At 48.5% G+C, this 57,671-nt stretch carries 52 protein-coding genes (2 of these 52 running past the window's edge); 37 read left to right on the top strand and 15 right to left on the bottom strand.

Annotated features, from left to right (window positions below; all coding sequences use genetic code 11):
• Both KO518_RS01035 and KO518_RS01030 read left to right on the top strand, forming a co-directional pair.
• Positions 1-651, top strand: partial view of a flavin reductase family protein gene (locus KO518_RS01035; RefSeq protein WP_252735716.1) — the 3' portion only. The gene continues 12 nt to the left of window position 1, outside the view; 651 of the gene's 663 nt are visible here — the last part of the coding sequence; its start codon lies off the left edge, out of view; its stop codon occupies positions 649-651.
• Between the two features lie 161 nt (positions 652-812).
• Positions 813-1,106 carry a high-potential iron-sulfur protein gene (locus tag KO518_RS01030; RefSeq protein WP_216023948.1) on the top strand — a complete coding sequence of 98 codons (294 nt, stop codon included), beginning with the start codon at positions 813-815 and terminating at the stop codon, positions 1,104-1,106.
• Positions 1,107-1,184: 78 nt separating this feature from the next.
• Here the strand turns inward: KO518_RS01030 and KO518_RS01025 are convergent, their stop codons facing one another.
• Positions 1,185-1,916 carry an ABC transporter substrate-binding protein gene (locus tag KO518_RS01025; protein ID WP_216023947.1) on the bottom strand — a complete coding sequence of 244 codons (732 nt, stop codon included), beginning with the start codon at positions 1,914-1,916 and terminating at the stop codon, positions 1,185-1,187.
• 167 nt (positions 1,917-2,083) lie between these two features.
• On the opposite strand from KO518_RS01025, the gene prmA reads away from it, so the two are divergent.
• The 8 genes from prmA to KO518_RS00985 all read left to right on the top strand — a co-directional run bounded on the left by prmA (position 2,084) and on the right by KO518_RS00985 (position 10,882).
• Positions 2,084-2,965 carry a 50S ribosomal protein L11 methyltransferase gene (gene prmA / locus KO518_RS01020; protein ID WP_216023946.1) on the top strand — a complete coding sequence of 294 codons (882 nt, stop codon included), beginning with the start codon at positions 2,084-2,086 and terminating at the stop codon, positions 2,963-2,965.
• Positions 2,966-3,189: 224 nt separating this feature from the next.
• A complete protein-coding gene (gene dusB, locus KO518_RS01015; protein ID WP_216023945.1) occupies positions 3,190-4,188 on the top strand; it encodes a tRNA dihydrouridine synthase DusB in 999 nt (332 codons plus the stop codon).
• Between the two features lie 31 nt (positions 4,189-4,219).
• Complete coding sequence (fis, locus tag KO518_RS01010; RefSeq protein ID WP_018982332.1) at positions 4,220-4,513, top strand: DNA-binding transcriptional regulator Fis; 294 nt, start codon at positions 4,220-4,222, stop codon at positions 4,511-4,513.
• Positions 4,514-4,600: 87 nt separating this feature from the next.
• The gene (purH, locus tag KO518_RS01005) at positions 4,601-6,202 is read left to right on the top strand and encodes a bifunctional phosphoribosylaminoimidazolecarboxamide formyltransferase/IMP cyclohydrolase (RefSeq protein WP_216023944.1); all 1,602 of its coding nucleotides are present in this window, start codon (positions 4,601-4,603) and stop codon (positions 6,200-6,202) included.
• 152 nt (positions 6,203-6,354) lie between these two features.
• The gene (locus tag KO518_RS01000; protein WP_252735714.1) at positions 6,355-7,179 is read left to right on the top strand and encodes a class I SAM-dependent methyltransferase; all 825 of its coding nucleotides are present in this window, start codon (positions 6,355-6,357) and stop codon (positions 7,177-7,179) included.
• Between the two features lie 20 nt (positions 7,180-7,199).
• On the top strand, positions 7,200-8,489 hold the full coding sequence (gene purD, locus KO518_RS00995) for a phosphoribosylamine--glycine ligase (RefSeq protein WP_216023943.1): 1,290 nt from the start codon (positions 7,200-7,202) through the stop codon (positions 8,487-8,489).
• Positions 8,490-8,591: 102 nt separating this feature from the next.
• Positions 8,592-9,878 carry a uracil-xanthine permease family protein gene (locus KO518_RS00990; RefSeq protein WP_216023942.1) on the top strand — a complete coding sequence of 429 codons (1,287 nt, stop codon included), beginning with the start codon at positions 8,592-8,594 and terminating at the stop codon, positions 9,876-9,878.
• Positions 9,879-9,955: 77 nt separating this feature from the next.
• Positions 9,956-10,882 (top strand): ion transporter, encoded by a 927-nt coding sequence (locus KO518_RS00985; RefSeq protein ID WP_216023941.1) that lies wholly within the window; start codon positions 9,956-9,958, stop codon positions 10,880-10,882.
• 18 nt (positions 10,883-10,900) lie between these two features.
• Here KO518_RS00985 and KO518_RS00980 read toward each other — a convergent pair whose 3' ends face one another.
• The gene (locus KO518_RS00980; RefSeq protein WP_216023940.1) at positions 10,901-12,193 is read right to left on the bottom strand and encodes a diguanylate cyclase; all 1,293 of its coding nucleotides are present in this window, start codon (positions 12,191-12,193) and stop codon (positions 10,901-10,903) included.
• A 218-nt stretch (positions 12,194-12,411) separates the two neighbouring features.
• On the opposite strand from KO518_RS00980, the gene KO518_RS00975 reads away from it, so the two are divergent.
• From KO518_RS00975 to envZ, 4 genes are all read left to right on the top strand, one after another.
• The gene (locus KO518_RS00975) at positions 12,412-13,314 is read left to right on the top strand and encodes a phosphoribulokinase (RefSeq protein WP_216023939.1); all 903 of its coding nucleotides are present in this window, start codon (positions 12,412-12,414) and stop codon (positions 13,312-13,314) included.
• Positions 13,315-13,458: 144 nt separating this feature from the next.
• The gene (locus KO518_RS00970) at positions 13,459-14,706 is read left to right on the top strand and encodes an SLC13 family permease (protein WP_216023938.1); all 1,248 of its coding nucleotides are present in this window, start codon (positions 13,459-13,461) and stop codon (positions 14,704-14,706) included.
• A 136-nt stretch (positions 14,707-14,842) separates the two neighbouring features.
• Positions 14,843-15,568: a two-component system response regulator OmpR gene (gene ompR / locus KO518_RS00965; RefSeq protein ID WP_216023937.1), complete on the top strand. Its 726-nt coding sequence runs from the start codon at positions 14,843-14,845 to the stop codon at positions 15,566-15,568.
• Between the two features lie 11 nt (positions 15,569-15,579).
• On the top strand, positions 15,580-16,896 hold the full coding sequence (gene envZ / locus KO518_RS00960; protein WP_216023936.1) for a two-component system sensor histidine kinase EnvZ: 1,317 nt from the start codon (positions 15,580-15,582) through the stop codon (positions 16,894-16,896).
• Here envZ and KO518_RS00955 read toward each other — a convergent pair.
• Positions 16,851-18,203, bottom strand: a complete 1,353-nt coding sequence (locus KO518_RS00955) for a Na+/H+ antiporter NhaC family protein (RefSeq protein WP_371742209.1) — start codon at positions 18,201-18,203, stop codon at positions 16,851-16,853. The two genes, envZ and KO518_RS00955, sit on opposite strands and share 46 nt — an antisense overlap.
• A 212-nt stretch (positions 18,204-18,415) precedes the next feature.
• Here KO518_RS00955 and KO518_RS00950 point away from each other — a divergent pair, with 212 nt between their 5' ends.
• Positions 18,416-18,847 carry a hypothetical protein gene (locus KO518_RS00950; protein ID WP_216023935.1) on the top strand — a complete coding sequence of 144 codons (432 nt, stop codon included), beginning with the start codon at positions 18,416-18,418 and terminating at the stop codon, positions 18,845-18,847.
• 68 nt (positions 18,848-18,915) lie between these two features.
• Here the strand turns inward: KO518_RS00950 and KO518_RS00945 are convergent, their stop codons facing one another.
• Entirely contained in the window at positions 18,916-20,481 is a 1,566-nt protein-coding gene (locus KO518_RS00945; RefSeq protein WP_216023934.1) for a phosphoenolpyruvate carboxykinase, read from the bottom strand.
• 438 nt (positions 20,482-20,919) lie between these two features.
• Here KO518_RS00945 and KO518_RS00940 point away from each other — a divergent pair, with 438 nt between their 5' ends.
• Positions 20,920-22,407, top strand: a complete 1,488-nt coding sequence (locus tag KO518_RS00940; RefSeq protein WP_216023933.1) for a sulfatase-like hydrolase/transferase — start codon at positions 20,920-20,922, stop codon at positions 22,405-22,407.
• A gap of 51 nt (positions 22,408-22,458) precedes the next feature.
• On the opposite strand, the gene hslO is transcribed toward KO518_RS00940, so the two are convergent.
• Positions 22,459-23,358 carry an Hsp33 family molecular chaperone HslO gene (hslO, locus tag KO518_RS00935; RefSeq protein ID WP_216023932.1) on the bottom strand — a complete coding sequence of 300 codons (900 nt, stop codon included), beginning with the start codon at positions 23,356-23,358 and terminating at the stop codon, positions 22,459-22,461.
• A gap of 23 nt (positions 23,359-23,381) precedes the next feature.
• Positions 23,382-23,786 carry a ribosome-associated heat shock protein Hsp15 gene (gene hslR, locus KO518_RS00930; protein WP_216023931.1) on the bottom strand — a complete coding sequence of 135 codons (405 nt, stop codon included), beginning with the start codon at positions 23,784-23,786 and terminating at the stop codon, positions 23,382-23,384.
• Between the two features lie 123 nt (positions 23,787-23,909).
• Here hslR and gspC point away from each other — a divergent pair, with 123 nt between their 5' ends.
• Genes gspC through KO518_RS00870 form a run of 12 tightly spaced genes read left to right on the top strand, consistent with a single transcriptional unit; the run spans position 23,910 to position 35,280 of the window.
• Positions 23,910-24,845, top strand: coding sequence for a type II secretion system protein GspC (gene gspC, locus KO518_RS00925; RefSeq protein ID WP_216023930.1), 936 nt, complete (start codon positions 23,910-23,912; stop codon positions 24,843-24,845).
• A 21-nt stretch (positions 24,846-24,866) separates the two neighbouring features.
• A complete protein-coding gene (gene gspD / locus KO518_RS00920) occupies positions 24,867-26,906 on the top strand; it encodes a type II secretion system secretin GspD (RefSeq protein WP_216023929.1) in 2,040 nt (679 codons plus the stop codon).
• A 2-nt stretch (positions 26,907-26,908) separates the two neighbouring features.
• A complete protein-coding gene (gspE, locus tag KO518_RS00915; protein ID WP_371742208.1) occupies positions 26,909-28,471 on the top strand; it encodes a type II secretion system ATPase GspE in 1,563 nt (520 codons plus the stop codon).
• Between the two features lie 3 nt (positions 28,472-28,474).
• On the top strand, positions 28,475-29,695 hold the full coding sequence (gspF, locus tag KO518_RS00910) for a type II secretion system inner membrane protein GspF (protein WP_216023928.1): 1,221 nt from the start codon (positions 28,475-28,477) through the stop codon (positions 29,693-29,695).
• A complete protein-coding gene (gene gspG, locus KO518_RS00905) occupies positions 29,695-30,129 on the top strand; it encodes a type II secretion system major pseudopilin GspG (protein WP_216023927.1) in 435 nt (144 codons plus the stop codon). Before gspF ends, gspG begins: the two co-directional genes overlap by 1 nt.
• A 12-nt stretch (positions 30,130-30,141) precedes the next feature.
• Positions 30,142-30,780 (top strand): type II secretion system minor pseudopilin GspH, encoded by a 639-nt coding sequence (gene gspH / locus KO518_RS00900; RefSeq protein WP_216023926.1) that lies wholly within the window; start codon positions 30,142-30,144, stop codon positions 30,778-30,780.
• Complete coding sequence (gspI, locus tag KO518_RS00895) at positions 30,777-31,244, top strand: type II secretion system minor pseudopilin GspI (protein WP_371742207.1); 468 nt, start codon at positions 30,777-30,779, stop codon at positions 31,242-31,244. The genes gspH and gspI overlap by 4 nt, the downstream gene beginning before the upstream one ends.
• Positions 31,241-31,873 (top strand): type II secretion system minor pseudopilin GspJ, encoded by a 633-nt coding sequence (gene gspJ, locus KO518_RS00890; RefSeq protein ID WP_216023925.1) that lies wholly within the window; start codon positions 31,241-31,243, stop codon positions 31,871-31,873. Before gspI ends, gspJ begins: the two co-directional genes overlap by 4 nt.
• Positions 31,870-32,859, top strand: a complete 990-nt coding sequence (gene gspK, locus KO518_RS00885; RefSeq protein ID WP_216023924.1) for a type II secretion system minor pseudopilin GspK — start codon at positions 31,870-31,872, stop codon at positions 32,857-32,859. The genes gspJ and gspK overlap by 4 nt, the downstream gene beginning before the upstream one ends.
• The gene (gene gspL, locus KO518_RS00880; protein ID WP_216023923.1) at positions 32,859-34,052 is read left to right on the top strand and encodes a type II secretion system protein GspL; all 1,194 of its coding nucleotides are present in this window, start codon (positions 32,859-32,861) and stop codon (positions 34,050-34,052) included. Before gspK ends, gspL begins: the two co-directional genes overlap by 1 nt.
• Positions 34,053-34,054: 2 nt before the next feature.
• Positions 34,055-34,525 (top strand): type II secretion system protein GspM, encoded by a 471-nt coding sequence (gspM, locus tag KO518_RS00875; protein ID WP_216023922.1) that lies wholly within the window; start codon positions 34,055-34,057, stop codon positions 34,523-34,525.
• Positions 34,525-35,280 carry a type II secretion system protein N gene (locus KO518_RS00870; protein WP_216023921.1) on the top strand — a complete coding sequence of 252 codons (756 nt, stop codon included), beginning with the start codon at positions 34,525-34,527 and terminating at the stop codon, positions 35,278-35,280. The genes gspM and KO518_RS00870 overlap by 1 nt, the downstream gene beginning before the upstream one ends.
• Positions 35,281-35,328: 48 nt before the next feature.
• Here KO518_RS00870 and KO518_RS00865 read toward each other — a convergent pair whose 3' ends face one another.
• Positions 35,329-36,705, bottom strand: a complete 1,377-nt coding sequence (locus KO518_RS00865; RefSeq protein WP_216023920.1) for an NAD-dependent succinate-semialdehyde dehydrogenase — start codon at positions 36,703-36,705, stop codon at positions 35,329-35,331.
• Between the two features lie 595 nt (positions 36,706-37,300).
• On the opposite strand from KO518_RS00865, the gene KO518_RS00860 reads away from it, so the two are divergent.
• The 5 genes from KO518_RS00860 to KO518_RS00840 all read left to right on the top strand — a co-directional run bounded on the left by KO518_RS00860 (position 37,301) and on the right by KO518_RS00840 (position 45,095).
• Positions 37,301-39,511, top strand: a complete 2,211-nt coding sequence (locus KO518_RS00860) for a TonB-dependent siderophore receptor (RefSeq protein WP_216023919.1) — start codon at positions 37,301-37,303, stop codon at positions 39,509-39,511.
• Positions 39,512-39,761: 250 nt separating this feature from the next.
• On the top strand, positions 39,762-42,170 hold the full coding sequence (locus KO518_RS00855; protein WP_216023918.1) for a TonB-dependent siderophore receptor: 2,409 nt from the start codon (positions 39,762-39,764) through the stop codon (positions 42,168-42,170).
• A gap of 91 nt (positions 42,171-42,261) precedes the next feature.
• Positions 42,262-43,572, top strand: coding sequence for an aminotransferase class V-fold PLP-dependent enzyme (locus KO518_RS00850; RefSeq protein ID WP_216023917.1), 1,311 nt, complete (start codon positions 42,262-42,264; stop codon positions 43,570-43,572).
• Positions 43,556-44,116 carry an RNA polymerase sigma factor gene (locus KO518_RS00845; protein ID WP_216023916.1) on the top strand — a complete coding sequence of 187 codons (561 nt, stop codon included), beginning with the start codon at positions 43,556-43,558 and terminating at the stop codon, positions 44,114-44,116. Before KO518_RS00850 ends, KO518_RS00845 begins: the two co-directional genes overlap by 17 nt.
• The gene (locus KO518_RS00840) at positions 44,103-45,095 is read left to right on the top strand and encodes a FecR domain-containing protein (protein WP_216023915.1); all 993 of its coding nucleotides are present in this window, start codon (positions 44,103-44,105) and stop codon (positions 45,093-45,095) included. Before KO518_RS00845 ends, KO518_RS00840 begins: the two co-directional genes overlap by 14 nt.
• Here the strand turns inward: KO518_RS00840 and yjjX are convergent.
• Both yjjX and yrfG read right to left on the bottom strand, forming a co-directional pair.
• Entirely contained in the window at positions 45,064-45,612 is a 549-nt protein-coding gene (gene yjjX, locus KO518_RS00835) for an inosine/xanthosine triphosphatase (protein ID WP_216023914.1), read from the bottom strand. The genes KO518_RS00840 and yjjX overlap by 32 nt on opposite strands.
• Positions 45,609-46,298 (bottom strand): GMP/IMP nucleotidase, encoded by a 690-nt coding sequence (gene yrfG, locus KO518_RS00830; protein ID WP_216024384.1) that lies wholly within the window; start codon positions 46,296-46,298, stop codon positions 45,609-45,611. The genes yjjX and yrfG overlap by 4 nt, the downstream gene beginning before the upstream one ends.
• A gap of 70 nt (positions 46,299-46,368) precedes the next feature.
• Here yrfG and nudE point away from each other — a divergent pair, with 70 nt between their 5' ends.
• The 4 genes from nudE to KO518_RS00810 all read left to right on the top strand — a co-directional run bounded on the left by nudE (position 46,369) and on the right by KO518_RS00810 (position 50,505).
• Positions 46,369-46,944 (top strand): ADP compounds hydrolase NudE, encoded by a 576-nt coding sequence (gene nudE / locus KO518_RS00825; protein ID WP_216023913.1) that lies wholly within the window; start codon positions 46,369-46,371, stop codon positions 46,942-46,944.
• Positions 46,937-47,773 (top strand): 3'(2'),5'-bisphosphate nucleotidase CysQ, encoded by an 837-nt coding sequence (cysQ, locus tag KO518_RS00820; RefSeq protein WP_216023912.1) that lies wholly within the window; start codon positions 46,937-46,939, stop codon positions 47,771-47,773. The genes nudE and cysQ overlap by 8 nt, the downstream gene beginning before the upstream one ends.
• A complete protein-coding gene (locus tag KO518_RS00815) occupies positions 47,773-48,342 on the top strand; it encodes a YceI family protein (protein ID WP_216023911.1) in 570 nt (189 codons plus the stop codon). Before cysQ ends, KO518_RS00815 begins: the two co-directional genes overlap by 1 nt.
• Positions 48,343-48,618: 276 nt before the next feature.
• Positions 48,619-50,505, top strand: coding sequence for a hypothetical protein (locus KO518_RS00810; protein ID WP_216023910.1), 1,887 nt, complete (start codon positions 48,619-48,621; stop codon positions 50,503-50,505).
• Between the two features lie 46 nt (positions 50,506-50,551).
• Here KO518_RS00810 and mdoH read toward each other — a convergent pair whose 3' ends face one another.
• The 6 genes from mdoH to KO518_RS00780 form a co-directional block, all read right to left on the bottom strand.
• A complete protein-coding gene (gene mdoH / locus KO518_RS00805; RefSeq protein WP_252735711.1) occupies positions 50,552-52,558 on the bottom strand; it encodes a glucans biosynthesis glucosyltransferase MdoH in 2,007 nt (668 codons plus the stop codon).
• Positions 52,542-54,179, bottom strand: a complete 1,638-nt coding sequence (locus KO518_RS00800; protein ID WP_252735709.1) for a glucan biosynthesis protein — start codon at positions 54,177-54,179, stop codon at positions 52,542-52,544. Before KO518_RS00800 ends, mdoH begins: the two co-directional genes overlap by 17 nt.
• A 448-nt stretch (positions 54,180-54,627) precedes the next feature.
• Entirely contained in the window at positions 54,628-54,873 is a 246-nt protein-coding gene (locus tag KO518_RS00795; protein WP_216023908.1) for a YheU family protein, read from the bottom strand.
• Entirely contained in the window at positions 54,870-55,901 is a 1,032-nt protein-coding gene (locus tag KO518_RS00790) for a hydrolase (protein ID WP_216023907.1), read from the bottom strand. Before KO518_RS00790 ends, KO518_RS00795 begins: the two co-directional genes overlap by 4 nt.
• Positions 55,902-55,907: 6 nt before the next feature.
• The gene (locus tag KO518_RS00785) at positions 55,908-56,381 is read right to left on the bottom strand and encodes a TIGR02444 family protein (protein ID WP_216023906.1); all 474 of its coding nucleotides are present in this window, start codon (positions 56,379-56,381) and stop codon (positions 55,908-55,910) included.
• Positions 56,371-57,671 carry the 3' portion of an ATP-binding cassette domain-containing protein gene (locus KO518_RS00780; RefSeq protein WP_216023905.1) on the bottom strand. It continues 595 nt past the right edge of the window, so the window shows 1,301 of its 1,896 coding nt (coding positions 596-1,896); its start codon lies off the right edge, out of view; it ends in the stop codon at positions 56,371-56,373. The genes KO518_RS00785 and KO518_RS00780 overlap by 11 nt, the downstream gene beginning before the upstream one ends.

Here is a 57,671-nt window from a genome sequence, read left to right as displayed (position 1 = left end):
AGCAATGACTTCGCTTTTTTTACTCACGATGATCTGCTGAAAATGGATAAGTTGCAGCGGTCAAATTTTGTCAATTGCCTATCGGGCTACAAAAGTGCAAACCTGGTGGGCACTACCGACGGCAGAATAGAAAATCTCGCCGTGATTAGCTCTGTAGTTCACATAGGCGCAAATCCTCCTTTTCTCGGTATGGTCTTACGACCTCATACCGTACCGCGACATACCTTGGAAAATATTAAGCAGACAGGGCAATACACAATAAACGCCATTGACGCATCCTGGTATGAAAAAGCCCACCAGACTGCCGCACGCTACCCCAAAGAAGTCAGCGAATTTGATGCTGTGGCACTTACACCTTGGTATTCACAGGGTCTCATTGCTCCTTATGTCTGCGAGAGCAAAATAAAAATTGGCCTGCAAGTTGCGGAAATTACCCCTATTCACTGCAACAATACGCAACTGGTAGTAGGTAAGATTGACGAAGTATATGTAGACGCTCATGCTATCGCAGAAGATGGCATGCTTGACTTACCAGTAATGGATATTGCGTGTATCAGCGGCTTGGATACCTATCACCGGCCACAAATGCTGGCCAGACTCAGCTACGCAAAACCCGATACTCCCACCAAACGCCTATCTGCCAATAGTTAAGAAAAGTTAACCTGTATCAATAATCTGGTGGATTGATTTGGCAAAACTGCGGATATGTCGTATAACCTTTAGTTAGCATAAACCTGTCTCGTTGAGGCAGGTTTTGTCGTTTTAAGACCGGGTAAAAATAAATCATTCTCGTTTACGCTTAGGAGTAAAGTATGAAGGGTGTGAAAAGAAGAGACTTTTTGAAGCTGTCAGGCACCACACTGATTGGCCTCACTATGGGCAGTGCCGCACTGCGAGCCCATGCAAAGGAAATCCTTACGACAGAAAATCAGGCAGCACAGGCGTTAAAGTACACGCCATCATCTACAGTGGAAGGAGCTAACTGCGCAAATTGCATGTATGTACAAGGAAAAGAAGGCGATGAACATCGTCCATGCATGTTATTCCCTAATCACCTCGTAAACGCAAAAGGCTGGTGTTCCGGCTGGGTAAAACGCCCGAACTAACCGCAGGCCCCAAAGTAATGTGAGCGTTTTTCGATACCACTTCTTACGTGTATCAGCATGTGAAGAAACCAGTGTGGATTAACGCTCAACTGCGATGTTGAATTGGTCGGCAAGACGCTGATAATCGCCATTGGCTTTTAACGCTTTAAGGCCGCGATTAAACTGTTCACGCAGTGCTTTGTCTGGGATAGCAGCATGGTAGCGATTTGGGGGAAATAACGCGTGAATGTCCACGGCTTTTTGCTGCGCTTTGGGCAACTGAGAAATAAACTGATTGAAAATGTTTATATCCAGAATAATCGCATCCACACTCCCTAGCATAAGCATACTCACCTGGCGTGACTGGTCTGCAATTTCCAAGTAACCCGGGTGTCCACTCATTGCATCGAAAAAACCGATCCCCAATACCTGCGAAGCGGTCTGAAACCCCACCACAGTCATACCATTTAGATCACTGAATCCGTTGATGCTTATGTTTCGGTCTTTTAATGTGGCTACCACGTTTCGGTAACACACGTATTCATCACTCAACCATGCTTTAGGTACATTGTGACCTCGACCCATTGAAAGGGCGATATCGGCTTCCTGACTGTTAATCATTCTCACTGTGCGACCCATGGGAACATAAATCAAATTCACGTCATGGCCGTTGTTGGCAGCTATGGTTTTCAAAAGTTCCACCTCGAACCCTGTGTTTCCTTTGGCTACAATGTATGGCGGCTTGTCCCAACCCGACACCACGTCGAGGTTAGCAGCGAAAACGCTGGTTACGCACGCTAGCCACAACAAGACGATAATTAAAAGACGCATGAAGTTATTCCAGTATGAGTGCATCTTGACTTTAACAGTTATAAGAACAACCGACTACGCGACATTAGACTAATTTTCAACCGTTTCACGGGAGCTACGCGCGGTGTAGAGTCACAGCACTAACACTGATAAACTACGCGGTTTAAAGCCTGCCGAGAAGCATTGTCATGCCCTGGATACAACTTAGAATTGATTCTGACCCTGAGTACGCCGAACAAATTGGCAATATGTTGTCAGCCAACGGCGCACAGGCCGTAACCTTCGTCGATGCCAAAGACACACCAATGTACGAACCAAAGCCAGGTGAAACCCTACTGTGGCCCGATACCCAAGTTGTGGGACTGTTCGATGCTGCTGACGATATGGCCGCGGTGATAAGCCGGCTGGAAAAATCAAAAATTCTTGGCAAGGATTTCGCGCACAAACTCGATCAACTGGAAGACAAAGACTGGGAGCGGGAGTGGATGGATAACTTCCACCCCATGCAGTTCGGCGAGCGCTTGTGGATTTGTCCGAGTTGGCGAGAAGTTCCCGACCCCACAGCGGTTAATGTCATGCTCGACCCAGGTTTGGCTTTTGGCACAGGTACACACCCCACGACTGCCCTGTGTTTGCGCTGGCTTGATGCATTGGATCTGAAAGACAAAGTGGTGGTGGATTTTGGCTGTGGTTCCGGCATTCTCGCGCTAGCCGCTCTAAAACTGGGGGCCAGGGAAGTAATCGGTATTGATATTGATCCTCAGGCGCTACAGGCAACCATGGAGAATGCCCGGCGAAATGAGGTTGAATCCCGTTTGTCGGTTTATCTTCCCGCCGATCAACCGACTTTGGAAGCTGACGTCGTTATGGCCAATATTCTGAGCGGACCGCTTATTGCGCTTCAAAAAGTCATTACCGCATTTTGCAAGCCAGGTGGAAAGCTTGTTTTATCCGGAATTTTAGAAGAACAAGTTGAAAATATTGAACGGGCATACCGGGCTGACTTCGCGTTGGATCCCAGTGCAGTTGACGCTGAATGGGCACGTGTAAGTGGTACCAGAAAACACTGAAAATATTCACAAAACTGTCAGCTTATTGTCAAAATATCGTCACGTATCAGGACCGATTTTCGACCTGGAACTCAGTAAACGGCGCAAAACTTACCGGAACTGTCAAGACCACAAAGACAAATTTTGTGTGATTTTTAGCCTTTTCAAGGCTGGATAAAACACGTAAACTTAGCGCCCCGTTTTGGCCCGGTGTATAAATTCTGCGCAATAGTTGACGGTTAAGCATGCGAATAGGACCTCACACTCTTCAGAACAATTTAATGCTGGCTCCAATGGCCGGTGTTACCGATCGTCCCTTCAGACAACTTTGTCGGAAAATGGGGGCGGGTCTGGTGGTTTCTGAAATGTTGTCGAGTAATCCGAGAGTATGGAAAACGGCAAAGTCCATGCATCGCATGGATCATTCTGGCGAAAAGGGTATTCGTTCGGTACAGATTGCAGGTGCAGATCCTGAACTAATGGCCCAGGCAGCTCGATTTAATGTTGAGAACGGTGCGCAAATCATCGACATCAACATGGGTTGTCCAGCTAAGAAGGTCAATAAAAAGTTAGCTGGTTCGGCGTTATTGCAATACCCGGAGCTTGTGGAAAGCATCGTGCAAGCTGTGGTTAACGCTGTAGACGTACCAGTCACTCTGAAAATCAGGACAGGGTGGAACACGGAAAATCGCAATGGAACGGACATAGCCCGCATTGCGGAACAAAACGGCATACAATCTTTGGCAGTTCACGGCAGAACGCGGGCATGTATGTACAGGGGTAACGCAGAATACGACACCATAAAAGCCATTAAACAGGCGGTGTCGATTCCGGTAATTGCCAACGGCGATATTACCTCCCCGGAAAAAGCACGTGATGTACTTGAGTATACTGGTGCTGATGGTGTGATGGTTGGACGCGGTGCTCAGGGAAATCCCTGGATTTTTAAACAAATCCAACATTTCCTGGAAACGAGTGAGAACCTGCCTCCACCTTCGTTGTCAGAACAGCACAGGGTAATGCACGAGCACGTAGTTAATGTGCACAACTTTTACGGCGGCATTATGGGCGTGAGAATCGCACGTAAGCACGTTGGGTGGTATCTCGCGGAACACGACAGGGAAAATCAATTTCGCAGAACGTTCAATGGTCTTGAGCAGGCCGATGCCCAGCTTGACGCCCTTGATAACTATTTTCAATCGCTGCACGACAGAAACGAGCGACAGGTTTCTCCGGCAGCATAGTGATGACTAACTAGTAGAGCAAGACAGTATTATGTTCGATCAAAATGTGACTTCACCATTTACTACAACAGTAACGACACCTTCACAAACACAGGCACAAAAGCCTCTGCGTGATTCAGTAAAGCAGGCGGTAAACAAGTACCTGAAGCAACTGGACAACGCCAACATCGATAACTTGTATGAACTTGTTCTGGCAGAAGTTGAAGCCCCGTTACTTGAAGAGGTAATGACGTATACCCGTGGCAACCAAACACGCGCCGCCATCATGATGGGTATCAACCGCGGCACCCTGCGCAAAAAGCTGAAACAGTACGGCATGAACTAAGATTACGGGCTTGGCCCGCTTTAAAGAGCACCTACTGGTGCTCTTTTTGTTTCACTCGTCAACTTACGCAAAGAGCTCAACACCACTATGCAAACACCTAAACCTATTCAGCGCGCTTTGTTAAGCGTTTCCGATAAAACCGGTATTGTTGATTTTGCCCAGGCCCTTCACAATCAGGGCGTTGAATTGCTGTCAACAGGCGGAACGGCCAAATTACTGGCACAAGCCGGTTTGCCGGTAAAAGAGGTTTCTGAACATACCGGGCACCCTGAAATTATGGATGGCCGTGTAAAAACACTTCACCCTAAAATACACGGCGGTATCCTCGGGCGTCGAGGCCAGGACGAAGGCGTCATGGCTGACAATGACATTGCCCCCATCGACTTAGTCGTTGTTAACCTTTATCCGTTTGCAGCTACCGTGGCCAACGATGATTGTTCTTTGGAAGACGCCATTGAGAATATCGATATTGGCGGCCCTACTATGGTGCGAGCTGCGGCAAAGAATCACAATGATGTCACCATCGTTGTAAACGCCTCTGACTACAGTCGTGTACTTTCAGAAATGGAGGGCAACGACGGCTCATTGTCTTACAAAACCCGTTTTGATTTAGCCATTAAAGCATTCGAGCATACGGCTGAATACGACGGCATGATTGCCAACTATTTCGGCACCATGATAGATATCGTAGCTTGTGATGAAGGCTGCTGTGAAGAGTCCAGTAGTGAATTCCCACGTACTTTCAACGTGCAAATGACAAAGAAACAGGATTTGCGTTACGGTGAAAACAGTCATCAATCTGCCGCTTTCTACGTAGAAAACAATATACAGGAAGCCTCTGTAGCCACCGCGCAGCAGTTACAGGGCAAAGCGCTGTCTTTCAATAATATTGCAGATACCGATGCAGCGCTTGAATGCGTGAAAGAGTTCGATGTACCCGCCTGCGTGATTGTTAAACACGCAAACCCTTGTGGTGTTGCCTTGGGTTCAGACATTCTGGAAGCCTACGATCGCGCCTTTAAAACCGATCCTACCTCAGCATTCGGCGGCATCATTGCTTTTAACCGCGAGCTAGATGGCAAAACAGCCCAGGCGATTGTCGACCGTCAGTTTGTTGAAGTCATTATTGCCCCTACCGTGAGCGATGAGGCAAAAGCCATCGTTGCGGCAAAGAAAAACGTACGCTTGTTGGCGTGTGGAGATTGGCAGGGTCAGCTTACTGACGGGTTTGACTTTAAACGTGTCAACGGTGGCCTGCTCATTCAGGAAAGAGATTTCGGCATGGTGGACATGGACGACTTGCAAGTTGTAACTAAAGTTCAGCCGACTGATGAGCAATTACGCGACCTGATGTTTTGCTGGAAAGTAGCCAAGTATGTGAAATCCAATGCCATTGTTTACGCAAAAGACAGCATGACTATTGGCGTGGGTGCAGGCCAGATGAGTCGCGTATATTCGGCTAAAATTGCAGGCATTAAAGCCGCCGACGAAAACCTGGAAGTTGCAGGTTCCGTAATGGCGTCCGACGCTTTCTTCCCATTCCGCGACGGCATTGACGCAGCGGCACAAGCGGGGATTAAGGCAGTCATTCAGCCAGGTGGCTCGATGCGTGATGACGAGGTAATTGCCGCGGCCGATGAACACGGCATTGCTATGGTGTTCACCGGCATGAGACACTTCCGCCACTAATCCGAAACGTCATTGACGGTAAAGGTTGTGGTATTCACCACAACCTTTTTGCTTTTTCTTTGTCCTCGGTTACGCTAGAAAAACCCTTTCGTGCGTTACTGGGTATAAGTGTAAAAGTTATGAGCACCGTTACGACAAACAAGGATACTTTAATGAAAACCACAATGCGTGTAATTGCCGCTTCACTATTCGCTGCTTCCACTGCAATCATACCGGCTGTTGCCAGTGCTGATGCCATCCAGGATGCAGTTAAAAATGACCTTCGGTCCGCCGATGCTAAAGCCCGGGACGAATATCGCCACCCGCAGCAAACCCTGCGTTTTTTTGGTGTTAAACCCGAGATGACCGTAGTGGAAATTTGGCCAGGTGGTGGCTGGTATGCAGATATTCTTGCTCCAATGCTAAAGGATCGCGGACACTATATAGCTGCCCATTTTTACATTGATGAAAGCAGCCGCGACTACTACAAAAACGCCTTAGCCCGGTTTAAAGAGAAAGCCATGGACGGAGGACCGTACGCCGGCACTCAGGTTACCGCATTTCACCCGCAAAAAGACATTGCCATTGCAGAAGCAGGTTCGGCTGACGTCGTACTGACTTTCCGCAACGTGCACAATTGGTACATGGGTGGCGAAAAAGCAGCAGTGGTCAGTGCATTTAGCAATTTTTATAAAACCCTTAAACCAGGTGGTGTGTTAGGCGTTGTCGAGCACGAACTACCTGAATCTGCTGCAGATGATAAAATGAAAAGCAGCGGTTATATGAAGAAATCGTTTGTTATCGATGCTGCAGAAGCTGCCGGTTTTAAACTGGTTGCTCAAAGCAGTGTAAATGCCAACCCAATGGACACCGCAGATCACCCTCGTGGTGTCTGGACACTTCCGCCGTCACTTCGTTTAGGCGAAGAGGACCGGGAAAAATATATGGCCATTGGTGAAAGCAACCGGATGACACTGAAGTTTATAAAACCTGAATAATTGAGTAACGGAACGCTTTGATGAACGTACTAGTGATAGGCAGCGGTGGCCGCGAACACGCTTTGGCGTGGAAAGCCGCACAATCTGAACATGTCTCTGCCGTGTTTGTAGCGCCGGGTAACGCCGGAACAGCAACTGAACCCAAACTGCGCAACGTGGCCATTGGTGTCACGGATATCGATGGTTTACTGGCATTTGCCCAAGACAATCACATCGATTTAACCATTGTAGGCCCTGAGGCACCGTTGGTAGAAGGGGTTGTTGATGCGTTTACCGCTGCGGGCCAGGTCATCTTTGGCCCCACACAAGCCGCAGCTCAACTGGAAGGTTCCAAAGCGTTCACCAAAGATTTTCTGGCCCGCCACGCCATTCCTACCGCTGAGTATCAGAACTTTACTGAAATTGAGCCCGCCATCGCTTACGTTCGCGAGAAAGGCGCGCCAATTGTGGTAAAAGCAGATGGTCTTGCTGCAGGCAAAGGCGTTATTGTGGCTATGACCCTGGAAGAAGCTGAAGACGCCATTCGCGACATGCTCGCCGGAAACGCGTTTGGTGAAGCAGGCAGTCGTGTAGTCATAGAGGAATTCCTCGATGGTGAAGAAGCCTCGTTCATCGTTATGGTTGACGGCAAGAATGTGGTGCCTTTCGCCACCAGCCAGGATCACAAGCGTGCAGGTAATGGCGACAGCGGTTTAAACACCGGAGGAATGGGTGCCTATTCCCCCGCACCAGTGGTCACTCAAGCCATCCATGACCGCGTGATGAAAGAAGTCATCCTGCCCACAGTGGAAGGCATGGCAAAAGAAGGCAACCCGTACATTGGGTTCCTGTACGCCGGCCTGATGATCATGGCCGATGGCACGCCAAAAGTCATCGAATACAACTGCCGCTTCGGCGATCCCGAAACCCAACCTATTATGATGCGTTTGCAATCTGACTTAGTGTCTCTTTGTCTATCTGCGTGTAAAGGGGAACTGGAAGGTAAAACCATTGCCTTTGACGAACGCGCAGCAGTTGGCGTTGTTTTGGCTGCGGGCGGATACCCCGGCAGTTACAACAAGGGTGACGTAATCCATGGCCTGGACAAGGCATCAGAGCACGAAGGTAAAGTATTCCACGCAGGTACTGCCATGAAAGACGGCCAGGTTGTTACCGCTGGCGGCCGGGTTCTGTGCGCCACTGCGTTGGGCAATAATGTGACTGAGGCACAACAGAAAGCTTATGCGCTGTTAAATACCATCAGCTGGGACGATGTTTATTTTAGAACGGACATCGCATATCGCGCCATTGCTCGCGAGGCGCAGGCGTAACGCCCACTAATATTCACAAACAGTGCTAGGGGAGCCGTTAGCCAGTGTTTGGCTTGCGGCTCCCCTGTTTACATCTGACACCATTTAGTACGAGGAAGTAACATGTCCTTTGCCACGCCCACTTTTCGACTCATGGCATCTGGTGCACAAATGTTGTTTGTGGCCTTCGGCGCACTGGTACTGGTTCCCCTGCTTACAGGCTTGGACCCCAGTGTCGCATTATTCACCGCAGGCTTGGGAACCTTGCTATTTCAGGTTGTCACAAAACGAACTATTCCCATCTTTCTTGCCTCTTCTTTTGCCTTTATCGCACCGATTGCGGCATCGGTAAAAAACTGGGGCGTGTCTGACACCATGGGCGGCTTATTTGCCGCCGGTTTGGTATACATGCTTCTGGCCTTTGCCGTGAGGTTCAAGGGGGCGGGTTTCATTCACCGCTGGATGCCGCCGGTGGTCACCGGTCCGGTGATCATGGTTATTGGTTTAGGCCTTGCGCCAGTAGCGGTGAATATGGCGTTGGGGAAAAGCGGAGATGGTTCACTCACCCTTTATCCCTACGCAGAAGCTATTTGGGTATCAATGGCTGCATTAACTGCCACCTTGTCGGCGGCGGTTTTTGCAAAAGGTGTGTTTAAACTGGTCCCCATTTTATTTGGTGTAATGACGGGCACATTGATAGCCTCATTCACCGGAATGGTATCAGTAGAAACCGTAGCCCAAGCGCCGTGGTTCGCCATGCCCAACTTCGTTTTGCCAACGTTTAACTGGCAAGCCGTGCTGTTTATGATCCCCGTAGCGATCGCCCCGGCTGTGGAACACGTGGGTGATATTCTGGCCATCAGCAATATTACCGGTAAACGCTATCTGCAAAAACCGGGACTGCACAGAACTCTGTTTGGTGACGGGCTTGCAACGTCGGCCGCAGCCTGCTTTGGCGGGCCGCCAAACACAACATATTCAGAGGTCACCGGTGCCGTCATGCTAACTAGATCTTTCGATCCGCGCGTGATGACCTGGGCAGCTGTATTTGCTATCGCGGTAGCTTGGTTTGCCAAGTTCGGCAGTGCCCTGCAAACTATTCCTACCCCGGTAATGGGTGGCATCATGATTTTGCTCTTTGGGTCTATTGCAACTGTAGGGTTAAATACCTTGGTTAAAGCGCAAATAGATTTAGCCAAATCACGTAACCTGGTTATTGTGTCCACAACACTGGTTTTTGGCATTGGCGGTATGGTGTTCGGTCAGGGTGAATTTACCCTGCAAGGAATTAGCCTGTGCAGTGTCGTCGCTATTTTGTTAAACGCCGCTTTACCGAACAAAGATCCGATCGACGATTCACTTTCCGAAGAACAGGCCATAGTGGATGACATAATCGAACACAGTAAATAACTCGGGCAGCGTTTTTTTAGCGCTTTTCCCCCATTTCCCGCTACAGTAAACTAAAGCAGCATTGATAGGCCAAAACCATGGAAAAACAACCACTGCGCAGGAAAGTTCACAGTATTACCCGGCCCTACCGCGAAAATCAGCCTGGCGAATGGCCAAGTCGTGTGTTTGATTATTTCCTAATAGTCCTCATCTTTACCAACGCTGTAGCGATGATGCTGGAAACCGTCCCCTCAGTAATAGCAGAATGGCGCCATGAGTTGCGGATGTTCGATGCGGTTTCCGTGGCCATTTTTACCGTTGAATACCTCGTGAGGGTATGGTGCTCGGTAGAGGAATTCAACGAAAAGCACAGCCATAAGCCACTGTGGCAGCAGCGCTTGCATTACATGGCCTCTCCTATGGCCATTATTGATTTACTGGCCATTCTCCCCTTCTACCTCAGTATGTTTTTTACAATAGATTTACGCATACTTCGGCTGTTGCGACTTACCCGTCTCATTAAACTGGGTAGGTATTCACGCTCGGTACAGTTACTTTGGCAAGTGTTACGCAACGAGGCAAAAACCCTCATTGCAGCCATGAGCGTGCTGTTAATTGTCATGACTTTTGCCGCTACGGGCATTTATTACCTTGAGCGACATGTGCAGCCAGAAGCGTTCGGTACTATTCCCAAGGCAATGTGGTGGGCACTGGTTACGCTAACAACCGTAGGGTACGGTGACGTAGTACCAGTGTCTTCGATAGGTAAGGTGTTCGGTGGACTGGTTACACTAATGGGGGTCGCGCTCTACGCCCTTCCAGCTGGTATTCTATCTTCAAGTTTTACCGCACAATTACACGTACGCCGGGAGAGATTTCGCGACTTAGTTACCAACGCAATGGAAGACGGCCACCTCACCGAGTCAGAATTTCAGCATATTGAAAAGGTCAGGGCGCTGCTACACCTTGACAAAGAAGAGGCAGAACTCATAGTAAAACTACTCAAACATCGGCAACATTCCTGACGTAAGGTATGCCTTTGGCTACGGAGCGTCACTGATGCAAACCTTGTCCCGGCCGGCGTTTTTCGCCTTATACATGGCATCATCGGCACATTTAACAATGTCCTCAATAGTGTTGCCATTAGCCGGATAACAAGCGATACCACCACTCAGTGTTATAGTCTGATGGGGAAGCTCACACTGGGCAGCGTTTTGTGAAAATGATCGTCGTAAGCGTTCGCACAATTTGAAAGCATGCATGATGTCGGTGTCTGGCATTAACAGAAGAAACTCTTCCCCCCCCCACCGCAATAATACATCGCTCTTACGGAGTTCAGCGGCCATCAAAGAGGCGGTGTTTTTTAGCACTTTATCGCCAACCAGATGACCGCACTGATCGTTGATCTGTTTAAAGTGGTCAAGGTCGAACAACGCAACAGATAAAGGTTGCCCCTGACGTTTGGACAACGCCAGATAGCGGGAAAACTGTTCGTAACCTGCCCGTCTGTTTAGCAATTGGGTGAGCTCATCTCTTGAAGCCAGTTCCCGGAGTTTTTGCTCCAACTCCTTACTGGCAGTCACATTTCGTACCATGCCCACTACGCGGGTGGCTTCACCCAGTTCATTGCGTTCGCATACTGTACCGTGGTCGTGTACCCACAAGTACTGACCGTTGCGATTTCGCAACCTGTATTCTGCGTCATAGCGGGTATTTTCACCTTGTAAATGAGATTGCAACGCCCCGTATACCCGAGGCAGGTCATCCGGATGAACATTTGATTTCCAACTGTCCAAATGAGGCTTCATTTCATGGGGACCATATCCGAGCATTCTCTTTAGTTGCGGGCTAAAGAAAACCTCGTCAGTGAGGATGTTCCAATCCCACAGACCGTCTCCAGCGGCGTTGAGCATATAGCGCAACTGGGGTTCTCGGGTTTTAAGCTCTGCTTGCATGCGCACGCGCTCGGTAATATCCCTGGCGATGGAGATAAGGTATTCAACACCATCGTGAACAAGATAATTGGTGTGCACTTCAACTGGGAATTCTGTACCGTCTTTGCGTACGTGGTGTCCAGAAAAAACAAATGTGTTCGATGATTTCAATACCGACAACATCTCTCGCCAGTGCGCAATATCAAGCACGTCTTTTTGCAGGCTAAATACCGTGTGCGAGAGCACTTCGTCGGCTTCCATGCCCAGGTCTTCGTAACCAGCTTTGTTCACATCAAGGATATTCGCACTTTCCGGATCTATAATGTAAACCGCGTCACCGATGTTGTTAAAAAGCGATCTTAGTAATACAAATTGCTCTTTTTCTTCTCTATTCAGTGTCATGTGCGTATCACCCACTACCGTCAACATGATGCCGCAAAGGTCCCCGGATGCATATATCACACAGCACGAGAGCCAATACAGTAAACTGTCCATTTACAATTTAATAATAGCGTCTATCAGTAAATTCGGTTAGTGATTTATTGCACTAATTTCATGCCCCCTTGATTCTTCATTGCTGACAGCTTATAACAGTGTTCCAATATCTTTGATTGCCTATTATGTCAGCCAAACACCCAATAATTGCCATCACTGGTTCGTCCGGTGCCGGCACTACAACAACCACAAATGCTATCAGGCATATCTTTCGCAACCTCAACGTTAATGCGGCTGTGGTGGGCGGAGACAGTTTTCACCGGTTTACCCGGCCGGAAATGGAAGTGGAAATAAGAAAAGCACAAGAGCAAGGTCGGCACATCAGTTATTTTGGCCCCCGGGCCAATGATTTTGAATTGCTCGAGACGCTTTTTCGCGAATACAGCCAAACGGGAACAGGCCAGTTCAGACAATATCTGCACACCTTCGATGAAGCCGTTCCGTTTAATCAAATGCCAGGCACATTCACCCCTTGGCAGGCGTTACCGGAAAATACTGACCTGTTGTTCTACGAAGGCCTGCACGGCGGTGTGGTTACCGAAGAAAACGACGTGGCCAAGCACGTGGATTTACTGGTGGGCATGGTGCCAATTGTAAATTTGGAATGGATTCAAAAAATCGTACGGGATACTACTGATCGCGGTCACTCCCGGGAAGCGGTAATGAGTAGCATCGTTCGCGGTTTGGACGACTATTTCCAGTACATCACGCCACAATTCTCGAAAACCCACGTCAACTTTCAACGAGTGCCCACAGTGGATACTTCGAATCCATTCAGTGCCAGGGAAATTCCCACCCAAGACGAAAGCTTCGTAGTGGTGCGCTTTCGCCGGGAAATGAAGAATGTAGATTACCCCTATTTGTTACAAATGATTGATGGCGCGTTTATGTCTCGCATCAACACGTTAGTTGTGCCTGGTGGGAAAATGGGGTTGGCAATGGAGTTAATTCTAACGCCATTAATTGAGGACATTCTCGACCAGAAGCGCAGAGCGGGAAGCCAGATGGATTGGGTAGGAGATCAATAGTGATTAACACAGTGTTCCCACCCTGTTTTCATTATTTTAATATATGCTGAGTATAACTGATTTTACGCCGCTTACAGCGCAGTTGTCGTTTTTATAGCACCATTAAAACCGTATAATTTCCCCAGTTTAATTAGAGGAAATATTATGCTGGATTTCGTGCTTATCGGCATTGCGGTAGCGGCGTTGCTCGCTGTTGTTTTTGAAGAGCCACTTCATGTAAACAAGGCTAAATCAACGCTTTTTTTTGGAACCTTTTCCTGGATTTTGTTGTTCATCGATGCCAACCGGGGGCCTGGGCTTGAGGAACTCAACGAGCACTTAATCGAAAACATAACTGAAATTTCCACTCTCTGGCTGTTTCTCGTAGCCGCGATGACCTTTGTTGCGTACCTGAACCGCAAAGGAATGATTGAAAATATGCTCAATATTATCATGCCAGCCAAAATCACACTTCGACAGCTCATCTTTTTTACGGCAATTTTCAGTTTTTGTTTTTCATCTCTTGCCGACAATATTACCGCCACACTGGTATCTATCGCCATGGTACTCTCACTGGGTCTTCCGTTTAATCAAACCATGCGATTTGCCGTTCTCGTAGTGTTCGCTGTGAATTCCGGCGGTGTATCGCTGATAACAGGTGATGTTACCACGCTCATGATTTTCCTCGACGGCAAGGTGACCATTACTCAACTGTTACTGCTTATCATTCCCTCATTATTAGCGGTACTGTTTTTAGCTATGATGCTAAGTATTGGCATGAATGGCGCAGTGAAAATCAAAAAAACCAAACACGAACTTCGTTCAGTGGACTATGTCATTGCCGGTACTTTTCTTTCAACCATTATTCTCACATTGGTGGCTAACGTGCTTTTCGCTATACCGCCCATGTTGTGTTTCCTCGCAGGTATGGCGATTATGTTCCTGGTGGCGACGTTTATGGGAGAAGAAAAATTCGAAGATCCGATTTTAGATTATATCCGCCTGATTGAGTTCGACACCTTACTGTTCTTCCTTGGTGTACTGCTTCTGGTGGGCATGTTGGATCACATCCACGCATTGGGCGCATTACTGGAAGTCTACAATGTGTTCCCAACCACTGGTGCGAACTTTATCATGGGTGTTCTATCATCGATGATTGATAACGTACCACTTACCGCCGCGCTATTGAAAGCCGACATTACCATGTCCACACCTGAATGGATGGCCTTTACTTATGCGGTGGGCGTAGGGGGATCGCTGCTCATCATCGGTTCTTCCGCGGGCATTGTTACCATGAGCAAAGTCAAAGGGCTTACATTTGCGGGGTACGGAAAGTTTGCGCTGTTACTGTTGCTGGCCTACACCCTCGGATATGCAATGGTACTGCTAATGGCAAATGCGGTGTTAGGCTGACATTATTTGCAACATATCAGTACTTTTGTCTGTGACTTTTACTGAGTATAGTTAGGCTATACAACAACGGTGACATGTTTTTTGTCACCGTTCTCGAATAACAATAGCGGTATTTGCCACCTTAGGAATAAGAGTCATGGGTCAGGAAACGTCCAAAATACTGGTTGTCGACGATGATATGCGCTTGAGAAGTTTACTCGAACGCTATTTGGTTGAGCAGGGTTTTCAGGTTCGGTCCGCTGCCAACGCAGAACAGATGGACAGATTGCTGGAACGAGAAAATTTCCACCTGATGGTGTTAGACCTCATGCTTCCCGGCGAAGATGGATTGTCTATCTGCCGGCGTATGCGCCAGTCTGATAACGACATGCCCATTATCATGCTCACGGCAAAAGGCGATGAAGTCGACCGCATCATTGGGCTGGAAATGGGTGCAGATGATTATCTGCCAAAACCTTTCAATCCCCGGGAGTTACTCGCCCGGGCAAAAGCGGTACTGCGCAGAAAAACCACGGAAGCCCCGGGTGCGCCCTCCAAAGACGAGCAAATCGTTGAGTTTGGCGAATACCGTCTAAATTTGGCCACACGTGAAATGAGCGCGTCAGGCGTACCATTGACACTAACCAGCGGTGAATTTGCCGTATTAAAATCGCTGGTCACCCACCCCCGGGAACCACTTTCCCGGGACAAGTTAATGAACCTTGCCAGAGGCCGCGACTACAGTGCTCTGGAACGCAGTATTGACGTTCAGGTATCCCGTTTGCGCCGCATGTTGGAAAAAGACCCCGCCAGTCCTCGCTATATTCAAACCGTGTGGGGGCTCGGCTACGTTTTTGTACCCGATGGTGAATCTCAGGCATAGCCTGACTTGCTATGCGTATTTTACCCTCTAGCGCATTCGGCCAAACTGTACTCTTGATTGGCGTATTGCTGCTGATTAATCAGGTCGTGTCGTATCTGTCTGTCACCTATTACTTTGTCCATCCAACAACAAAACAAATCAGTAGCTTACTGGCCACCCAGGTACAGAGTGTTAACGCATTTAACCTCATGGATGCCCCCCTCGAAGCACGACTTGATTACGCAAAACGCACGAAGGTGGAAATCATGACCACCGAACAGGCACTTCAGCAAGGGCTTAAATCGGCCACACATTACAACTTCATGTCGGCACAGGTTTCCAAACAAATGGGGGTTAACGCGGATGTCAGGATCAGTACCACAGAAACATCAGTAGGCAACGAACCCTATCGGGTGTGGATTTCGCTTTCATCCTATCCAAACTCCTGGGTGAGCATTCCATTGGTAGGTGGCAACGACAACAATGCTTCACCTCCGCCAACCATGTATTTGATGGTTATCGGCATCCTCAGTGTAACAGGTGGCTGGTGGTTCGTTCGCCACCTCAACCGGCCTCTTCAGGCGTTACAGCAAGCGGCTATTCAAGTTGGACAAGGTTTGTTCCCACCGCCGCTTAAAGAACAAGGGAGCACGGAAATGCGTGAGGTAACCCGGGCTTTCAATCGAATGAGTCAGGGTATTAAACAACTCGAGGATGAACGCACACTAATGACAGCTGGCATATCCCACGATCTTCGCACGCCACTCACTCGTATTCGCCTGGCATCAGAAATGCTACCCGAAGACAACGACTGGATTCGGGACGGCATCAACGAAGACATCGAGGATATGAATGCCATTATTGACCAGTTTATTGAATATGCACGTAGCGACCGCACAGAGCAGTGGGAAACGGTAAATCTAAATACCCTTATTGAGGAACTGGTTAAACTTCACGGGCGTCATCAGAATCATCATATTGCATTAAAACTAAACACGCTTCCCAATACACCTGTGCGCAAAGTTGCGCTAAAACGGGTGTTGGACAACCTTATTGAAAATGCCTTTCGCTACGGTACCCAGCGCATTGTCGTGAGTACTTTTCACGACAAATCGCAACACCGTGTGTACTGCCGAATAAGAGACTTCGGACCTGGTATACCCGAAGATGAACTGGATAATGTCTTCATCCCTTTTAAACAAGGTGACAAAGCCAGGGGCTCTCTGGGTTCAGGCCTGGGATTAGCAATTACCCGAAAAATCATCAACATGCACCTTGGCCAAATTACCCTGAGAAATCATCCTCAGGGAGGGCTGGTTGCTGAATTCTGGTTACCACTACGCCATTGAGTATCAGGCGGGCTGGTTACAAATCGCGGCACATTAAAAGCGATTGCCAGTACGCCAAATACCAGCAATAGCATGGGATACCAAGCATATGCGGACACCGAAAGCGGAGAGAGCCCGCCCACTGCGGATACCGTTAATATTTGAGCCCCATATGGCACCATGCCCTGAAAGCTACAAGAAAACACATCGAGAATGCTAGCCGTGCGCCGGGGATCAACTCCGTATTCTCGGTTTAGATCACTGGCAATCGGGCCTGCAGCAACAATGGAAATGGTGTTATTAGCGGTAGACAAATCCAAGAAGCTCACCAGCGCAGCTATACTAAATTCTGCCCCCTGACGGCCCCGCACTTTTTTCGTCAGCGCGCGGATTAACCAAGCAATACCACCATAGATATGCATTAAGCTCACAATACCGCCTATGGTTAGTGCAATCAGCGACAAATTTTGCATCCATCCCATACCGGTCTGAATGCTTTGCCACATTTCCATCATAGAAAAACTGCCATTCATCAGGCCAATAATCCCGGCAGAAGCGATACCAATAGAGAGCACCAGTACGACATTGACCCCCGCCATAGCACTGACGATAATCAGTAAATAGGGAAGCATTCTCACCACGTCGTAGTCAGCCTGTTGCAGTGCGCTGCTTTGAGTCACAGGCACAAAAGCAAGGACTAGCACAGTAATGAGTGACGCTGGTAACGTAATAAGCAGGTTAGCCTTGAACTTGTCGGTTAACTGCACCCCCTGACTACGCGTGGCAGCTATGGTGGTATCGGAAACGAAAGATAAATTATCGCCAAACATTGCTCCCCCCACCACGACGCCTGCCAGCAATGCTGGCGGTACACCAAGTCCGTCGGCCAATCCCAAGCCAATGGGGGCCAAAGCCGTGATAGTGCCAGTAGAGGTACCCATGGAGAATGAAATAAAACAGCAGATCACAAATAGCCCGGGCAAAATGAGCGGTGTAGGGATTACACTTAACGCGAGATTCACCGTTGCATCACGGGCTCCAATATCGATGGTAAGTGAATAAAAAGCCCCGGCCAGTAAAAATATCAGTACTAACAGAACTATGTTTTTATTTCCTGCACCTTCACAAAATGCTGCAATTTTTTCATTCAAACTCAACCGCTGGTGTTTGGGATTAAGACACAATGCGTACCCGGCCGCCAGGAAAAACGCTACCAATACCGGCATCGCTGTAACATCATCTGTCCAGATACCAGCAAAAACCATGATACCGACAAAAAACAATATGGGGGTTAACCCGAAAAAATTAGCAGGCGCGGAATGATGCACAAGACCTCTGTTGATGCGTTGATAACCTTATATGAATCTATGGTATCGCAAACCCCGCGTCATTGAGAATGCAGGAAAGTGAAAAAGGGCTGTTGTGTCTATATCTTTTGCCGATATGATATGTCACACAAGGCCATCCTGGATGGCCTTGAATTATGCCTGCTGTCGAGAAGCAAACCTGACGGCATCCAATAACTAAGGAAGTAAAAACTATGAAAAAGTTACTCGTTGCCCTGGTACTCTCCGCAGCCACTTTGGCTTCGGCCTCTGTAACGGCGAATCAGTTGGGTCAGTGTCTGGTAGATTCACTGAATGGAAAAGAAAGAAAAGAACTCGCAAAATGGATTTATTTTTCCATGGCTGCACACCCTGATATTACTGACTTTTCAAATATTACCCCAGCAGACAGAGAGTCTACTGACAAGGCTATAGGGGCATTGGTTACCCGTTTGCTCGGTGAAGATTGCCCCACACAGTTTAAAGCCGCTATGGCAGTAGATCCAATGGCAACTCAACGCGCCTTCGAACTGGTTGGCCAGGTGGCCATGGGTGAACTTATGCAGAATGAAGCGGTTACCCGTTCTATTAGTAACTACGCGAATCACATGGATTTATCTGTCATTCAGGCTGCAGCAGCCCAATAGATCACAGTGTAAAAAAAGCCCGCCGTGAAGCGGGCAAAATGGTTGGACTGGGTCGAGGCCTGCAGGCACTAAGGGTTGCGAGGCCCAGCAGCTACAATGGCCTGACTAACATCGTACTTCTCGAAGTTGGCGTTAAATGCTGCAATAAGCTTGTTGGCATAGTCGTCGTAAGCTTCGCCGTCTTGCCAGGTTCTTTTTGGTACCAGTAATGCCTTGTTAACACCTGGTACTGCCACCGGCACATCCAGATTAAGCCCTTGGATATGCTGTGTTTCAACATCTGCAAGCGCACCAGATACAATGGCGTCAATGATGCCCCGTGTAGTGGGAATATCAAAACGTGAACCCGTTCCATAAGGGCCACCCGTCCAGCCGGTATTTACCAAATACACTTTTGCACCGAATGCTTTCACCCGCTTGATGAGCAGTTCCGCATAAACGCCAGCGGGACGGGGAAAGAAAGGAGCGCCGAAACAGGTAGAAAACGTAGACTCTATCTCTGCCGTTGAACCTATTTCTGTAGAACCGACTTTAGCAGTGTAACCACTCAAAAAGTGGTACGCTGCGGCTTCTTCACTCAGCACAGAAACTGGCGGCAATACGCCACTTACATCACAGGTTAAGAACACCACGGAGCGTGGCTCTCCACCTTTGTTTTCAGGTACACGCATTGCTATATGAGAAAGGGGATACGCAGCTCTGGCATTCTTTGTCAGACTAACATCGCGGTAATTAGGATGCCTGCTCTCTTCCAGCACAACATTCTCCAGAACCGTGCCGAACCGAATAGCGTCCCAGATGACAGGCTCATTTTTCTGCGATAAATCGATGCATTTTGCGTAGCAACCGCCTTCTAAATTAAAAACGCCACCTGGAGCCCAACCGTGTTCGTCGTCCCCAATGAGAAAGCGTTTTGGGTCTGCTGAGAGTGTCGTCTTTCCCGTTCCCGAGAGGCCGAAGAATAGAGTCACATCACCATCTTTTCCAACATTGGCAGAGCAGTGCATTGGCAGCACTTCTTTTGCTGGAAGCAAAAAGTTCTGTACGCTAAACATGGCCTTTTTCATTTCGCCAGCGTATCGCATGCCCGCGAGTAGTACTTTTTTTTGCGCGAAGTTAATCATGACGGTACCGTCACTGTTTGTACCGTCGCGTTCAGGCTGACAGACAAAGCCTGGCGCGTTTAAAATCTGCCAGGGCTGGTCGTCATTGGGGTTCCACACTTCAGGTTGAATAAAGAGGTTGCGCGCAAAAACATGGTGCCAGGCCGTTTCTGTATATACCTTTACAGGCAACGCATGTTTAGGGTCGGCGCCAACCTGAAGGTGTGAAAGAAAATGCTCACGCAATGACAAATAGGTATTAACCCGCTGCCAAAGTGCGTCAAATTTGTCAGCGTTGAAGGGCTTGTTTACATCCCCCCAATCGATGTCGTTTTCTGTCGACGGCTCTTTGACGATAAATCGGTCTGCAGGAGAGCGCCCGGTACGATGGCCGGTCTCAACCACCAACGCACCGTTATCAGCCAGCTTACCTTCTCCCCTGTTTAGCGCGATTTCTATCAATTGCGCCGTGGGCAAATCGGTTAACACAGTGATCGATTTACCTGTATTAAGTCGTGGTGCTGCCGTCATACTCTCGTTCCTTTTGTACTATTTCACATAAACTTTCACTTTAACGCCACCTGTCCATTCTATATAAAACAAGAGCTCCAGCAACATCACAATTATCAATAGTGATCATTTGTTGATCTGAGTTATGAAATAACGAGAAATAAAATTACAAATATAATCGACCATAAAAATAAGATAAAAATTTTAAAGGTGTTTTTACACTCTTCACATTTGTCTCTTGAAAGAAATAATCCATACAAAGATACAGAAATACATCTTTTTCAGAATGTGGGCAAGCAAGTGCATAACGGTATTGCCTAGTTACGGAAAAATATATTGTTATATCTATGTAAACATAGTATGTTTGAATAGATGTTGAAATGGTAGGGTTCCTTTACGCCATACCTTACCGGAAATGCTCGGGAACCATTACTCCCCTCAGATTGTCAGGATACACTCATGAAAGGACCATTAACTGCTGCGCTATTAGCATTGCTTTCCTGTATTTGCTCTGCACAAGATACAGGTTCATCCCCCCCCGGTATAAGCACGCCTGCTTCACAAGCCAAAAAACCGAATATCGTTTTCCTGTTTTCTGACGACGCCGGATATGCAGATTTCGGTTTTCAAGGCAGTGAAGAAATGAAAACGCCTAACCTCGATAAGCTCGCCCAACAAGGCGTGAAGTTCTCTCAGGCTTACGTCACTGACCCAACGTGCGGGCCTTCAAGGGCTGGACTCATGACAGGACGATACCAGCAACGATTCGGGTTTGAAGAGAACAACGTACCTGGGTATATGAGTAAAAATTCTGCAGCCGATGGCAGTGAAATGGGCGTTCCCGTTGAAGAAAAAACCATAGCAGACTATCTCCGGGAGCAAGGCTATGCATCGGCAGCCTATGGGAAATGGCACTTAGGTGGTGCAGACAAGTTTCATCCTCTTCAACGCGGATTTGACGAGTTCTACGGTTTTAGAGGTGGCGCAAGAAGCTATTTCGCATACGACAACAATGCGCCCTCTGCGCTCGAACTCATGGAGCGGAACTTTGGTAACTACAGCGAACCCGAAGGTTATCTCACCGACGCGTTAGCAAGTGAAGCTATCGATTTTATCGAACGAAAAAACGCTGAAGGCAAACCTTTCTTTGTATTTCTGTCCTTTAACGCCCCCCATACGCCAATGGAGGCAACGCCAGAGGATCTTGCACAATTCCCCAATTTAACAGGAAACCGGAAAACCGTTGCAGCAATGACATACGCCTTAGACAGAGCTGCCGGTCGTGTTCTCGATACCTTGCGTAAACTTGGTATTGAGCAAAATACGCTGGTTGTTTACACCAATGACAACGGCGGGCCGTCAGATAGAAATGCGTCAGTTAACTTGCCCTTGAGTGGCACGAAGTCGAACCATTTAGAAGGTGGGGTCAGAGTACCGTTTCTAATGAAATGGCCCGGCCATCTAAAGGCAGGAACAACCTATTCACATCCGGTGAGCACCCTTGATCTGCTTCCTACGTTTTTCGCCGCTGCGGGAGGAAAAACAGAAGCTCTTAGCAATACCGATGGCGTTAACTTGTTACCTTACGTGCAAGGGGTTAACGAATCAGCCCCGCACGAATTTCTCTACTGGAAGAAAGATACCCGCGCCGCAATCAGGGCCGGAGACTGGAAACTAATTCGCTTCCCAGACCGACCCGCAGAACTCTACCACATTGGCGATGATGAAAGGGAGATGGTGAACCTTGCAGACGAAAACCCCACCCTGGTAAGGCAACTGTTTAAAAAACTGTTTGCCTGGGAGTCAACTTTGGAAAGACCAAGGTGGTTGCTGCAACGGAAGTTCGAAAACTATGACATAAACAGAATGGATCACTACTGGCCGAAGCCTTCTGATACTCAACATCAACACGAAGAGCTTTTGTTGAGGCCGGTAACCGGCCACTAAATACAATCACCGGGAAGAAGCTGTTACCCATTGCGGGTAACAGCTTTATTGTCACTGATCTTTCCTCGTTTCAACAAACTGACCGGCGTGAATAGCCTCAACGTCTACACTGTCAAACCGGTATTCAGCATGACAATACTGACAATTCATTTTTATCGCGCCATCTTCCTCAATAATTTGCAGTAGTTCCGTTTTTTCCACATTCCGCAGCGCATCAGCACTGCGTTGTTTAGAACAGGTGCAAGCAAAGGACACACTGTGAGGTGGATAAACCTCAACCTCTTCCTGATGAAATAGGCGATAGAGAATATCGTTAACGGACAAACCAAACATTTCCTCTTCAGTCAGGGTTTCGCTGAGTTTCACCACATGTTCAAACTCTGTATCCTGTGATACATCCGTGTTTTGCGCCTGGGAAGGGAGCACCTGAAGTAGCATCCCCGCAGCGCGCGCTGCATAAGGCACTGACAAGTCAGTCATCAACATAACTTTAGTGGCCAGTTGTTCTGACTGAGTAAAATAATCTTCAATACACTCGGCCAAAGTAGGTTTGTCCAAGGCAACGACGCCCTGATAGCGCTCCCCTTCATCTGGCGTAATAGTGATCACCAGTACACCGTTGGCTATCAACTCAGCGAATGTTTCAGGGAGTGCCGTCAAACTCTCGTCCCAGCGGGCTACGCCCCGCAAAGTATAGTCGTGACTAGCGTTGATTACCGCGTAGCTCACGGGGCCTTTACTTTGAATTTGCAGGCCAATTTCTCCTTTAAATTTTAATATGGCGGTGAGCATACAGGTCGCCGCAGCCATTTCACTTAACAATCGTTGAATTTGAACCGGGTATTCGTAGCTGTGAACTATCTTTTGTAAACTGTCTTCCAAACGCACCAATTCGCCGCGCACATTCGCCGCATTCAAGAGGTAACGGTGTAACTCATCATAATGACTCATGCCAAATATCCTGTTCTCGCAGCTTATTGCTGCTTAAATTTAATAATTTGCCGGCGTTGTTTTTTATCCGGACGTTGCTCTGGTCTCGGGCTGTGAAATGCGCTGAGTTTCCTGGCAGTCTGATTCGCTTCCCGTTGCGCTGCACTCGCGTCCGTTTCTTCGTATAGAGTTTGCGCTAATTGCGCGCTCAGACGCCTGTCACTCAGTTCAAGTACTTTTATTTCTTTCGTATCCCACCCGGCGGGAACTTTTATCATTGCACCGCGCTCTACTGTTTTACCCGGCTTAGTACGCTGACCGTTGTAATGCACTTTACCCGCTTGCACCATTTCTCTGGCCAGCGCCCGAGTTTTGAAGAATCTTGCAGCCCACAACCATTTGTCCAGGCGGACATTGACGTCGGCATCGTTCTGATTGCGATTGCTCATGTAATAATTATGTCACTCTTTCGTTTTAGTGTTGTGACCCCCGCCTCGACTAGGCTATGATGAGTCGCTATCGTGTGCATCACTCTAAATCAAAAAATAAACGAGCAGTACCAACAACATCACATGACACTCGACAAATTTAATACTCAGTCTCTGGCATTTTTCTTCAGCCGGTATCAGAAACAACTTCATTTCGTTGTTGTGGTACTGTTGAGTCTCTATCTCTTGGCTTTTGCTGCCAGACTCGTTTGGCAAATTATACCTGAACCCAGCGCGCCTGCCATACCGTCCGGCTTGTCGTCGATACCAAAACCACTACAGAGTGCGCAAGGTGGGGTCGATGTAGCGAAAATACAACAGTTAAACATCTTTGGCGCCCTGGATGCAGCAACACAAATTGAAGAACAGCCGGTTACAGATGCACCGGAAACCAAATTGAACCTGACACTAACCGGCGTGGTTGCCAGCTCCCTGAAGGAAGAAGCGGCGGCCATTATTGAAAATCGCGGCACGCAGAATGTATACGGTCTGGGTGAGAAAATTGAAGGTACGAACGCCACATTAAATCAGGTGTTGGCCGATCGCGTAATTATTAAGAACGGCATTCGCAAAGAAACACTCATGCTTGACGGCATCGATTACGATGAAGCCAACAAGCGCCGAACGCAGACCGAAGTACAACGCAGGCCTCCTCCCAGAAAACAAGTAGTACCGGCTCAAAAGCCGCAACCGGTCGAAGTGGACGAAGCGATTACCAGCCAGTTGCGAGAGAGTCCCGCTAGCTTTACAGATTTTATTTCTATCAGCCCAAGCATTAGTGGCGGACAATTAGTTGGCTATCAGATTTCTCCCGGCAAGAAACCAGATCTATTCAAATCGGCGGGTTTGCAAGCCGGGGATGTAGTAATTCAAATTAACGGGCTGGATCTCACCGATCCCCAACAAGCCAAAGAAGCGATGACTGAGTTACAGCAAGCCAATACAATTGAATTAACGCTGACGCGCGATGACGAATACATCACTCTGTATCTGGACATGCCAGAGCCGGGTAATGAATAAGAAAAGTAGGAAGACAGCATCATGAGGCAAAAGAGCCGAACTTTATTCACCCGAATAACAGCAGCAATATGTGCTGCTGCGTTATGCGTATCTGCTACGGCAGCAGAGTACATGCCTAACTTCAAAGACACGGATATCAACGAATTCATTACCATAGTTGGTAAAAACCTGAAGAAAACAATCATCGTCGAGCCTAACGTACGCGGTAAGATCAGCGTTCGTTCATACGACATGCTCACTGAAGAACAGTACTACCAGTTCTTTTTAAACGTGCTACAGGTTTACGATTTTGCAGTAGTTGAAATGCCCAGTGGGGTACTAAAGGTGGTTCGGTCTAAAGAAGCGAAAACCTCTAATATTCCCGTTGTAGAAGGCGCGGCGCTGGACGGCGATGAAATGATTACCCGGGTAGTACCGGTATACAATGTGCCTGTTCGGGAACTGGCGCCGATATTGCGCCAGTTAAATGACCAGGCTGGCGGCGGAAACGTGGTCGCCCACGACCCCTCCAACGTAATGATGCTAACTGGTCGGGCCGCCGTGGTTAACCGTTTGGTAGAAATAATTGAACGGGTTGACCGCGCCGGTGACGAAGAAGTAGAGATTGTGAAACTTCGCTATGCCTCAGCCTCTGAAATGGTGCGTATTGTTGACAGTATTAATAAGTCCCAGGGCAAGGCCGCGAACACCGGCAAATCAGAGCCACGCGCAGTAGCAGACGATCGCACAAATTCTGTCATTGTCAGTGGCGATGCCAACGCGCGTGCTCGCATTGTTAACCTTATTCAGCGCATGGACCAAGAGTTGGAAACCAGTGGTAATACTCGCGTAGTATTTCTTAACTATGCAAAAGCCGAAGACCTGGTAAAAGTGCTGCAGGGTGTATCAGCCAGTATTCAGGCGGAAGAACAGGGCAGCAGCCAGAATCGTCGTTCATCCACCAACCGGGAGATCAGCATTGACGCCCACGAGGATTCCAACGCGGTTGTGATTACCGCAGAACCCGACATGATGCGCTCTTTGGAAGAAGTCATTCGCCAGTTAGACGTACGACGTGCCCAGGTTCAGGTTGAAGCCATTATCGTAGAAGTTTTTGAAGGGGACGGTGCACAGCTTGGCGTACAATGGGTGTCTGAAGAAGGCGGTGGCACGCAATTTACAAATGGCGTGGTACCCGTGGGTTCGTTAGCCGTAGCCCTTAAACAGGCCGAGGATGAAACTAACACGGAAGCCTACATTACCGATGAAGGCAACGTGGTAGAAGTAACCACGACAGACGACGGCGACTATACCGCACTGGCGAGTCTGCTCAGCGGCGCAAACGGTCTGCTGGCCGGTGTGATCAAAAACGGTTGGGGCGCAGTGGTGCAGGCCGTGAGTACAGATACTAACTCCAACGTACTTGCTACACCTCACTTAACCACCATGGACAATGAAGAAGCCTTTTTCATTGTCGGCCAGGAAGTGCCTATTATTACCGGTACGACCACGGGTTCGAACAACTCAAACCCCTTCCAGACCGTTGAACGTCAGGAAGTGGGGATTAAACTGAAAGTAACGCCGCAAATTAATGAAGGGGATGCCGTTCAGCTGACCATTGAACAAGAGGTGTCTTCGGTAAGCGGTGCAACGTCAGTAGATATTTCTATTAATAAACGTCAAATTAAGACCACGGTCATTGTGGATGACGGCGGTACAATTGTATTGGGCGGATTAATTGACGAAGACGTACAGGAAAGTGTGTCTAAGGTGCCGCTACTAGGGGATATTCCTATTTTAGGTCACTTGTTCAGCTCTACCTCTACCAGCAAACGCAAACGCAACCTGATGGTTTTTCTTAAACCCACGATTGTTCGCGACGGCGTGACCATGAATGAAATTAGTCATCGCAAGTACAACTATATTCGCGCACAACAACTCAAACGCCACTCTGAAGGTGTATCGCTGATGCCTTCCCAGGAGCAGCCTTCAATGCCAAAATGGGATGACGCCCTGGCACTTCCACCAACATTTGAAGAGTACATTCTGGAAAAAGACAAAAGCGACGAGGAAAATAACTGATTATGACTGCGCACGACGACCCGCTGGAGCAGGCAATCGCAGCACAGGAAGAAGCTATGGACAGTCTGCCGGAAAATGAACTGGAAGAGGCTGCCGGGTCGCGGCAGCTGAGCTTTAGCTTTGCCAAACGCAATCACGTATTACTTGAAACCAATACAGATCCGGCCACACTTTATTACACCGAGGCCACGCCATTCAGTGTATTTGCAGAAGTAAGACGTTTTCTTGGCGAAGGCTTCACCTTAGTTGAAATAGAACAGGACAAATTTGAAAGCTTACTCACGCAGGCCTTTCAGCGGGATTCGTCCGCCGCGAAGCAATTAATGGAAGACCTCGGTAATGAGAGCGATCTATTCTCGCTGGCAGAAGAATTGCCCGACACTGAAGATCTTCTGGACAGCGAAGACGATGCCCCCATTATTAAACTCATCAACGCCATGTTAGGTGAAGCCATCAAGGAAGGTGCGTCGGATATTCACATCGAAACCTTTGAAAACCAGCTTGTTGTGCGTTTTCGGGTTGACGGAGTGTTACGGGAAATTCTGCGTCCCAACCGCAAACTGTCATCAATGCTGGTATCTCGTATAAAGGTAATGGCGAAACTGGACATTGCGGAAAAGCGGGTGCCACAGGATGGTCGAATTACCTTGCGAATCGCTGGACGTGCTGTGGATGTGCGCGTATCCACCATGCCATCAAATCACGGCGAAAGGGTAGTACTGCGTTTACTCGATAAGAACAACGCACGCTTGAACCTCGAAGATTTAGGCATGACTAAACGCAACCGCGATATCTTCTCATCCCTCATTCGCAAGCCCCATGGTATTATTTTGGTTACCGGTCCCACTGGTTCTGGTAAAAGTACAACGCTGTACGCAGGCCTGACTGAGATAAACTCCAAAGACCGCAATATTCTCACTGTTGAAGACCCCATCGAATTCGATTTACCCGGCATTGGTCAGACCCAAGTGAACCCACGTGTTGATATGACCTTTGCTCGGGGTTTACGGGCTATACTCCGACAGGATCCCGATGTGGTTATGGTGGGAGAAATACGAGATATTGAAACCGCACAAATTGCCGTACAAGCCAGTTTAACCGGTCACCTTGTAATGTCGACCCTGCATACCAATACTGCAGCCGGTGCTATCACGCGTTTGGAAGACATGGGCATAGAGCCATTTTTAATGTCTTCAAGTTTATTGGCGGTATTGTCTCAGCGCTTGGTGCGAACCCTTTGCAACGAATGCAAAGTCCCCTCGACGCCAAACGAGCAACAAAAAATATTGCTCGGTATCGCGAATAAACCGGGTGAAACCACCATATACCAGCCCAAAGGCTGTGCTGCCTGTAACCAAACCGGTTATCGAGGCCGAACGGGCATTCACGAACTATTGCTGGTGGACGAGCCAATACGCGACATGATGCACGATGGCAAAGGCGAGCAAGCCATTGAAAAACACATTCGCAAAACCACTCCCAGCATTCGCGAAGACGGCTGTCAGAAAGTACTGGCAGGCGTGACGTCCCTGGAAGAAGTCCTTCGCGTCACCCGGGAGGATTAGCCCATGGCTGCGTTTTCTTACAAGGCGATCAACAACAGTGGCCGCAACAAGCAAGGCGTACTGGAAGGCGACAATGCTCGCCAGGTACGCCAGCAACTACGCGAAAAAGGCCTGATCCCCCTCGAAGTTGAGGTTGTGGCTGAAAAAGCCAGTAGTCAATCTTCGGGTTTTCGCCTTTTTAAACCGCGCATTTCTGCCTCTGATCTCGCCCTGCTCACCCGCCAACTCGCCACCTTGGTAGAGTCGGCACTTCCCATTGAAGAAGCCTTATTAGCCGTTGCTGAGCAAAGTGAAAAACCCCGCCACAAAAATATGATGATGGCGGTGCGCAGCAAGGTCGTAGAAGGCCACGGCCTGGCAGATTCCATGGCCCAGTTCCCCAGTGTCTTTGATGACTTATACCGGGCAATGGTAGCGGCAGGAGAAAGATCCGGACACCTCGATGTTGTGTTAAACAGACTTGCCGATTACACAGAGCGACGTCAGCAAACCCGCAGCCAGATAACGCAAGCATTGGTATATCCCGTTATCATGTTGTTTTTTGCAGTGGGTGTCATTTCACTGTTGCTCACCATGGTTGTTCCCAAAATTGTGGGGCAGTTTGATCACATGGGGCAGGCCATACCCACGATCACGCAAATTCTCATTAGCGTGAGCGAATGGCTACAAGATTTCGGCTTACTGTTATTGGGCGTACTAGTGTTATCAGTAGTGGTGTTTAACCGGGTTGTCCAAAAACCAGCCATGAAGCTGAAATACCACCAACTTATTCTGCGTATGCCGGTAGTGGGAAAAGTCAGTAAGAGTCTCAATACCGCACGTTTTGCCCGAACTCTCAGTATTCTGACGTCCAGTGCTGTTCCACTGCTGGAAGCCATGCGTATCTCTGCTGAAGTATTGCAAAACCAACATATTAAGAACCAAATCGTCGATGCTGCTGTCAATGTAAAAGAAGGGAGCAGTTTACGGGCCGCGTTAGATAAAACGCGGGTATTTCCCCCCATGATGATGCACATGATAGCCTCTGGTGAAAAATCAGGCGAACTACAACAAATGCTGGGACGTGCGGCAGACAATCAGGATCGCGAATTTGAAGCTCAGGTAAACATTGCTTTAAAGATCTTTGAGCCTGCGCTTATCCTTGTCATGGCGGTTGTGGTGCTGTTTATTGTCATGGCCATTCTTCAACCCATATTAGCAATGAATAAACTGGTGAATATCTAATGAAAACGATGAAACGCAATGGTGGCTTCACCCTGTTGGAAATTATGGTGGTACTGGTGATCATTGGCATTATTGCCTCCATGATCTTACCCAACGTAATCGGCAACCAGGAAACCGCAGAGCTGAAAAAAGCAGCTGTGGATATTCAAAACCTGGAAGGTGCTGTAGCTATGTACCGCATGCAGGCAAAACGCTATCCCACCACAGAACAGGGGCTAGAAGCACTGGTAGAAATGCCGACGATTGACCCCATCCCGAAAACTTATCAAAAAGGCGGCTATATTCAGCGCCTGCCCGAAGACCCTTGGGGTAATCCATATCAGTTCTTAAGCCCTGGTGAAATGGGAGACTATGACATATTCTCCAACGGACCTGATGGCTTACCCGGCACCGAAGATGACATCGGTACCTGGAACCTCAACGAATACCTGTAACACAGTACGCATATGAGTGGCCCGGCGACGATATCCCACCCAACTTCAGTACGCGGTTTCACCTTGCTGGAGATACTGTTGGTGATCACCATCATGGGGTTGGCGGCCGGCTATGTTGTGTTAAATTTTTTTGGCGTCGACCAGGGTGAACAACTAAAAAAGGAAGGTCAACGGCTTCAGGTGCTTATCGACATGGCCAGCGACTATGCCGTGCTTAATCAGAAGCAAATGGGCATTCGTTTTGAGCCACTTGAACAAGCCTACTATTTCGTTTTCCTCAATGAAGACGATAGATGGGAAAAGATCAGCGATGAAAAACTGTACGCCGAACACACCCTGGACGAGCCCTTCCGTTTCGAGCTCAATCTCGACGATTTGCCCTGGGATATGGACGACCAGCTTTTCGACCGAGATATATTCGATGAGAACTTTAGTTTGGATGATGCCAACACGGAAATTGGCAATGAAGAAGAGAAAAAACTGCCGCCCCCCCAAGTGTTGATCATGTCTAGCGGAGAAATTACGCCGTTCACCCTCACTCTGTCTTACGAGCCCGATTTCAGCACCGATGACCCCGTGTACTTTCAGCTGCAAAACCAGGACGTCCCCCCGCTTCTGTTAGACGGCCCCTTGGAGCAACCGCCAGAATGATGCCGTTATCGCGCCAACAACGAGGTATGACACTACTGGAAGTAATGGCTGCTCTGGCGATATTTGCCCTGGCCGGCACCGCAGTAATGAAAGCGGCATCGGAACACCTCAATAGTGTGAGCCGGGTCGAGGAAACCACTTTTGCCACCTGGGTAGCCAATAACCGCTTAAACCACATCAAACTCACCGCTAACTGGCCACCTAAAAACAACGTCCGTGGAACCGCGGAAATGGCCGACCGTACGTGGTATTGGCAACAGGTTGTCAAAAAAACCACCGATGACGATCTGCGTGCGGTGGAAATAAGCGTAGGAACCGATGATCAATATGAGTACTTTGACGCGTCGGTGGTCACTTACCTTGCCCGTCCTGCTGCACTGCCACAAAACGACACCGGGTCATCCTCTGAAAATACCGACAATATCAATAGCAACGATGACAACAGCGATGAGGGCACACCGTGAAACAGCGTGGCTTTACTCTCGTGGAAATTATGGTGGCAGTGTCCATTTTCGCCTTTATCAGTGTTGCCTCGATGGCGGTACTGACCACAGTGCTGGACAGTGATGCCATTTCATCTGAACACTTTGATAAATTTCAACGACTGCAGCGCGCCGTAGTCACTATCGAACGCGATTTACAACAGGCCGTGCCCCGCCCGGTTCGCATTGATGGCCAAACTAACCCTATCGTAATGCGAGGGGGAGAACGGAATGAGAGCGACAACGAAAGCCTGGCTTTTGTGCGAAGTGGCTGGCAAAACCCACAGATGATGTTGCCAAGAAGCACTTTACAAGCTGTGGCCTATCGCGTACAGGACGGCAATCTTGAACGATTACACACCAATTTCGTTGACAATGTGATTGGAACTGAGCCAAAAGTCCGCGTGCTGCTGGAAGGTATTGAGCAATTTAAAGTTGAATTTATTGCTGATATTGAAGACGAGACAAATTCCATAACAAACAGCGACGAGCTCAACTGGCGTGAGAGCTACGTAGGCGCGGTATTGCCTAAGGCCGTTGCCATTGAATTTATAACCAAGGACTTTGGTTTAATTCGTCGTGAATTCACCTTAAACGGGGCCATGCTATGAATGGCGGAATACATCGTCAACAAGGCATTGCGTTGATCATCGTTCTCATGGTCGTTGCCCTTGCGGTGATCATTGCAACTGACATGGGCACGCGACTTCAATTGCAAATTCAACGAACGGCAAACCTCAAGGATAACAACCAGGCATATTGGTATGCCATGGGGGCAGAAGCCTTTGCAAAAAAATCTATCAAAACACTGTTTGACGAAACCGGAGATAAAATTGTCATCACCCAGCCCTGGTCTCAGGAGTTTACCTACCCTCTGGACAACGGTGGTATTCGAGCCCAACTGGAAGATGCCCAAAGTTGTTTTAACCTCAATGCACTGGCAGAAGGCGATACAAACCGAGAGCAGGGCTCTCAAGTGTCAGAAACCATGGATGCGTTCGGAAAGATGTTAGAAGTCTCCAGCGAAAACATCGACAACTTCAGCGCAGAAACCGCCCGGGACAGCTTAGCCGACTGGCTGGACAGCGATAGTCGCATGCGCCCTTATGGCGCAGAAGACAGTGAGTACGAAAGTCGTCAATTCCCGTATCTGGCCGCTAATGCGCTCATGAGTAACCAGTCTGAATTGCGACTGATCAATGGCATCAGCCCTGCGTGGATCAACGATATTCTCCCCCTGGTTTGCGTTATTCCCGAAGAGACTGCGCTGGCTATCAACGTTAACACTCTGACCGAAGAACGTGCAGCCATACTGGCTGGCATGACAGGTATGACACTTTCCGACGCCAGGAATCTGATCAACAGTCGTCCGAATGACGGCTGGGACAGCATCAACGATTTTCTGGGTGAACCAGCCATCGCAGCGCTGGATTTAAATGACACTCAACGCAATTGGTTTACCATAACAACGAAGTATTTTATGTTGCACACGAAGACATCGTACAATAAAGCAACGTTCACACTGAGCACATTGTTTAAGGCTCAGGGCGGCGAAAATGTACAGATAATACGCCGCGAATTCGGAGGAATAAGGTAATGGAACAGCTCATTGTCAGGCTGGGGTCGCAACACGACGCCCCGATTCAGTGGCTGGTATGGTCCACCAGTGAGCAGGAAATCATTGCATCGGGCGAGCTGCCCGATGCATCCCAGCTTATAACTCTTAAAGAACGGGCCGGACAAAGACCCATCATTGCTCTGGCGCCAGGCAGTGATATTCTGCTGAAATGGGTAACCTTACCCCCGAGAGCGGGCCGCAAAGTACTCACTGCTATTCCTTATATGCTGGAAGATGAGTTAGCCCAGGACATCAGCACCCAATTTTTTGCACTAGGTCCCCGCAAGGGCGACCAACAAGCTGTGGCTGTGGTCGCCAGAGAAAAAATTGAGCAATGGCAACACTGGTTAAACGATGCTGATCTCTTCTGTGACAAACTCGTGCCAGATGTATTAGCAGTGCCTCACAACGAGGCTGGTTGGTCTGTACTTTCCATTGGCGACAGCCTGCTTGTTCGCGAAGATGAATGGCAAGGCTTACAGGGTGAGACGGCGTGGCTTCTCCCAGCCTTTACCCATATACTGCGTCAAAGTGAAACCCCGGTGAAGGTTCACAACTACGCGGGTATTGACCTCAGCCACCTGCCAAATGTGGAAATCGAAGACGCCGAACTGGCGCTGCCCATGCACGTGCTGGCAAACGGCGCTATTAACAGCACCACTAATCTTTATCAGGGCGAATACCGCATTAAACGCAAACAGTCTGGTCACTGGCATCAATGGCGGGTAGCTGCGATACTGGCAGCCATTGTCCTGGTCACCAGTTTGGTGGACAAAAGCGTGACCCTGTTCCAGCTCAAGCAAGAAAATGCCCGTCTTCAGAGCCAGATAGACACGGCGGTAAAACGGGGGTTCCCCAACCTGGGAAGTTACCGCGATTTACGCCTTAAAATACGCAGCGAAATTTCACGACTGGATCAGGGTGGAAGCAGCCGTTCTATGCTCGCAATGATGGATGCATTATCGAGTGCGTTTTCGGTGTCACAGGTCAAAGCGCAGACACTGCGCTTTGATGCCGAGCGCGCTGAAATCCGCATGCAGGCACAGGGCAAAACCTTTGAATCGTTGGAGCAGTTCCGTCGCCAGGCCGAGAACATGGGTTTTGAGGTAGAGCAGGGCGCAATTAATAACCGCGACGATACCGTGATCGGTACTGTGGCTATTCGGGGTTGACGATGACATTAAAAGAAAAATATTACACGCTGAGTGAAAGGGAGCAGCGGCTGGTGTTAATCACTGCAGCCGTTGTCGCCATCGCCATCTTCTACTGGGGAATATGGCAACCTCTTACCAGTGGTGTAGAAAAAGAGCAGGCTCACAACGACGCTCAACAATCGTTGTTGTTGTGGGTTCAGGAACAAGGCAGCCGCGCTCAACAGCTGCGCCGAAGCGGAAATATTCAAACCTTTTCGGGTTCCTTACCCCAAGCGGTAAACAATACGTCAGCACGGCACAATATTGCTATTGCCAGAATGCAGCCCCAGAACGAAGAGCTGCAAGTGACCGTTGATGAAGCACCATTTAACGACGTTCTGAACTGGCTAAAAACCATGGAAGAAATGGGGATCCGCATAATTCAGTTGGATATTGCTGAAAGTAATGAACCTGGCATGGTTCGCATTCGTCGATTGCAGTTAGGTAAATAATGAAATCAAAGTTTCTTTGGACACTTCTGGCAATTTTTGCATTCCTGTTCTTCTTGGTGCTATATATGCCTGCCAAGCACTTGCTACAAAGCCAATCATTGCCCAAAGGGGTAAACCTCTATGGCATCAGCGGTACTGTGTGGGAAGGCAAGGCACAGGCTGTCGTGGTAAATGGTATACCGGTAACAAATGTGGAATGGGAGATTTCAGGGCTGTCTTTGCTTATCGGACGCATTCATGCAGATGTGCATGGTGGCAACCTCAGAGATGCCAATGAAGTTTCGTTTAAAGGAGAAATTACCACTAGTCTATTTTCTCCACAGCAGGTAAATTCTGACGAATTTCTGCTGTTTCTCCCCGTGGACAGGGTGTTGGCAGAGGTTCAGTTACCCGTTCCAGTAAACGCAGGAGGCCGATTCAGAGTGCGTATAGAACAGCTTTCGTTCGGCCCCAATTGCAATGAGTTAATCGGATTTGGCGACTGGTTAAACGCCACTGTTGCCGGTACACAAGGGCCTATAGATTTTGGCAATTACTCGGCGACATTGCGCTGTGAAAATCGCGGGATCGGGATTACCGTGAAAGAGCCCAATAAACTGGGGCTGAGTTTAGATGCCGTACTGGAAGCCGGATTCAATGGGTTTTCTATTAGTGGTAAATTCAAACCTGACCCGTCTTTGCCCGAGGAAGTACATCAGGCAGGAGCCATATTTGGCCGCCCTGGCCCAGACGGATATATTGAATTCTCACTATAAACCAAACGGCCACAGGAGTGGCCGCTTTATTAGCTCTCAAATGACGGGTTATTCAGCGATGTAAATGGTTTTTTCATTGACAAATTCACGCATCCCAAAGCCGCCATGCTCTCGACCATAACCACTGTCCTTAACACCACCAAAGGGCAAGTCAGGTTGAGCGAGTGAGTACCCGTTAATATTTACCATACCAGTGTCAAACTCCTCCCTGGCAAGCCTGATCGCTTTCTCTTTATCCGTTGTGAAAATGCCTCCACCCAGACCATAGCGGGAGTCGTTGGCAATGCGCATGGCATCTGCGTCATCTTTCGCCCGAATAAAAGAAGCGACCGGGCCAAACAACTCATCGTCGTAAGCTGGCATACCCGGTTTAATATCTGCCAAAATAGTGACAGGATAAAACCATCCCGTGGTTTGGGGGACTTCACCGCCTAATAATAACCTGGCGCCATTCTCCACAGATTTCTCGACCTGGTCGTGTAACTTGTCACGCAAATCTTCCCTTGCCATGGGGCCTAAATCCGTATCATCCGCCGCCGGATCACCCACTTTCAAACCTTTAAAGGTTTCAGTGAATTTCGATGTAAACTCATCGTACACCTCGTCCACAATAATGAAGCGTTTTGCAGCGACACAAGTTTCCCCATTATTGACAATACGCCCTTTAACACACGCTTCTACGGCCGTATCGATGTCTGCGTCGGACAACACCACAAAGGCGTCATTGCTGCCCAACTCCAGCACAGTTTTTTTGGCCAGGCTGGCAGCGGTTTCGGCAACAGATTTACCTACCCCGTCACTGCCGGTAAAGGTCACGCCCCGCACTTTATCGTGTTTGATCAGTGCACTGGCAGTTTTCCCTTCGATTAACAAAGACTGATAGACGTTTTTCGGAAAGCCCGCCTGTTCGTACATGGTTTGAATCATTCTCGCCATGCCAAATACGTTTTTAGCATGCTTCATGACAGTGGTATTCCCGGCCATCACGTTGGCAGCACTGTAGCGAATCACCTGATACAGCGGAAAGTTCCACGGTTGAATACCTAATATCACACCAATGGGCTGATACGTAATAATTGCGCTGCCGCCATCGTAAACTCGGTTTTCATCATCCAGCACCGACGCGCCATGCTCTGCTGTATACCGGCATATCGCTGCACAAAGCTCGACTTCCTGATACCCTTGAGCCGCAACCTTTCCCATTTCTTTCACCATCATATCGACGATGTCGTCGGCTTTGGATTCCATTAATTCGGCCAGCGTATTGAGCAGCGCCGCACGATTTTCAAATGACGTTTTTTTCCAACTCAAAAAAGCGTGATGGGCATTGTCGACAGCTTCATTGGCTTCTGCTTCCGTCATGAGCGTATAGTCGGCAAGGCATTGTTCAGTTGCAGGATTGATCGTTTGTACTTTGTCAGACATCTTCTTACTCCTGATTTCATTGTGGACAGAAGACGTAGCAATACTGAGACCAAAACATAAATGTGATTCTGATCAGCCAGTTAATATATAAAGAGGGAAGATGAATAGCGCTAACGCAGCGATTTACTGACCATAATCTTCATGGTGTGAAAAAGAATTTCACGGTGTAAGTTACATTTCACTTGAAGTTTACCCGGGCTGTATACGGTTATCGTTGGCGTCTTTTTCACCAAGCTTGTCTCGGCAAAATGTCACAAAAAATTCGCCAATAAGATGAACTGAATCTTTTACCATACCTGATGAAGTTAACTTACCGACGAATTGTGTGTTGTTCCGCCAGATTCTGTTTCTCAGTTGCATTAGCTTTTCTGTGTGTTCGCAGGAGCCCCTGTCGTGGCCAGCTGCCGACATTACTGTGACGCTGGAGCAAATTTCATCCCTCAGGCAAGTTAATATTCTCTACAACGCTGAGACGTTGACTTCGTTCCACCACCCGGAGGTTAACAATAACAAAGATACTGAATCTCTGCTTAGACAGCTCCTCCAGGCATCGTCGCTAGCTGTGAGTAAAGTTGCGGAACGAACATTTGTGATAATGCCAACAACGCGCGAAATAGTTTCTGAGCCAGAACCGACACCACATCCAATAATGGATGAGGTTATCGCAACGGGCACCCGACTCGGTAACGTAACTGTTCACAATGCACTGTCACCGGTAGATGTTATCCGTTCACCTATGAATATGGCCTCTGTGGACTTGCTGGATGGCCTGGCCCTGCAACTTCCCAGTTATACTGCATTCAGACTCCCACTTAGCGACGGACAAATTTTCAATCGTCGATATAGTCTACGTGGGCTAAATTCTGATCACACTCTTGTGCTCGTCAACGGAAAGCGCAGACATCGCTCAGCGTTTATCGAAACCGCCAATGGGCAACCCACAGATTTGTCTCACATCCCCCTGTACGCCATAAAACGAATAGAAGTGCTAAGGGACGGCGCTTCTGCAATGTATGGCTCTGATGCCATCGCCGGCGTTATAAACGTTATTTTGGACGAATCCACTGGCACCTCCTTTCAATATCAAACCGGACAGTATTACGAAGGAGACGGCACGTCACATCACCTCCAGTTTCGTCACGGCTGGCAAGCCATGGAAAACCTAAAACTATCCGTGGTACTCGCGGGCTATAAAGATGCCCCTACATCGCGCTCCGTGCAGCCTGCAGATGCGGTTGCATTCCAGCATGCCCACCCTGAAATAAACTTGGCTAACCCCGTGCAACGTTGGGGTCAACCGGCCAGAAAAGGCCTGCAGTCCGCATTGACCGGACGCCTGAAAACAAGCGAGCACAGCGAGTGGTATAGCTTTGTCACGCTATCCAGCTCTGAAGGCGAATCTGATTTCAACTGGCGCAACCCTGACACCAATATTATTTTTACCGACGTACCAGCGTTTCCTGACTATCAGCTGACTCAACGATATCCTGCCGGTTTTACCCCACGTTTTGGTCAACAAGAAACTGATCTTTCAATAACTATTGGGAAGAAACACGTCTCGCCTTCTGACGTTCATTTAGATATCAGTAGCACAGCAGGGAAAAATGAAATTGCATATTTTATCGACAATACGGTTAACGCCTCTCTTGGACCCGCCAGCCCAACTTCCTTTGCACCTGGTAAACTCGTTCAACGTGAGTGGACCGCTGACATTGACTATCGCTATCCACTTTCCGGCAACGCATACTGGCAATACGCGTCACTGGCCATGGGCATGGTATCGCGGATCGAAGACTATCAGGTCACAGCCGGTGATACTGCGTCTTGGCAGGTTGGGCCAGGCGCCATTTACGGCCTGCCAGCGGGCGCTAATGGATTTCCCGGCTATTCAGATGCTCAAGCTGGCCGATTTTCCCAACAGAGTCTTGCAGCATATGCAGATCTCAACATCCACTGGCCTCACACTATCGTAACTGGTGCCGCAATCCGAGTCGAACACAACTCCGACTACAATAATATTGTACGAGGTAAATTGTCGATAGGTTACCAAGGAGCTGGAAGCTGGACGTTTCGGGCTAACCTGACAAATGGATTCCGCGCACCCAGCGCAGGACAACGCTCCGTTGAACGCACATCACAAAGTCTCAACGCAGAGTTTGACAGGGTTAACACCAGTGGCAGATTTTCACCGAAAAGTGCGCTGGCAGAGATATTATCTCAGCGGGCAGACGTCTCAATTAACCCTCTTCGCCCAGAAACATCCACGACCCTGAGTGCTGGTGTGGGGTATAGATTTGGCCGCCTGACTTCAATCAATGCAGATTACTATCGCATTATTGTGTCCGACCGTTTTGGTACCTCTCCTGCATTCGAACTAAGCATGGACGAGCAAGCACTTGCATCTGCAAAAATGAAAAATCTCGACTACCCAATTAATTCGGCCACCTTTTTTCAAAACTTGAATAACACCGTTTCTGATGGTCTGGACATAGTAGCCAGACACGCATTTTACACGGCGGTGGGCAAAGTCAGTGTACAGGGTGCATTCAATATCAATCACACCTCGGTATCACATCAAGGCTCCGTCACTACCCCAGCACAAACCAGATTGCAAGAGTACGGTCAACCCAAAACCAAGGGGCGTCTATCAGTACACTGGCAACTCGACAAGCTGGAAAGTGTATTGACCTGGCGCTATATCGGTAGCTGGCAAGACCAGGTCAGCCCCAACGAAGAGAGCTTTCAAACCTTTTCCGCACTGCACCTCTTTGATGCGTCCGTCACCTGGTTTCCAAGCCCGCAATAATCCCTGAGCCTGGGTATCGAAAACCTGTTTGACAGCTATCCTGACAGAGCGACATTACAAGCGAATCGCGGCCTGAAGTATTCCAGAAACGCTCCTTATGATACTGATGGTGGGGCTTATTACCTCAGAAGCGAGTTTACTTTCTGACCCCATTTTTATGAAGGTTTTGTGAAACCTTCACATCGTTGCGCAGATTCATTGAACAGGGACGTCTAGGGTATTGAACACATTACTCAACCTGGGACACCTCATGAAAACGACTTTTATTCGATCGGCTTGCGCCGTTGCCATTGCATCGCAACTGATGCCCACTTCCGGCTTTGCTGAAACCACGGGCGACGCTGTAAAAAGTGTAGAAAGTATCATTGTTACCGGTACACGCCAGTCAAATAGAACCGCGTTCGATTCTATGGCACCAATCGATCTGATATCTGGCGATACCCTCAACGACACCATGTCTGAAGATCTACTCGACAGCATGGCGCAACTTGTGCCGTCGTTTAATGTTAAGCGATTACCAATGGCCGATGGCCAGGTATTCGTGCGCCCGGCGAGTCTGCGAGGCCTGTCGTCAGATCACACGTTAGTCTTGATCAACGGCAAGCGCCTTCACCGTTCAGCGCTGCTGGGCTCGAATGGCGCGCAATCAGCAGATTTAGCAACAATACCTTCCTATGCCATAAAACGGATTGAAGTTCTTCGAGATGGCGCTTCAGCTCAGTATGGTTCTGATGCTATCGCAGGTGTCATCAACATTATCCTCGATGACAGGGAAGGCTACAAAGCATTTACCCAATTCTCCCAGTACTACGAAGGTGATGGCACGGCATATCGAGCAGGAGCGCAAGCTGGCTGGCATTTGGACAACCGCGGCTATCTCACACTTTCTGCTGAGTACTATGATGCAGATCGCACAGCAAGATCCCGTCAACGACCTGATGCAATTGCCTATCAAGATGCACACCCTGAAATAACGCTTCGAAATCCGGTTCAGGATTGGGGTCAGCCAGAGCGTCAAGCTGTTCGTTTTGCCTTTAACAGTCAGTACGACATCTCAGACACAAGTGCCATTTATTTTTATGGTACCTATAATGATGGCGAAGGGCTGTCAGATTTTAACTGGCGAAATCCGGAATCTGGTGTATTTAACCAAAGCACTGCTTACCCGGATTTCGATTTACTTGCTATTTATCCGGCGGGGTTTTCTCCCCAGTTTGGACAGGAAGACACTGATTACAGTCTTTATGCGGGTGTAAAAGGCGGTATCGGTGATATTAGCTGGGACCTGTCGGCCAGCGCCGGGGGAAATGAGATAGACTACTTCTTGTCCAATACGATTAATGCATCGCTGGGATCGACCAGCCCGACTGCATTTTACGCTGGCTCACTTAGCCAGGACGAGACTACAATCAATGCGGACGGTGTATATGTCCTGTCGTCCAATGTCACCAGCGGCGACATTAACATAGCATTTGGCGCGGAGTACCGTGAAGAGACGTATAAGGTGTCTACTGGGGATGAAGCATCTTATACCGTTGGTCCAGCCGCTTCGGAAGGCTTGCCATCTGGCTCAAACGGTTTTTTTGGTTTTAGTCCTGCACAGGCTGGTGAATTCGATCAAGACAGCTACGCCATCTACCTGGATATTGAATCGGAATTAACCGACGCCCTAACCTTGGGCATCGCAGGTCGATATGAGGACTTTTCGGTATTTGGGAGCAGTACAAACGGTAAAATTTCTGCGCGCTACGCCGTAACTGAAAATATCGCTTTGCGCTCGACATACTCTACTGGTTTCCGGGCGCCAACGCCGGGCCAGCTTTTCAGTGAACGCGTATCTCAGGGCCTGGATACCAATACGTTAGAAGTGTTCACCCGTGGTCGCTATAGCCCGGAAGGTCCCATTGCCGAAATAATAAACCAACGCGCTGACGCAAATATTTCTTCTCTGACCCCAGAGCAATCAGACAACGTGTCTGTAGGCGTCACTTACCAGGGAGAAAAAGGACTAACGGCATCTCTGGATTTCTACCGGGTAGAAATTGAAGACCGCTTCGGCACATCATCCACTTACTCTCTGACAGCAGATGAACGCAACGCGCTGATTAACCTTGGTGTTACCGGTGCAGAAAGTATTACCAGCGTGAATTTCTATCAAAACGATTTTGATACGAAAACCACGGGGCTGGACGCTGTTGTGAGTCAACGTTGGCAAGTGTCATCGGGAGAAGTTAGTCTTGTTGCAGCATACAACTACAACAAAACAGAAGTACTCAGCGGAAACGTAGCACAAAACGAAACACAGCGAACCCTGTTTGAAGATCGTCTACCCAAACACACCGCCAATGTCAGTGCCACATATCACAGTGGCGACTGGAGCTACCTGGCTCGCGTTCGCTATTACGGGAAATGGACTGACAGTTCTGGTAACAGCGACGGCGATATCTATCAGGACTTTGGTGCAGAAGCTTTTGTAGATGTCGGGGTGAATTATCAGTTTTCAGAAATGGTAAAGGTGAGTGCCAACATCGAAAACTTATTTGATAGCTATCCTGATGAAGCGACGTTTCAAGCTAACCGGGGTCTGATTTATTCCCGAAATGCGCCATACGATACGGACGGTGGAAGTTACTCATTGCGATTAGACGTGGCATTTTAATCTTATCCGTCATTTTACTGAGATATTCAGCATGTAGTCTGGAAGGCTACATGCTGTTGTTTCCATTACGGTTATTAATCAGAGAGTTTCCATGACCCGATTTTCAAGAAGGCAATTTCTCGCCACCACCCTGGCATCAACCTCGTTAGCCACCGCGATGCCGTTTTCGACAATGGCTGACGTAAAATTCCCCGCGCCACACAGCGAGGCCCCCAGGGATATTGCTTCCAATGAAGCTTTTTGGGCAAAGGTGGCAAGTTATTACGAGGTTAAACGGGATATTGTTAATGTAGAAAACGGCAATTGGGGGATCATGGCGTCGCCGGTAATGCAGTCGTATTTTTCTCATACCGCACGGGTCAACCAGGACAATTCATACTATTCCAGAAGAAAATACTGGTCGGAACTGAAGCCAATTTTGCATAGTGTTGCCGCACGACTTGCGGTAAGCCCGGAGGAAATTTGTTTTACCCGTGGAGCAACGGAAGCGCTGCAAAATCTTATTGCTAATTACCGGTTGCTCAAACCGGGAGACGCTGTAATGTATGCGGATGTGGACTACGATGCCATGCAGGCTGCGATGGACGCTAAAGCGCGTACCGCAGGCGCGAAGGCGGTGAAATTTGCCCTTCCACCTGTCACCAACAGTGACGACATAGTGGCGTATTATTCGCACATGTTAACTCAAAACCCCGCCTGTAAGCTCTTATTGCTCACTCATTTAAGTCATCGCAATGGGTTAGTTATTCCCGTGGCTGCCATTGCCAAAATAGCAAAATCCAAAGGGGTGGACGTCATCGTCGACGCAGCTCATTCCTGGGGCCAAATCAACTTGACTGCGTCCGATCTCGAGGCGGATTTTATCGGCTTTAACATGCATAAATGGTATGGCGCACCAATTGGAGTAGGCGTTATGTATGTCAACAGGACGCGTTTGCATGACATCGCTCCCAATATGTCTGCCTCTCCCGAACAAAGCGACTCGATTTGGGGCAGAGTCCACAGTGGAACGAGCAATTTCGCTGCCTTTCTTACCGTGCCTGAAGTACTCCGCTTTCATGACTGGATAGGCGCAGATGCCAAAGAGGTTCGACTGAAATACCTCCGGAACCTCTGGGTAAACGCGATTAGTCACATCAGCGCCATCGACATCCTTACGCCAAACGACCCCCAGTGCTACGGGGGAATAACGGCCTTTCGTTTGCACAACAAAACGTCGTCGGAAGACAATCGCAGAATCGTCAGTTATTTACTCGAAAATCATGGCATTTTTACCGTTCATCGCGATGGTTTGGCCAGTGGTAGTTGTGTGCGCATTACACCGAGTTACTACAATAGTGACAAAGACATGTTAACGGTTGCGAAAGCACTGGAGGAAGCAGCGCGTGCTTTTCGCCTCTGACCTACCCGTTGAACAAAAAAGCACGACACCGGACAAACGCAATGCTGCGCTTACTCAGTTGTATTTGCAGCACGCAGCCACGCTACGTCGCATAGCGTTGGCAAAAGGCGCCTCCGGTGCCGATGCCGACGAGTTGGTACAGGAATTATTCATTCGACTGCAGCGAAATGATAAGTTCGCCACCCTGCGCTGTACAGAAGCTTATCTTCGCACCATGCTAGTCAACCTGATGACAGACAGGTTCAGGCAATCCCTGCGCAGTCCGGATCTGGTTGATATTGATGATGTCGCTCCACCGGTGGCCTCTGCGTACAATGATCCTGAAACCAGACTATCTGAACAAAAGGCGCTGGAATGTATGATCCAGGATTGGTCTGCATTACCTGCGGAGTGCAGACAAGTATTTTTTCTGCACCGAATAGAAAATAAATCCTATGATGTAATAGCTAAAACGTGCGGGCTAACCATTGCCGGTGTAAGAAAGCACTTGCGGGATGCTCTACTGATATTGACAACAAAGCGAATAGAACGTGACAACCAGTAATCGCGAACACGCCCCTTCTCAGCACCAACTCAGTGAGGCTACACTCTGGGTGTTGGCCATTGACGAAAACCCGCAAGAAGCCAATGCAGAAAGTTTTAGGCAATGGCTCAACAGTGATGTTGCGCATCAGCGCGCATTTGAAGAGGTTGCACATACCTTTCTGGTTGCCGGCTCACTCCCCAAAAACCTACTCCCCCTTCCTGAGAAACAGACACACCGACGGTTTCAATGGAAAAAAATGTCTGGCGTTGCCGCGATGGCAGCAGCGGTCGTTATGTGCTTATTCGTTACTATGCCGGAGAAAAACCCAATGGCAATGAATACCGCTAACCGTCTTCAAACCACCATTGGTGATGTTTCTCACGTCTCGCTTCCCGACGGTTCCAACCTTACGCTGGACACAAGCACTCGGGTAGAATGGCAGTTTGAAGGCGAAAAGCGAGCAATTACCCTATTACAGGGCCGGGTTTTCGCCGATGTAAAACCCAATCCGCAAAGACCTTTTTTCGTTTCCCTTGATGAAGGATTTTCATTCACTGCACTTGGCACCGCCTATACCGTAGAAAAACGAGAGCGCCAGTGGACGTTAGAAGTCTATGAAGGCACGGTGGGAATTCAAAGTGCAATGCTGTATCACGCTCCCGTGGAAGCGGGCTGGGGACTAACCTATCAAGGCGGGAAGCTGAAAAAATATCGCCTGAAAACGCCATTAAAAGCAGGTATTCCCGATTGGCAGCACAAGCACATCGTACTTGACCACACGCCCCTTCAGACTGCGATAGACTCCTTTAACCGATACCAGCAAAAAACGATACGTATCGGTGACAATGAACTGGCGCACCTATCCTTATCCGGTACGTTTTCCCTGTCTAACCCGGAGGCGTTTTTAAAAAGTGTCGAAACGCTAACCGGCGCACAAGTATCCCAGGAAGGAGATCAGTGGACAATTAGTCTTCCGCGTACAACTCAGGGTGATTAAACCTTGCCATTGCCAGCAAAATCGCTTGTTCGTAAACACTTTGTCGGGTTGCCAGATGGTTCGTCAAAAGGCCAATGGCGCCGCCTTTTTGTTTTATATTCGTAGTATCGAACATGGCATCCATGACCGGACCAAGCTCACCACCGTCCACAAGCGCTTGATATACCTTACCGGGCAACGGCAGGTTTGCACTTCGACCTACAGACCAAATCCCCCGGTGGTAAATCGCTACATGGGCAAACGTAGCAGGCCCGTCTTCGAACAAGTCAACACCACCTTCAATAGCGATAAACCAATGTCTATGCCGAGCTTCTTCGGAGGCGCCTGCGACACAGGCCTTCACGCGATTAATAGCGCCTTCCCGTGTTTCACTCCCATTCATAGGCTGATCCGGCACACCGCTAGGTACGTCTTGCCCTACCACTTTCAGGACAGCGCCTTGTAAAGATTGTTCTAACGCTACTTTAGCTGCATTCATTTTTACCGGGTTTTTCGACCCGACAACACAAACCGTCATGACGTCCTCTTCACTGGGTGAGACACAATTTCGTTCACCATCGTTCGGTAATCACTTACCGCGGGAAAATCATCTATGTCCCGATGGGGTAGCTGGCTATCAGGGTTATTCACTGCGAGTAAGTGCCCAATGCCGAATTTTTGTGCGGCGTGTAAAATGGGAAGGCTGTCGTCGACAAACAGTGTTCTGTGAGGCTCGAAGCCCAATTTTTCCTGCAACTGATGCCACAGGGATTGAGATTCTTTTGTGACCCCGAATTCGTGGGTAGAGATAAGGGTATCTATGTGCGCATCAAGTTGCGTGTGTTCAACTTTCAAAGACAAACTGTCGGGGTGGGCATTCGTCACTAATACAACCTGTCTGCCGCTGTCGTGCAATGCATCCAAAAAGGGCAGGGTATCAGGCCGCATGGAAATAAGGTGTTCCACTTCCCGTTTTGCCGCCATGATGTCCATGTCTAGTTGTTCTGCCCAGTAATCAAGGCAATACCACTGTATCTGACCAAATACCCGCTGATAGTGTGCCATCATGGTAGATTTCACTTCATCCACCGGCTGCATCGTCCGTTCGGCGATTTTTTTCGGCAAGTGTTCGATCCAAAAGTGATTATCGAAGCGGAGATCGAGTAAGGTTCCATCCATATCGAGCAGAACCGTATCTATTTCGTCCCAAGGCAGAAATGGCAAGCGATTTTCCTTCAAATACATTAAGCTTAAGTATTGATAGTAATCATAGCGAAAGTTGTAACGGATAAACATGAGTAAAATAGATTCCGCCAAAACATTACCTCAAATCCGGCACCGAGAAATAGTTGCCCGTAGCCGGCTTTTCAAGGTTGAGCGGCTGGATCTCACGTTTTCCAATGGCGAAGAACGCCAGTTCGAAAGAATGGCGGGGGGCAACCGGGGCGCAGTAATGATTGTGCCCATGCTTGATGACGACACTATGGTACTCATTCGCGAATATGCAGCTGGCACCCACGACTATCAACTTGGGTTTCCCAAAGGACTCATCGACCCCGGCGAGACCCCAATTGAAGCGGCCAACCGTGAACTGCAGGAAGAAGCTGGCTACGCAGCCAGTGAATTGCACGTCATTCACACCGTTAGTATGGCGCCTACGTTTTTTAATGCACAAATGACAATTGTTGTAGCCAGGAATTTATTTCCAAAATCTCTTGAAGGTGACGAACCTGAGCCTTTGGAAGTAATTAACTGGCCACTGTGCCAGGCCGATGAACTCCTCGGCCGGAAAGACTTTACCGAAGCTCGCTGTATTGCCGCCCTATTTCTGGCTCAGAAGTGGTTAAAGGAGCACAAATCTCATGCCTGATGACACCCCCGAAGTACTATTGGCATTGGCCAAAGAAGTGGCTGTAGAAGCTGGCGAAGCGGTCCTTTCTGTTTATGACAAAGGCGATTTTGACGCCTACACCAAAGACGATGATTCGCCCGTAACCAGTGCAGATTACCTTGCCAACGATATTATTAATCAACGGTTGCTTGCCGCCACCCCCGATATTCCCATTCTTTCTGAAGAAAACAAACATGCGAACCTGGCGGAGCGCAGCGAATGGACGCGCTACTGGCTGATTGACCCCATCGATGGCACACAGGAGTTTATTGCCCGCAGTGGCGATTTCGCCGTCAACATTGCGCTAATTGAAAACAACGAGCCGGTCATCGGTGTGATATTCTGGCCTCCGGGTCAGTCGCTGTATTACGCCAGTAAAGGCAAAGGCGCATTCAAGTCCTGTCCCGATGAAGAGAAACAAATCCATGTCAGGCGTCTGGACGACCCTCACGACAGTGTGGTAATGATTGCGATTAGCCGTCGCCAGTCAAGAGATAAAGTGTTTTCGCGAATGTCTGCCAAGCGGGTGTATCAAACCCTTCCGCTGGGCAGTTGCTCGTTAAAATCGTGTTTTATCGCCGAAGGCAAAGCAGACGTATTTATGCGTCTGGGCGTAACTGGAGAGTGGGATACCGGCGCATCTCAATGCATTGTTTCTGAAGCCGGTGGCAGTATTCTTGCTGCTAATTTTGAGCCACTTACTTACAACCAGCGTAATACGCTGGAAAACCCCGACTTTATCGTGTTGGGAGACCAACGGGTTCCCTGGCAGGATATTGTTCAGTATGAAAAAGGAGCGAAGGAATAATGATTAAACGCGCGTTGTTGGCCTTGTCTGCCTGTGTTGCACTGCCGGTATCGGCAGCCTGGACATTGGATACTGATGCTTCCAGTCTCAATTTCCTTACCACTAAAAATGCCCAGGTGACCGAAGTTCACAGCTTTGACCGCCTCCAGGGCAATGTATCAGATGAGGGCAAACTCACCGTCACCGTACCACTTAGTAGCGTAAATACCAATATTGATATTCGTGATACACGAATGCAGGAAATGCTATTTGAAACAAGTAGTTACCCTAACGCCACTTTTTCTGCAACCGTACCAGACGAGCTGATATCAATGGCCGCAGGTCAAAGTAAAACGACATCGGTGGAAGGTGAGATTAACCTGCACGGTGTAACAGCACCGGCCACATTCCAGGTAGTAGTAAATAAACTGAATGACAACACCCTTACCGTAGCGACGACGGCCCCAACGGTAATAAGCGCATCATCGTTCAAACTCGAAGGCGGCGTAAAAGCACTTCAGGATGTGGCCAAACTAAACAGTATCACCCTGGCCGTTCCCGTAACATTTTCCGTTGCGTTTACCCAATAAAAATAGCATTGCATTACGAGTGTTATGGAAGCGCAGCCAGGCTGCGTTTTTTTATGTCAAGCACCCGGCAACCGTCAAAATGATGGGCTGTGACAATAGCGTTGTCACGATTTTTCAGCGTAATAACAAACAGATAAACCGATACTCAGTAAAACATTATTGTTTCTACAGCAGTAGCGGCATACACTAACAAACCTGTTCTTGTGAGCAGAAAAACCCTGCAAAGGGTATGTTCTCCGTGCATTTACCCGAGATGTTGTTAAAAGGACTTTCAATATGGCATACGATTTTGGCTCCCAAACGTTAGGCATAAAAAACCCCTTTAAAACCGAAGGAAAACTTCGTTCTGTCACCGGCGCAGTATTGATTATCGGTGGTGTCATTCCCCTTCTCATGGTTGCGGGCGCCTTAAAAGCAAATCCGGTGTACGCTTACGCCTATGCCATTCTCGGTTTTGTGTTGCTGGCCGCAGGCTGCCGGCATTTGGGTGTGGGGATTTTCCAGTTATTTCGCTATTTTGTCGGTCGTTCTGTGCCCACGTCACTGGCATACAACCGCTCCCGCTCGGAACACGATGCAGCTCAGGCTGAACAGCGCGTGGTGCTATACGACGACAAGCAGCTTCACGCCATGCTGATGGGGCGAAAAAACGCGACCTTTCTCGAGCCCCTTGGCTGGATTGCCAGACTGTTACATTCCGTTTTTCCCAAGTTGACATTCTTACCTCATCCGTTGCGAAACCTGGCGCAGGAAATGGGCAGCCTTGCGATTAGCTTCACCGCAGCGCTGATATCGTTTCTCATTGTCACATTCATTGTGTCCACTGGTCTTGCCGGTGAAAAAGCGCAACTCTTGGCTATGCCTGTACTGTCACTGGCGCTACTAATTTACTTACTCAAGTTGTGGTTCTCTGCTGGCACTGCCATTAGCAGTCGCAAAAATACTCAGCTGCAAAAAGCCTCTGGAGTGTCAGTCCCCTTACTCATTGCACTGTCTATTCTAATACCCGTTGTGGTGGGGTTTGGGCTGGATTCAGTCATCCCTATGTCGACGGAAGAACTGGCAGCCACAATTGAAAAGTACGGTGTTTTCAGTGCATGGAAAAACCTGGCCATTCTCGGCTTTACCATGGTTCTGGTAGTGGCGGGGGTATTACCCGGACTGCTTTCGAGAATGCATGGCGTAACTCCGCAAACTGAGGTCAGCGAATACCGGGAAAACCTCCAGGAATCCGTTCATCCAAATGAAATATTTATCAACCTTGAGAACATTGTGCTGGCAAATCGCCGGTATAAAGAAATTCCCAACCGCATTTATCGGGAGCTGGATCCGAAACTCAAGGAGCAAACTGATGGCAAGGGCAGTTTCGACGGCGAGTTACTAATTGAAACCCAACCGCGACTCGCTCAGGAAAAAGGCAGCGAAATAAAAACTGCGCAAAAAATACTTCCTTCCATCTTAGCCCAGGCCTGCGTACTTTTGGGTTACCTGTTTTTAAGTTTACTCGTACTGGAAGTAGCCGATGCCATCAGTTTAGTAAGAGATGCTACGTTGCGCTTCACCGGCGGCAACCTGTCCGAAGCGCACATTATTGCGCTGTTTAGTATTATCAGCAGTGCGTTAATGTACTGCTTTGCCTGGATGGCTTTTAGTGCAGCGGGCAACATTCTCAACAACGCTTCACACTTGTTTTGGGGAGAAATGAAGTTTGAATCTATGTTGATGTACGTGAAGGCAGAAGGCACGTTTAACGAGTCTAAATTCTCCACGGGCATGTCAATTCACGACTCAACCCGTTCGGAAAATGTATTGGTAAAAAGTTCTATTACGCCATGGATCATTACAACCAGAATTTACAGTTCGATTTTCGCGACCAGTGGTGTCAATAACCTGGAAACCCCACGGTTTCTTATGGGCATGACAAAAAACGATGATGAATTAAAAGGCATTGTGGGTGAGATAAAGGACTTTCTCAAAAAGCGCGAATCTATCGCATCTATTACCAATGAAGCTGACTTACAAAGCGCCAGCGTTATCCATCAAGTAAACCAGCAAACCCGCGCCCACAGTAGTGACGCAAATCAGGGTAAAATTACCCTGAAAGAAGATGAAGATGCAGCGGGCTATTTGCGCAACAATTCTGGCGAAGAACCCAACGCATAAGCTGTTAAAGTACGCCTACCGACGGGTAGGCGTACTCATGTTAAGCTCAAGCGGCGTGCCGGGCTTTGGCTTGCTGTTCAATGGCCGCGATCACATCGCCAGTTGACGGCCGTTTAGGCAACGGGGGCGCCTTGAGATCCTGCACAACCATTGCCTGAGGCACTTCTTCTGCCAAAGTGGGAATGTCTACTGTCGAGTCGTCCAGTTCGTCCATATCGAACGTTGCCATTTGCTTGCGCACGTAAACCAGAACCGGCGACTCGCGAAGCTCTTCCTGAATAACGAAAATACCCGCCCGTCTACACAGCTGACCAAAATCCGGACTGCTGGAAAGCCTGATGATAGGGGCGGCACACACCATGCCCGTCAGTACGGGCAATAACCACAAAAACAGCGACGGTGTGTAGTAAAAGGTTGTGCCAGCCCACACCAATGCCAGTACCGTCATCGTCATGGACTTTGATATCGCCACACGCCAAGGCACCATTCTGCCCTCGCGGGTTTGCGCTTCCCATTTAACCTGGTGACCTATAAAAACACTGAGCACAAAGTAGCTGTGATAAAACATCATCACAGGAGCAATGAGAATCGCCATAAACAATTCTGCTACACCGCCAAACAGCAAACGAAAAAAACCGCCAAAGTCTTTGCGTCTTTGAACCATAGCAAGAATGAGCCCCAGCAATTTGGGCATAAAAAGCAGGGCTATAGTGCCCCACAAGGTGGCTATCATTAAGCCCTCCTTGGCAATTTGCCAATCGGGAAACAACTGATGGGCAGACGTGAAATACACCGGATCGACTAACGCTTTGACCAATGCATCAGCGGTGCCTGCCATTAGCATGACGAACAGCAGCAGCGACGATATGTAGGCAAATGCCCCGAACAAAAAGTGCAGTCGGTTTGTGGTTTTTAAGCCATTAATGTTAAGTAATCCAAGATGCTGAATATTGCCCTGCACCCAGCGTCTGTCGCGAATAGCATAATCGACCAAATTGCCCGGCACCTCTTCATAGGAGCCATCTGTATCAGTAATCAAATAGCATTCCCAGCCAGCCCGACGGAGTAGAGCGGCCTCAACAAAATCGTGGCTAAGCACGTCACCACCAAAGGGGGCTCGCCCCTTTAATGTGGGCAAGCCGCAATGCTGCATAAAAGGGGCTACACGAATAATCGCATTGTGACCCCAATAGTTAGCACTGTCTGTCTGCCAGAATGACAACCCCGTGGCCAGCATAGGACTGTACAAATGAGCAGCAAATTGCACAAAACGTCCGAAGAAGGTGTCCTGGCGCACAGGCATTGGGATGGTTTGAATCATCGCAGCCTCGGTATTCGCTTCAAGGCGGCGGGTTAAATCCAGTATACGCTCAGCCGACATCACACTATCAGCATCAAGTACCAGCATAGATTCGTACTGACTACCCCAGCGCTCACAGAAATCGGTAATGTTGCCGACTTTCCGTCCCCAATTGTCTTCTCGACGACGATAGAAAGTGGCAGGTGCTGTCCCACCTAAGCGTTGCTGCAGGCGTTTCCACGCGCGCAACTCTGCGGAGGCTTTCTGTTCATCCTGTGTATCACTGAGCATATAAAAGTCGTAGTGTTCTGCCGCATCAGTCTTCATCACCTCTCTGACACAGGCTTCAAAGCCAACCATAATGTGTTTGGTGTCTTCGTTGTACACTGGCATAACGATGGCATGTCGTTGACGTACCGGCAACGCACTATCACCTTCGGTGATTTCCCGTTTTAACGACAAGGGGTCGATGCGAAAAACCTTGAGCAAAAAGCCAATAACTGCCGTCCAAAAAGACATAGTAAGCCAGAGAAATAACACCATGCTCAGGCCCAACTGAATCATTTCAAGTTCGGTAAATCGATTGGGTCGGAATATTTCAAATAAACTGTATCCAGCCAGGGCTGTAGATATCAACACCAGACACGCCATGAGTGAGAGTCGCCAGGCCTTGCCGGTTACACGCAGTACATAAGGCTTTGCCCGGACCCCGTCATTGATCACTGTTTGCGTTTGTTCATTGCAGCGGCGCATACACATAGCTCCATATTTCGCTCATTTGCGTTTCGTTTTGGTTTAAGAACATTCGCATGTCCACCACGGCGTCTGAGTCTGGTATCACCAAAAACGTCACCCGAATCTCCTGCGCGCCATTGACTGCATATACTCTGGCCTGCTCCACACGACCATTGGTTGCATCCAGGATCAGATCTACATCGTCGGGGGTAAGCTCCATGCCCTTGGGTACGGCAAAGTCGACAACAAAGCGCCGTACGTTTCGCTCTTCAGTGGTTTCGAAACCTGGCAACTGGCTTATACCCTGACGTGTTCTGACCACCGTCGCCACTCCATAACGCATGGGCTTCTCTTCTACTGTTTTCACTTCGTATTCAAAATAGCGACTTTCACCAGCCAAAAAGGGCTTATCAGGCACCCAATACGCTACGATGTTGTCATGTACTTCTGCGTCTGTGGGTATTTCAACAATCTCCAATTTACCTTTGTTAAAACCCTGCGCTGGCGTTACCCATAAACTGGGACGTAGATGATAATTCGCTTCCGCATCGAGATAGTGTTGAAATTCCGTGTCGCGCTGCAGCATGCCGAACCCTTGGGGACTGTCATCACTTAACGATGTTATTTGTAATCTGGAGGGGTTGGTTAGTGGGCGCCACAATATTTCACCCGCGCTGTTTAACAACATCACACCGTCGCTGTCGTGAACTTCAGGGCGATAATCATCATGACGCTTTTGCGAGTTTTCACCATAGAGAAACATACTTGTGAAAGGCGCTACACCCAACTTGTCAACGTCATCCCTAGCGAACAACCAACTCTTTACCTGCATAGTAGTATCATTTCCGGGCATGATCTCGAAACTGTAAGCCCCTGACACTGAGGGACTTTCCAGGCGAGCATAGATTTTTATAGGCTGACCTTCCCTCGGTTCAATTATCCAAAACCTGGTAAAATGTGGAAATTCTTCTCCCTCAGGCATAGCCGTGTTTAGTGCAAGCCCCCGTGCAGAAATACCATATACCTGATCCTTTCCCACCAAACGAAAATAAGATGCGCCGAGAAACACGGCAAACTCGTCTTTATATTCGCTGTTTTTTATCGGGTAATGAATGCGAAACCCCGCATAGCCAGATTGAGCATCAGTAAGGCCTGCCAAAGCTTCTGCGTTCTTTTCATAAATGAATTTAGCGCTGTCGAAGGCCAGTGATTTCTCGCTGTTGTCCGGTGCTACCGTAACTACGGTGACAGGCTGTTGATATAAAAATCCCGGATGAAAAAACTGAACTTCATAGTCGTTCTGTTTATGCCAAAGCGCTTGCTCCGGATTGAAGCGAATTTGTCGATACGTCTCATAATCCATTTCTTTCAATTCTGCGGCCAGGTCGTGATCGTTTACTTCATAGGCCCGCTGTGCGTTAGTTTGCGCAGCTTCAATAATACGATTCAAAATGGGTTTGCCTGATGGCAGGTTGTTTTTATTCACTTCATCGGCAAGGCTTAGCGTGCTAAAGCCAATGCACATACAATATATAATGGCGCGTAGTACGGCCGGACTAATGGAAAATATCGTACTAAATGAGGTAATGAACGGTAATTTAAAATCCGTGTTTGTCGCTAACTGATTTCGCGGCAACATAATTCCTGGCTCCGATTAACAATCACGTGTTGGATCCTCAGACAGGATCGCGTTTTAGACTTTAGTCGTGTTTTTGCAAAAGGCGATCCATATTTACTTCCCGTAAACTTTTCCATTAACTCAATACATTACAAGTACTTGCATACATCGCAATAGATAGATACATCTACCCTATTGGAAAAAATTACAGGCTGTTGGGAAAAGACGTCGCAGTGTTGCTCAGCGCAGACATCCAGGTAGAGATGCACGCAAGGTAAAACCTATTTACATAGGGTAGTGGCCTTAAGACTTACATTAACCCCTTTCGAAAACAGGTTTAAAAGCATAAATATCATATAGATACATATAAAATAGCGTCTTCAAGGAAGGATGGGCAGACTTTGAAGGTAGCAGCTCAACGCCCGCTACACCTTCTGATTCACAGAAAAAAAGCCTGACGATGTCAGGCTCACTCTCCTTCTGCAGAGAAGGCTTCTCCCTGTTCGTAATCGTCTTTTCGATGAATATTTACCGAGTCATGTAACTCAGAGTAAACCAACACAGTTTCGCCGCTGCGCAACGACGCCATCACTTCCTTTACTTTGTCATCGAAACTCACTTCCACTTCACCATAGTCGGTGCCCTCGCGCAGCACGAAGGATTCTGCAACATTTCGCAGGGTGTCAGTTTCCAGCGTATGAATAGGAATAATCATTCTGTTACCTTCATGGGTAAATAGGCATTAAAAAATTCAATGGCACGGGATTGCAACCAAATTGTAGGCGCAGTGACATTGCCCTGCACAAATCCTACATGGCCTCCGTACTCACTTAACTCAAGGGTTACTGCTCGGGCCAGATCTTTTTCTTCTGGCACCACAGAAGGGTGCATAAATGGATCGTCTAAGCTGTGCAAAATAAGTGTGGGGCAATGAATAGCACTTAGAAATGGATAAGCACTACACTTTTCATAATAGTCGGTTGCGTCAGTAAAGCCATGCAATGGTGCGGTAACGCTCTCATCGAAAGCCTTGAAGGAGTCAAGTTGCTTGACCTCCTGCATTGAAATGTCGATGATGCCACCATAATCAATGCGCTGCATTTTTTTGAGCAACGTACTTTTCATACTTTTTAGCAGATAATTTTGGTATAACTTGGAAAAGCCCTGATTGATGCTGTCACTGCACGCCGCTAATTTCATGGGCGCAGACACAGCGATGGCCGCTTGCAACCAGGGTTGAGAAGGATGCTCTCCCAGCAGCTTCAACAGCATGTTCCCCCCCAGCGAAAAGCCGATAGCAACTTTTGGTATGCCTGGATGTCGCTTCTCAAGCCACGTAAGAAAAAATGCAGGGTCGGAAGTTTCACCTGAATGGTAGGCTCGGGGCTGACGATTTATTTCGCCGCTACACCCTCTGAAATGCATCATCACCACCTGCCAACCCCGTTGACTCAATGCCGCCATCATATCATTGGCATAGTGGGAACGAATGGAACCTTCAAGTCCGTGAAACATCACCGCGATACCCGTTACTTCGACGGGTTTCGGTCCCCAGGCAATATCGAGAAAATCGTCGTCAGGTGTTATCAACCTTTCCCAAGTGTACTTCACCGGTTGGCGCTTTTGGATAAATCTGGGCCAAATGGTTTGCACATGCCGATTTCTGGCCCAGCGAGCGGGTGTAAAACGACTTCGCGTTATTCGCCCATGACCTGTGGATGGTTGAGAACAAATTGACTGCATAAAGGTTTAAAGTTGCTTGATCACTGCCGTGATCCTGCTCACCGCATCTGGTTGTTGGCGAAGGTTAAAAACATTTACAAAACTGGCAATACTGCCATTCACGCCAGAGAGTGATACGTATTCCACGTTAAGCCGATTGAACATGGTGGTCAGCGCTTCTTGTTGTTCCAACTCTAACGCCAATTCCTGTTTCTTAAGCGCTTCATAGGCAGAGGCATCCTCAGGTCTGGCTACTTTCGCCCGTTTGCGCTGCCGACGGTGAGCAATGAGCTTTCGTTCCGTTTCTTCTATTGCAGCCAGTAAAACCTGCCACTGGTTCAACGTTATTACCGCGCCGTTTTGCAGACACCAGCACAACAGTAACAGCATGTTTACGTTCACCTTGAAATGGTCTTGCAACGCAAGCGCGTTCTCAGACACCGCCGGGCGGCCATAGATCTCCAAACTGTACTGCCAAAAAGTATCTGCGTTAAGATTCATATTCAGTCCTTGCCATTTCCATTGCTTCCTGTGCTTCCAACCAAGCCATCTCATGCTCCTCAATAGCCTGCTTAAGAGATGCCTGCTCCTCAAGCAACGCCAGAAGCGTTGCTTTGTTTTCTTCGGCATACAAATCTGCGTCACCGAGACGGGTTTCCACCTCTGCCAGTGCCGCCGATTTATTTTCCATCGCTTTCTCGTGTTTTTCCAACGCTTTCTTGAGCGGAGCGACCGATTGTCTGAATGCAGCTTCTCGTCGCTTTTCTTCCTTGCGATCAATTTTTGGTTTATCTTCTTTAACCGGTTTTTCCTCAGTTTGCTGTGTCAGTATCCACTGTCTGTAGTCATCCAGATCACCAGTAAAGGGTTCCACTGTTCCGCGGTCAACAAGATAGAAATCTTCGCATACCGATGATAAAAGGAAGCGGTCGTGGGACACCAATACCATGGCACCGCTAAACCCCTGTAACGCCATGTTCAGAGCGTGACGCATTTCCAGATCCAGATGGTTAGTGGGCTCATCCAGCAACAATAAATTAGGTTTTTGATAAACAATTAACGCCAACACTAACCGAGCCTTTTCACCACCCGACATAGGAGCCACCGGGCTAAGCGCTTGATCACCGTGAAATCCGAATCCACCGAGAAAATCTCTCAGCGATTGTTCCGTCGCCTTTTTATCAATACGTTGCAAGTGCAGTAAGCCAGAAGCTTTGGGATCAAGCGTTTCCAACTGGTGCTGTGCAAAGTAGCCCACATTGAGCCCTTTGGCTGTTGTAAACGTACCCTGCATTGGTTCGTGTACACACGCGAGCAACTTGATGAGCGTAGATTTACCCTGCCCGTTGCGACCAAGTAAACCAATGCGGCTACCGGGCACCAGATTCAACTTAACATCGGTTAAAATAACCTTGTCGTCGTAGCCCAAACGAATATCCCGCATCTGCACCAACGGATTTGGCAGCCCTGTGGGTTCGGCAAATGAAAAGTTAAATTCACTGGCGATATGAGCTGGTAGCAACTGCTCCATGCGTTCGAGTTGCTTAATGCGACTTTGCGCTTGTTTGGCCTTACTGGCTTTGGCCTTGAAACGGGTAATAAACGATTCCAAATGTGCAATTTTGTCTTGTTGCTTTTGGTAATCAATATTTTGCAGGCGAATTCGCTCTGCCCGTTGTTTTTCGTAAGAAGAATAGTTTCCGGTGTACGCCACCAGTTTTTGTTGTTCCACACTGATGATATTCGCCACAGTGTTGTCGATAAACGCCTTGTCGTGACTGATTAGCAGTA

The sequence above is a fragment of the Aestuariibacter sp. A3R04 genome, from assembly GCF_018860805.1.
Lineage (GTDB): Bacteria > Pseudomonadota > Gammaproteobacteria > Enterobacterales > Alteromonadaceae > Alteromonas.
The sequence above is the reverse complement of the archived record's forward strand: the minus strand, read 5'-3'. Positions and strand labels throughout refer to the sequence as shown.

What these genes read in the sequence shown, in the direction of transcription:
- KO518_RS01030 (WP_216023948.1), top strand. Translation starts at nt 813, where the DNA reads ATGAAGGGTGTGAAAAGAAGAGACTTTTTGAAGCTGTCAGGCACCACA.
- KO518_RS01025 (WP_216023947.1), bottom strand. Translation starts at nt 1,916, where the DNA reads ATGCGTCTTTTAATTATCGTCTTGTTGTGGCTAGCGTGCGTAACCAGC.
- prmA (WP_216023946.1), top strand. Translation starts at nt 2,084, where the DNA reads ATGCCCTGGATACAACTTAGAATTGATTCTGACCCTGAGTACGCCGAA.
- dusB (WP_216023945.1), top strand. Translation starts at nt 3,190, where the DNA reads ATGCGAATAGGACCTCACACTCTTCAGAACAATTTAATGCTGGCTCCA.
- fis (WP_018982332.1), top strand. Translation starts at nt 4,220, where the DNA reads ATGTTCGATCAAAATGTGACTTCACCATTTACTACAACAGTAACGACA.
- purH (WP_216023944.1), top strand. Translation starts at nt 4,601, where the DNA reads ATGCAAACACCTAAACCTATTCAGCGCGCTTTGTTAAGCGTTTCCGAT.
- KO518_RS01000 (WP_252735714.1), top strand. Translation starts at nt 6,355, where the DNA reads ATGAAAACCACAATGCGTGTAATTGCCGCTTCACTATTCGCTGCTTCC.
- purD (WP_216023943.1), top strand. Translation starts at nt 7,200, where the DNA reads ATGAACGTACTAGTGATAGGCAGCGGTGGCCGCGAACACGCTTTGGCG.
- KO518_RS00990 (WP_216023942.1), top strand. Translation starts at nt 8,592, where the DNA reads ATGTCCTTTGCCACGCCCACTTTTCGACTCATGGCATCTGGTGCACAA.
- KO518_RS00985 (WP_216023941.1), top strand. Translation starts at nt 9,956, where the DNA reads ATGGAAAAACAACCACTGCGCAGGAAAGTTCACAGTATTACCCGGCCC.
- KO518_RS00980 (WP_216023940.1), bottom strand. Translation starts at nt 12,193, where the DNA reads ATGACACTGAATAGAGAAGAAAAAGAGCAATTTGTATTACTAAGATCG.
- KO518_RS00975 (WP_216023939.1), top strand. Translation starts at nt 12,412, where the DNA reads ATGTCAGCCAAACACCCAATAATTGCCATCACTGGTTCGTCCGGTGCC.
- KO518_RS00970 (WP_216023938.1), top strand. Translation starts at nt 13,459, where the DNA reads ATGCTGGATTTCGTGCTTATCGGCATTGCGGTAGCGGCGTTGCTCGCT.
- ompR (WP_216023937.1), top strand. Translation starts at nt 14,843, where the DNA reads ATGGGTCAGGAAACGTCCAAAATACTGGTTGTCGACGATGATATGCGC.
- envZ (WP_216023936.1), top strand. Translation starts at nt 15,580, where the DNA reads ATGCGTATTTTACCCTCTAGCGCATTCGGCCAAACTGTACTCTTGATT.
- KO518_RS00950 (WP_216023935.1), top strand. Translation starts at nt 18,416, where the DNA reads ATGAAAAAGTTACTCGTTGCCCTGGTACTCTCCGCAGCCACTTTGGCT.
- KO518_RS00945 (WP_216023934.1), bottom strand. Translation starts at nt 20,481, where the DNA reads ATGACGGCAGCACCACGACTTAATACAGGTAAATCGATCACTGTGTTA.
- KO518_RS00940 (WP_216023933.1), top strand. Translation starts at nt 20,920, where the DNA reads ATGAAAGGACCATTAACTGCTGCGCTATTAGCATTGCTTTCCTGTATT.
- hslO (WP_216023932.1), bottom strand. Translation starts at nt 23,358, where the DNA reads ATGAGTCATTATGATGAGTTACACCGTTACCTCTTGAATGCGGCGAAT.
- hslR (WP_216023931.1), bottom strand. Translation starts at nt 23,786, where the DNA reads ATGAGCAATCGCAATCAGAACGATGCCGACGTCAATGTCCGCCTGGAC.
- gspC (WP_216023930.1), top strand. Translation starts at nt 23,910, where the DNA reads ATGACACTCGACAAATTTAATACTCAGTCTCTGGCATTTTTCTTCAGC.
- gspD (WP_216023929.1), top strand. Translation starts at nt 24,867, where the DNA reads ATGAGGCAAAAGAGCCGAACTTTATTCACCCGAATAACAGCAGCAATA.
- gspE (WP_371742208.1), top strand. Translation starts at nt 26,909, where the DNA reads ATGACTGCGCACGACGACCCGCTGGAGCAGGCAATCGCAGCACAGGAA.
- gspF (WP_216023928.1), top strand. Translation starts at nt 28,475, where the DNA reads ATGGCTGCGTTTTCTTACAAGGCGATCAACAACAGTGGCCGCAACAAG.
- gspG (WP_216023927.1), top strand. Translation starts at nt 29,695, where the DNA reads ATGAAAACGATGAAACGCAATGGTGGCTTCACCCTGTTGGAAATTATG.
- gspH (WP_216023926.1), top strand. Translation starts at nt 30,142, where the DNA reads ATGAGTGGCCCGGCGACGATATCCCACCCAACTTCAGTACGCGGTTTC.
- gspI (WP_371742207.1), top strand. Translation starts at nt 30,777, where the DNA reads ATGATGCCGTTATCGCGCCAACAACGAGGTATGACACTACTGGAAGTA.
- gspK (WP_216023924.1), top strand. Translation starts at nt 31,870, where the DNA reads ATGAATGGCGGAATACATCGTCAACAAGGCATTGCGTTGATCATCGTT.
- gspL (WP_216023923.1), top strand. Translation starts at nt 32,859, where the DNA reads ATGGAACAGCTCATTGTCAGGCTGGGGTCGCAACACGACGCCCCGATT.
- gspM (WP_216023922.1), top strand. Translation starts at nt 34,055, where the DNA reads ATGACATTAAAAGAAAAATATTACACGCTGAGTGAAAGGGAGCAGCGG.
- KO518_RS00870 (WP_216023921.1), top strand. Translation starts at nt 34,525, where the DNA reads ATGAAATCAAAGTTTCTTTGGACACTTCTGGCAATTTTTGCATTCCTG.
- KO518_RS00865 (WP_216023920.1), bottom strand. Translation starts at nt 36,705, where the DNA reads ATGTCTGACAAAGTACAAACGATCAATCCTGCAACTGAACAATGCCTT.
- KO518_RS00860 (WP_216023919.1), top strand. Translation starts at nt 37,301, where the DNA reads ATGCCAACAACGCGCGAAATAGTTTCTGAGCCAGAACCGACACCACAT.
- KO518_RS00855 (WP_216023918.1), top strand. Translation starts at nt 39,762, where the DNA reads ATGAAAACGACTTTTATTCGATCGGCTTGCGCCGTTGCCATTGCATCG.
- KO518_RS00850 (WP_216023917.1), top strand. Translation starts at nt 42,262, where the DNA reads ATGACCCGATTTTCAAGAAGGCAATTTCTCGCCACCACCCTGGCATCA.
- yjjX (WP_216023914.1), bottom strand. Translation starts at nt 45,612, where the DNA reads ATGACGGTTTGTGTTGTCGGGTCGAAAAACCCGGTAAAAATGAATGCA.
- nudE (WP_216023913.1), top strand. Translation starts at nt 46,369, where the DNA reads ATGAGTAAAATAGATTCCGCCAAAACATTACCTCAAATCCGGCACCGA.
- cysQ (WP_216023912.1), top strand. Translation starts at nt 46,937, where the DNA reads ATGCCTGATGACACCCCCGAAGTACTATTGGCATTGGCCAAAGAAGTG.
- KO518_RS00815 (WP_216023911.1), top strand. Translation starts at nt 47,773, where the DNA reads ATGATTAAACGCGCGTTGTTGGCCTTGTCTGCCTGTGTTGCACTGCCG.
- KO518_RS00810 (WP_216023910.1), top strand. Translation starts at nt 48,619, where the DNA reads ATGGCATACGATTTTGGCTCCCAAACGTTAGGCATAAAAAACCCCTTT.
- mdoH (WP_252735711.1), bottom strand. Translation starts at nt 52,558, where the DNA reads ATGCGCCGCTGCAATGAACAAACGCAAACAGTGATCAATGACGGGGTC.
- KO518_RS00800 (WP_252735709.1), bottom strand. Translation starts at nt 54,179, where the DNA reads ATGTTGCCGCGAAATCAGTTAGCGACAAACACGGATTTTAAATTACCG.
- KO518_RS00795 (WP_216023908.1), bottom strand. Translation starts at nt 54,873, where the DNA reads ATGATTATTCCTATTCATACGCTGGAAACTGACACCCTGCGAAATGTT.
- KO518_RS00790 (WP_216023907.1), bottom strand. Translation starts at nt 55,901, where the DNA reads ATGCAGTCAATTTGTTCTCAACCATCCACAGGTCATGGGCGAATAACG.
- KO518_RS00785 (WP_216023906.1), bottom strand. Translation starts at nt 56,381, where the DNA reads ATGAATCTTAACGCAGATACTTTTTGGCAGTACAGTTTGGAGATCTAT.